Source organism: Streptomyces aurantiacus, assembly GCF_001418335.1.
In the GTDB taxonomy this organism is placed as follows: domain Bacteria; phylum Actinomycetota; class Actinomycetes; order Streptomycetales; family Streptomycetaceae; genus Streptomyces; species Streptomyces aurantiacus.
This window is the reverse complement of the sequence record NZ_LIPP01000088.1, coordinates 1-56,573: the sequence shown is the minus strand read 5'-3', so window position 1 is coordinate 56,573 and position 56,573 is coordinate 1. Positions and strand designations below refer to the sequence as shown.

The 56,573-nt window shown below is 69.9% G+C and carries 53 protein-coding genes (1 of these 53 running past the window's edge); 21 read left to right on the top strand and 32 right to left on the bottom strand.

Going from position 1 to position 56,573, the window contains the following annotated elements:
* The 3 genes from AOK01_RS13070 to AOK01_RS13060 form a co-directional block, all read left to right on the top strand.
* Positions 1-855: the 3' portion of a hypothetical protein gene (locus AOK01_RS13070; RefSeq protein WP_055511151.1), read on the top strand. Its footprint begins 144 nt before the window's first position; 855 of the gene's 999 nt are visible here — the last part of the coding sequence; the start codon falls outside the window, past its left edge; its stop codon occupies positions 853-855.
* Positions 852-1,970: an o-succinylbenzoate synthase gene (gene menC / locus AOK01_RS13065; protein WP_055511150.1), complete on the top strand. Its 1,119-nt coding sequence runs from the start codon at positions 852-854 to the stop codon at positions 1,968-1,970. Before AOK01_RS13070 ends, menC begins: the two co-directional genes overlap by 4 nt.
* An 89-nt stretch (positions 1,971-2,059) precedes the next feature.
* Positions 2,060-3,757 carry a PucR family transcriptional regulator gene (locus AOK01_RS13060; protein ID WP_342671039.1) on the top strand — a complete coding sequence of 566 codons (1,698 nt, stop codon included), beginning with the start codon at positions 2,060-2,062 and terminating at the stop codon, positions 3,755-3,757.
* A gap of 37 nt (positions 3,758-3,794) precedes the next feature.
* Here the strand turns inward: AOK01_RS13060 and AOK01_RS13055 are convergent, their stop codons facing one another.
* A complete protein-coding gene (locus AOK01_RS13055) occupies positions 3,795-4,358 on the bottom strand; it encodes a TetR/AcrR family transcriptional regulator (protein WP_055511148.1) in 564 nt (187 codons plus the stop codon).
* A gap of 95 nt (positions 4,359-4,453) precedes the next feature.
* Here AOK01_RS13055 and AOK01_RS13050 point away from each other — a divergent pair, with 95 nt between their 5' ends.
* Entirely contained in the window at positions 4,454-5,194 is a 741-nt protein-coding gene (locus AOK01_RS13050; protein WP_055511147.1) for an SDR family oxidoreductase, read from the top strand.
* Positions 5,195-5,224: 30 nt separating this feature from the next.
* Here the strand turns inward: AOK01_RS13050 and AOK01_RS13045 are convergent, their stop codons facing one another.
* The 11 genes from AOK01_RS13045 to AOK01_RS12995 form a co-directional block, all read right to left on the bottom strand.
* Positions 5,225-6,211, bottom strand: a complete 987-nt coding sequence (locus tag AOK01_RS13045; RefSeq protein WP_079103380.1) for a GlxA family transcriptional regulator — start codon at positions 6,209-6,211, stop codon at positions 5,225-5,227.
* Between the two features lie 142 nt (positions 6,212-6,353).
* Positions 6,354-7,760, bottom strand: coding sequence for an MFS transporter (locus AOK01_RS13040; RefSeq protein WP_055511162.1), 1,407 nt, complete (start codon positions 7,758-7,760; stop codon positions 6,354-6,356).
* 26 nt (positions 7,761-7,786) lie between these two features.
* The gene (locus AOK01_RS13035; protein ID WP_055511145.1) at positions 7,787-9,178 is read right to left on the bottom strand and encodes an NDP-hexose 2,3-dehydratase family protein; all 1,392 of its coding nucleotides are present in this window, start codon (positions 9,176-9,178) and stop codon (positions 7,787-7,789) included.
* A complete protein-coding gene (locus AOK01_RS13030; protein ID WP_055511161.1) occupies positions 9,175-10,197 on the bottom strand; it encodes an NAD-dependent epimerase/dehydratase family protein in 1,023 nt (340 codons plus the stop codon). The genes AOK01_RS13035 and AOK01_RS13030 overlap by 4 nt, the downstream gene beginning before the upstream one ends.
* On the bottom strand, positions 10,194-10,796 hold the full coding sequence (locus AOK01_RS13025; protein ID WP_055511160.1) for a dTDP-4-dehydrorhamnose 3,5-epimerase family protein: 603 nt from the start codon (positions 10,794-10,796) through the stop codon (positions 10,194-10,196). The genes AOK01_RS13030 and AOK01_RS13025 overlap by 4 nt, the downstream gene beginning before the upstream one ends.
* A 5-nt stretch (positions 10,797-10,801) precedes the next feature.
* Positions 10,802-11,932 carry a DegT/DnrJ/EryC1/StrS family aminotransferase gene (locus AOK01_RS13020; RefSeq protein ID WP_055511144.1) on the bottom strand — a complete coding sequence of 377 codons (1,131 nt, stop codon included), beginning with the start codon at positions 11,930-11,932 and terminating at the stop codon, positions 10,802-10,804.
* A gap of 65 nt (positions 11,933-11,997) precedes the next feature.
* Complete coding sequence (gene rfbB / locus AOK01_RS13015; protein ID WP_055511143.1) at positions 11,998-12,975, bottom strand: dTDP-glucose 4,6-dehydratase; 978 nt, start codon at positions 12,973-12,975, stop codon at positions 11,998-12,000.
* Complete coding sequence (rfbA, locus tag AOK01_RS13010) at positions 12,972-13,859, bottom strand: glucose-1-phosphate thymidylyltransferase RfbA (protein ID WP_055511142.1); 888 nt, start codon at positions 13,857-13,859, stop codon at positions 12,972-12,974. The genes rfbB and rfbA overlap by 4 nt, the downstream gene beginning before the upstream one ends.
* Entirely contained in the window at positions 13,856-15,244 is a 1,389-nt protein-coding gene (locus AOK01_RS13005) for a cation:proton antiporter (protein WP_055511141.1), read from the bottom strand. Before AOK01_RS13005 ends, rfbA begins: the two co-directional genes overlap by 4 nt.
* Before the next feature lie 56 nt (positions 15,245-15,300).
* Positions 15,301-16,278 (bottom strand): L-tyrosine/L-tryptophan isonitrile synthase family protein, encoded by a 978-nt coding sequence (locus AOK01_RS13000; RefSeq protein ID WP_055511140.1) that lies wholly within the window; start codon positions 16,276-16,278, stop codon positions 15,301-15,303.
* Positions 16,279-16,418: 140 nt separating this feature from the next.
* Positions 16,419-17,768 (bottom strand): cytochrome P450 family protein, encoded by a 1,350-nt coding sequence (locus AOK01_RS12995; RefSeq protein WP_055511139.1) that lies wholly within the window; start codon positions 17,766-17,768, stop codon positions 16,419-16,421.
* A gap of 427 nt (positions 17,769-18,195) precedes the next feature.
* On the opposite strand from AOK01_RS12995, the gene AOK01_RS42630 reads away from it, so the two are divergent.
* Positions 18,196-18,522 carry an AfsR/SARP family transcriptional regulator gene (locus AOK01_RS42630; RefSeq protein ID WP_107099805.1) on the top strand — a complete coding sequence of 109 codons (327 nt, stop codon included), beginning with the start codon at positions 18,196-18,198 and terminating at the stop codon, positions 18,520-18,522.
* A 262-nt stretch (positions 18,523-18,784) separates the two neighbouring features.
* Here the strand turns inward: AOK01_RS42630 and AOK01_RS12990 are convergent, their stop codons facing one another.
* From AOK01_RS12990 to AOK01_RS12950, 9 genes are all read right to left on the bottom strand, one after another.
* Positions 18,785-19,021, bottom strand: a complete 237-nt coding sequence (locus AOK01_RS12990) for a ferredoxin (protein ID WP_055511138.1) — start codon at positions 19,019-19,021, stop codon at positions 18,785-18,787.
* Positions 19,022-19,131: 110 nt separating this feature from the next.
* Complete coding sequence (locus AOK01_RS12985) at positions 19,132-20,283, bottom strand: nucleotide disphospho-sugar-binding domain-containing protein (protein ID WP_055511137.1); 1,152 nt, start codon at positions 20,281-20,283, stop codon at positions 19,132-19,134.
* Positions 20,284-20,391: 108 nt separating this feature from the next.
* Positions 20,392-21,609: an FAD-dependent oxidoreductase gene (locus AOK01_RS12980; RefSeq protein ID WP_055511136.1), complete on the bottom strand. Its 1,218-nt coding sequence runs from the start codon at positions 21,607-21,609 to the stop codon at positions 20,392-20,394.
* Between the two features lie 82 nt (positions 21,610-21,691).
* Positions 21,692-22,894 carry a cytochrome P450 gene (locus AOK01_RS12975; RefSeq protein WP_055511159.1) on the bottom strand — a complete coding sequence of 401 codons (1,203 nt, stop codon included), beginning with the start codon at positions 22,892-22,894 and terminating at the stop codon, positions 21,692-21,694.
* A gap of 470 nt (positions 22,895-23,364) precedes the next feature.
* Positions 23,365-24,261, bottom strand: coding sequence for a ParB/RepB/Spo0J family partition protein (locus AOK01_RS12970; protein ID WP_055511135.1), 897 nt, complete (start codon positions 24,259-24,261; stop codon positions 23,365-23,367).
* Between the two features lie 418 nt (positions 24,262-24,679).
* Positions 24,680-25,537: an ABC transporter permease gene (locus tag AOK01_RS12965; RefSeq protein WP_055511134.1), complete on the bottom strand. Its 858-nt coding sequence runs from the start codon at positions 25,535-25,537 to the stop codon at positions 24,680-24,682.
* Positions 25,534-26,598 carry an ATP-binding cassette domain-containing protein gene (locus AOK01_RS12960; RefSeq protein WP_055511133.1) on the bottom strand — a complete coding sequence of 355 codons (1,065 nt, stop codon included), beginning with the start codon at positions 26,596-26,598 and terminating at the stop codon, positions 25,534-25,536. Before AOK01_RS12960 ends, AOK01_RS12965 begins: the two co-directional genes overlap by 4 nt.
* Positions 26,595-26,906: a DUF3817 domain-containing protein gene (locus AOK01_RS12955; RefSeq protein WP_245702225.1), complete on the bottom strand. Its 312-nt coding sequence runs from the start codon at positions 26,904-26,906 to the stop codon at positions 26,595-26,597. The genes AOK01_RS12960 and AOK01_RS12955 overlap by 4 nt, the downstream gene beginning before the upstream one ends.
* Entirely contained in the window at positions 26,903-27,379 is a 477-nt protein-coding gene (locus AOK01_RS12950; protein ID WP_055511132.1) for a hypothetical protein, read from the bottom strand. The genes AOK01_RS12955 and AOK01_RS12950 overlap by 4 nt, the downstream gene beginning before the upstream one ends.
* A gap of 673 nt (positions 27,380-28,052) precedes the next feature.
* Between AOK01_RS12950 and AOK01_RS12945 the strand changes: the two genes are divergently transcribed.
* The 3 genes from AOK01_RS12945 to AOK01_RS12935 all read left to right on the top strand — a co-directional run bounded on the left by AOK01_RS12945 (position 28,053) and on the right by AOK01_RS12935 (position 31,089).
* Positions 28,053-29,834, top strand: a complete 1,782-nt coding sequence (locus tag AOK01_RS12945; protein ID WP_198427895.1) for an NAD(P)/FAD-dependent oxidoreductase — start codon at positions 28,053-28,055, stop codon at positions 29,832-29,834.
* A gap of 218 nt (positions 29,835-30,052) precedes the next feature.
* Positions 30,053-30,394, top strand: a complete 342-nt coding sequence (locus AOK01_RS12940; protein WP_079103379.1) for a PadR family transcriptional regulator — start codon at positions 30,053-30,055, stop codon at positions 30,392-30,394.
* Positions 30,391-31,089: a permease prefix domain 1-containing protein gene (locus AOK01_RS12935; protein WP_055511131.1), complete on the top strand. Its 699-nt coding sequence runs from the start codon at positions 30,391-30,393 to the stop codon at positions 31,087-31,089. The genes AOK01_RS12940 and AOK01_RS12935 overlap by 4 nt, the downstream gene beginning before the upstream one ends.
* A 14-nt stretch (positions 31,090-31,103) precedes the next feature.
* Here AOK01_RS12935 and AOK01_RS12930 read toward each other — a convergent pair whose 3' ends face one another.
* From AOK01_RS12930 to AOK01_RS12920, 3 genes are all read right to left on the bottom strand, one after another.
* Positions 31,104-32,033 (bottom strand): putative sugar O-methyltransferase, encoded by a 930-nt coding sequence (locus AOK01_RS12930; protein ID WP_055511130.1) that lies wholly within the window; start codon positions 32,031-32,033, stop codon positions 31,104-31,106.
* Positions 32,034-32,285: 252 nt separating this feature from the next.
* Positions 32,286-32,819, bottom strand: a complete 534-nt coding sequence (locus AOK01_RS12925; RefSeq protein WP_055511129.1) for a ferritin-like domain-containing protein — start codon at positions 32,817-32,819, stop codon at positions 32,286-32,288.
* A 90-nt stretch (positions 32,820-32,909) separates the two neighbouring features.
* Entirely contained in the window at positions 32,910-33,701 is a 792-nt protein-coding gene (locus tag AOK01_RS12920; RefSeq protein ID WP_055511128.1) for a GntR family transcriptional regulator, read from the bottom strand.
* Positions 33,702-33,850: 149 nt separating this feature from the next.
* Between AOK01_RS12920 and AOK01_RS12915 the strand changes: the two genes are divergently transcribed.
* The 5 genes from AOK01_RS12915 to AOK01_RS12895 all read left to right on the top strand — a co-directional run bounded on the left by AOK01_RS12915 (position 33,851) and on the right by AOK01_RS12895 (position 39,248).
* A complete protein-coding gene (locus AOK01_RS12915; protein ID WP_055511127.1) occupies positions 33,851-35,143 on the top strand; it encodes a D-tagatose-bisphosphate aldolase, class II, non-catalytic subunit in 1,293 nt (430 codons plus the stop codon).
* Positions 35,140-36,312, top strand: coding sequence for an SIS domain-containing protein (locus AOK01_RS12910; RefSeq protein ID WP_055511126.1), 1,173 nt, complete (start codon positions 35,140-35,142; stop codon positions 36,310-36,312). Before AOK01_RS12915 ends, AOK01_RS12910 begins: the two co-directional genes overlap by 4 nt.
* A 34-nt stretch (positions 36,313-36,346) precedes the next feature.
* On the top strand, positions 36,347-37,357 hold the full coding sequence (locus AOK01_RS12905) for an N-acetylglucosamine kinase (protein ID WP_055511125.1): 1,011 nt from the start codon (positions 36,347-36,349) through the stop codon (positions 37,355-37,357).
* On the top strand, positions 37,344-38,273 hold the full coding sequence (locus AOK01_RS12900; RefSeq protein ID WP_055511124.1) for a DMT family transporter: 930 nt from the start codon (positions 37,344-37,346) through the stop codon (positions 38,271-38,273). Before AOK01_RS12905 ends, AOK01_RS12900 begins: the two co-directional genes overlap by 14 nt.
* 126 nt (positions 38,274-38,399) lie before the next feature.
* Positions 38,400-39,248 carry a class II fructose-bisphosphate aldolase gene (locus AOK01_RS12895; RefSeq protein ID WP_055511123.1) on the top strand — a complete coding sequence of 283 codons (849 nt, stop codon included), beginning with the start codon at positions 38,400-38,402 and terminating at the stop codon, positions 39,246-39,248.
* 146 nt (positions 39,249-39,394) lie between these two features.
* Here AOK01_RS12895 and gap read toward each other — a convergent pair whose 3' ends face one another.
* The 5 genes from gap to AOK01_RS12870 form a co-directional block, all read right to left on the bottom strand.
* On the bottom strand, positions 39,395-40,393 hold the full coding sequence (gap, locus tag AOK01_RS12890; protein ID WP_055511122.1) for a type I glyceraldehyde-3-phosphate dehydrogenase: 999 nt from the start codon (positions 40,391-40,393) through the stop codon (positions 39,395-39,397).
* A 131-nt stretch (positions 40,394-40,524) separates the two neighbouring features.
* Positions 40,525-41,481 carry a GlxA family transcriptional regulator gene (locus AOK01_RS12885; RefSeq protein WP_055511121.1) on the bottom strand — a complete coding sequence of 319 codons (957 nt, stop codon included), beginning with the start codon at positions 41,479-41,481 and terminating at the stop codon, positions 40,525-40,527.
* 133 nt (positions 41,482-41,614) lie between these two features.
* The gene (locus tag AOK01_RS12880; RefSeq protein WP_055511120.1) at positions 41,615-42,235 is read right to left on the bottom strand and encodes a DAK2 domain-containing protein; all 621 of its coding nucleotides are present in this window, start codon (positions 42,233-42,235) and stop codon (positions 41,615-41,617) included.
* On the bottom strand, positions 42,232-43,239 hold the full coding sequence (locus AOK01_RS12875) for a dihydroxyacetone kinase subunit DhaK (protein WP_055511119.1): 1,008 nt from the start codon (positions 43,237-43,239) through the stop codon (positions 42,232-42,234). The genes AOK01_RS12880 and AOK01_RS12875 overlap by 4 nt, the downstream gene beginning before the upstream one ends.
* Positions 43,236-44,624: an MFS transporter gene (locus tag AOK01_RS12870; RefSeq protein WP_055511118.1), complete on the bottom strand. Its 1,389-nt coding sequence runs from the start codon at positions 44,622-44,624 to the stop codon at positions 43,236-43,238. The genes AOK01_RS12875 and AOK01_RS12870 overlap by 4 nt, the downstream gene beginning before the upstream one ends.
* Positions 44,625-44,802: 178 nt before the next feature.
* Between AOK01_RS12870 and AOK01_RS12865 the strand changes: the two genes are divergently transcribed.
* The 4 genes from AOK01_RS12865 (at position 44,803) to AOK01_RS12855 (ending at position 48,414) form a co-directional block, all read left to right on the top strand.
* Complete coding sequence (locus AOK01_RS12865) at positions 44,803-45,690, top strand: dihydrodipicolinate synthase family protein (protein ID WP_055511117.1); 888 nt, start codon at positions 44,803-44,805, stop codon at positions 45,688-45,690.
* 61 nt (positions 45,691-45,751) lie between these two features.
* Entirely contained in the window at positions 45,752-46,450 is a 699-nt protein-coding gene (locus tag AOK01_RS12860) for a GntR family transcriptional regulator (RefSeq protein ID WP_055511116.1), read from the top strand.
* Positions 46,451-46,633: 183 nt separating this feature from the next.
* Positions 46,634-46,768: a hypothetical protein gene (locus AOK01_RS46115; RefSeq protein ID WP_281181346.1), complete on the top strand. Its 135-nt coding sequence runs from the start codon at positions 46,634-46,636 to the stop codon at positions 46,766-46,768.
* 104 nt (positions 46,769-46,872) lie between these two features.
* Positions 46,873-48,414, top strand: a complete 1,542-nt coding sequence (locus AOK01_RS12855; RefSeq protein WP_055511115.1) for an aKG-HExxH-type peptide beta-hydroxylase — start codon at positions 46,873-46,875, stop codon at positions 48,412-48,414.
* A 64-nt stretch (positions 48,415-48,478) separates the two neighbouring features.
* Here the strand turns inward: AOK01_RS12855 and AOK01_RS12850 are convergent, their stop codons facing one another.
* Positions 48,479-49,177 carry a response regulator transcription factor gene (locus tag AOK01_RS12850; protein ID WP_063792779.1) on the bottom strand — a complete coding sequence of 233 codons (699 nt, stop codon included), beginning with the start codon at positions 49,175-49,177 and terminating at the stop codon, positions 48,479-48,481.
* 245 nt (positions 49,178-49,422) lie between these two features.
* Here AOK01_RS12850 and AOK01_RS12845 point away from each other — a divergent pair, with 245 nt between their 5' ends.
* Positions 49,423-50,526, top strand: a complete 1,104-nt coding sequence (locus tag AOK01_RS12845) for a protein kinase family protein (RefSeq protein ID WP_055511113.1) — start codon at positions 49,423-49,425, stop codon at positions 50,524-50,526.
* Here the strand turns inward: AOK01_RS12845 and AOK01_RS12840 are convergent.
* The gene (locus tag AOK01_RS12840) at positions 50,480-50,860 is read right to left on the bottom strand and encodes an acyl-CoA-like ligand-binding transcription factor (protein WP_157871283.1); all 381 of its coding nucleotides are present in this window, start codon (positions 50,858-50,860) and stop codon (positions 50,480-50,482) included. The genes AOK01_RS12845 and AOK01_RS12840 overlap by 47 nt on opposite strands.
* A 75-nt stretch (positions 50,861-50,935) precedes the next feature.
* Here AOK01_RS12840 and AOK01_RS12835 point away from each other — a divergent pair, with 75 nt between their 5' ends.
* A complete protein-coding gene (locus tag AOK01_RS12835) occupies positions 50,936-51,232 on the top strand; it encodes an MDR/zinc-dependent alcohol dehydrogenase-like family protein (RefSeq protein ID WP_245702224.1) in 297 nt (98 codons plus the stop codon).
* Between the two features lie 25 nt (positions 51,233-51,257).
* Here AOK01_RS12835 and AOK01_RS12830 read toward each other — a convergent pair whose 3' ends face one another.
* On the bottom strand, positions 51,258-52,706 hold the full coding sequence (locus tag AOK01_RS12830) for a WGR domain-containing protein (RefSeq protein ID WP_055511111.1): 1,449 nt from the start codon (positions 52,704-52,706) through the stop codon (positions 51,258-51,260).
* Between the two features lie 307 nt (positions 52,707-53,013).
* On the opposite strand from AOK01_RS12830, the gene AOK01_RS12825 reads away from it, so the two are divergent.
* Both AOK01_RS12825 and AOK01_RS12820 read left to right on the top strand, forming a co-directional pair.
* Positions 53,014-55,389, top strand: coding sequence for a glycoside hydrolase family 2 (locus tag AOK01_RS12825; RefSeq protein WP_055511110.1), 2,376 nt, complete (start codon positions 53,014-53,016; stop codon positions 55,387-55,389).
* Positions 55,390-55,545: 156 nt separating this feature from the next.
* Complete coding sequence (locus tag AOK01_RS12820) at positions 55,546-56,523, top strand: ATP-binding cassette domain-containing protein (protein WP_055511109.1); 978 nt, start codon at positions 55,546-55,548, stop codon at positions 56,521-56,523.
* Positions 56,524-56,573: the final 50 nt, after the last annotated feature.

Genomic DNA, 56,573 nt, shown 5'->3' with positions numbered 1-56,573 from the left:
GTGCGTACCGGCCGGGAACTGGACGCCGTCCACGACCTGTTCAACGTCATCTGGCAGCCAGGACCGGCCGGTGCGCCGATGACCGGTGAACTGCTGCGGGCTCTCGCCAAGTCGGGCAACTACATCGGCGGAGCCTTCGACGGTGACGAGCTGGTCGGCGCGTGCGTCGGCTTCTTCGGCGCCCCGGCGGACGAGGCGGTGCACAGCCACATCGCCGGCGTGAGCGGGGCAGCCCGGGGCCGCAGTGTCGGCTTCGCGCTCAAACTGCACCAGCGGGCCTGGTCGCTGGAGCGGGGCGCGTCGGCCATCACCTGGACCTTCGATCCCCTGGTGTGCCGCAACGCCTACTTCAACCTCGTCAAACTCGCGGCGCGGCCCGAGGAGTACCTGACCAACTTCTACGGCGGTCTGCAGGACGGCATCAACGGCGGCGACGACACCGACCGGCTGCTCGTGCGGTGGGACCTGCTCGGTGAGCCGGTCCGCGCCGCCTGCGCCGGTGGGTTCGCGCCGGCGGACGCCGCGGCCCTGCGTGCGGCCGGCGCCGCGGTGGCCCTGGACACGGACCCGGACGGCGCCCCCGCCGCCGGCACACTCGATGCCCCGACGCTGCTCGTCGCGGTCCCGCCCGACATCGAGCGTCTCCGGCTGACCGCGCCGAAGCAGGCCGAGAAGTGGCGTACGGCCCTGCGTGCGGCCCTCGGCACCCTGATGGCGGAGGGCGCACGTGTCACCGGTTTCGACCGGAGCGGCTGGTACGTCCTGCAACGCGCCGGGACCACCGGTGCGGCGAAGGCCTCCGTGGAGCGTTCCCGCACCACCCGTGTTCCCGTGACAGGCGAGGAGAAGCGATGAAGCTGACGGGCGTCGAACTGCGCCACATCGACATGCCCCTGGTGGCGCCGTTCCGGACGTCCTTCGGCACGCTCACCAGCCGCGAGGCACTGCTCCTGCGGGTGGTCACCGACGAGGGCGAGGGGTGGGGCGAGTGCGTGGCGATGGCGAGCCCGCTGTACTCCTCCGAGTACGCCGACGCCGCCGCCGACGTCCTGCGCCGCTTCCTCGTCCCGGCGCTCGCCCGCACGGACCGTCTCGACGCGGTCGCCGTCGCCCCGGCGCTGGCCCCCGTCCAGGGCCACCGGATGGCCAAGGCGGCGCTGGAGATGGGCGTCCTGGACGCCGAGCTGCGCGCCGCGGGCCGCCCACTGGCCCGTGAACTCGGCGCCGTGCGGGACAGGGTGGCGTGCGGTGTCTCCGTCGGCATCATGGACTCCGTCCCGGCACTGCTCGACGGCGTCGCGGGCTATCTCGACGCCGGGTACGTCCGCGTCAAGCTCAAGATCGAGCCGGGCTGGGACGTCGAACCGGTGCGGGCCGTGCGTGAACGCTTCGGTGACGCGGTGGCGCTCCAGGTCGACGCGAACACCGCGTACACCCTTGCCGACGCCCGCCACCTGGCCCGCCTGGACAGCTACGACCTGCTGCTGATCGAACAGCCGTTGCCCGAGGAGGACATACTCGGCCACGCCGACCTGGCCCGGCAGATCCGTACGCCGGTCTGCCTGGACGAGTCGATCACGTCGGCGCGGGCGGCGGCGGACGCGATCCGGCTGAAGGCCTGTTCCGTCGTCAACATCAAGCCCGGCCGGGTGGGCGGCTATCTGGAGGCACGGCGCATCCATGACGTCTGCGTCGCGCACGACGTGCCGGTCTGGTGCGGCGGCATGCTGGAGACCGGTCTTGGCAGGGCCGCGAACCTCGCCCTGGCCGCTCTGCCCGGGTTCACCCTGCCCGGCGACACCTCGGGCTCGGACCGCTACTACCGCACCGACATCACCGAGCCGTTCGTCGTGCGCGACGGGCACCTGACCGTGCCCACCGGGCCCGGGATCGGCGTGGACCCGCTGGACGCCGAACTGGAGGGCGTGACGCGCCATGTCGAGTGGATTTCCGCCCGGACTGTGCTGTGAACAGGACGACCGTGCTGTGACCAGGGCGTGTGCGCGGCGGCCGGCGCCGGGCACGGCTCTTGTGGGCGCGTACCAAGTGTGATGCTGTCGTGGCTCAGCCTCCGGAGGGCACCGGTTCCATGAACGCACACGGCAGCCTGGCCAGGGTCCTGCACAATCTGGGCGACACCCTGCTCGACGTCGTCCACCGCGGGGCCCGCGACAGCGCGGACATCGGCGGCATCGTCATCCACGACCCGGTGGAGGACTCCGTTCCGCCACCGCACGCGCTGGTGCTGGGCGTCGGACTGCGCGAACCCGGTGAGATCGCCCGCCTCCTCGGCGACCTGGGACGCCGTCGCGCCGTCGCCCTGGTGGTACGCGCCCCGGTCCCGCTGGACGCCGGAGTGACCGCCGCCGCCGAGGCGTCGGGCGTCGGGGTCCTCGGACTGGCCCGCGGCGCGTCCTGGGTGCAGGTCACCGCCATGCTGCGGGCCGTCCTCGCCGAGGGCGACATCGGCAGGGACGGCCCCGAAACCCTGGGCGGCACCATCTCGGGCGACCTGTTCGCGGTCGCCAACGCGATCGCCGCGCTCATCGACGCACCCGTGACGATCGAGGACCGGCACTCCCGGGTGCTGGCCTTCTCGGGGCAGCTGGACAAGGCCGACGCCGCCAGAACGGAGACGATCCTCGGCCGCCAGGTCCCCGAACGCTTCGCGCGGCTGCTCGCCAGCCGCGGCGTCTTCCGCGATCTCTACCGCAGCGACGGGCCGGTCCACGTGCCGCCCCTGCACAACGGCTCGGACGCTCCCACCGTGCCACGGATCGCCATAGCCGTCCGCGCCGGCGACGAGGCGATCGGCTCGATCTGGGCCGCGGTGAGCGAACCCCTCAGCCCTGAACGCTCGCAGGCGCTGCGGGACTCGGCCAAGGTCGTCGCCCTGCACATGCTCCGGTTGCGGGCCGGTGCCGACGTCGAGCGCAGACTGCGCGCCGACCTGGTGAGCACCGCGCTCGAAGGCGGGGCCGGCGCACGCGAGGCGCTCAGCCGGCTCGGGCTGGCCGACCGTCCCGTCGTGGTCCTGGCTCTCGGTCTGCGGGACGACACCGACTCGGCGTCCGGCGCGGACGCGAACCTGGCGACCGAGCGGGAGCGCCTGGCCGACGCGTTCGCGATGCACCTCGGCGCGGTGCACCCGCACTGCGCCGCCGCCCTGCTCGGCGACACGGCGTACGGGCTCGTCCCCGCCCAGCAGGACCGCGGCGTCAGCGAGGAACGGGCCATGCGCGTCGCCGCCGATTTCCTCGACCGGATCGGGCCGCGGACCGGTGTGGTGATCGGCATCGGCCCGACCGGTGCGGACGCCGAAGGGCTCGCCCAGGCACGCTCGGGCGCCGACCGCGCCCTGCGGGTGCTGCGCACCGCCGGCACCGAGCGGCGCGCGGCCCGGCTCGCCGACGTGCATGTCGAAGCGCTCCTGTGCGAACTGCGGGACATCGTCGCGGCCCGCGGCGACCAGCCCACCGGCCCTATCGCCCGGCTGGCCGCCTACGACGAGCGCCGCCGGGCGAACCTCATCGAGACCCTGCACGCATGGCTCGACGCGTTCGGAGACATCGGCGCGGCCGCGGCTGCCGTGCACGTCCACCCCAACACCTTCCGCTACCGTCTGCACCGCCTCGCCGAGGTCGGCGGCATCGACCTCACCAGCCCCGAAGCACGCTTCGCCGCGATGCTGCAACTGCGCGTGATGCCCCCCGAGCCTGCCGTTCGACATCAAGAGGCGCCGCGGTCGCCCAGGTAGCCCCGCGTGCCGTCGTCGTCGGTGTCGGTATCGACTCCTATCGCGGGCCCTCGTCCTGCCGGCGGAGGCCGTCGAGGACGACCCTCATCAACGGGCGTGCCCTCGCCTCCCATTCGCCTTTGTCCAGCCGGCTGAGGTAGGCGATGAGCAGGATGACGCCGTGAGGGTCCACGTCCGTCCGGATGGCCCCGGCCTCTTTCCCTGCGCTCAGCAGGAGATCGAGGGCGCTCTCGATCGGAGTGTGGCTGTGGTCGACGAGGTCCTGCCAGGCTGCCGGCTCCAGCGCCGCCAGCACACCGCGTTTGACCTCGGCGTAGTCGATCACTCGGTCGAGCCAGAGACGCAACGCCTCCGCGGGTGTGTGCTCCGCCAGCAGGCCGGAGGCGGCGGCCACCAGCTCCTCGACGTCCTGACGGTAGACCTCGGCGAGGAGCGCCTCGCGCGTGGGGAAATGCCGGTAGAGCGTCCCCTGCCCCACGCCGGCGCGCTTGGCGATCTCGTTGAGGTACACGTGGTCGGACTCGGCGAGGACGGCACGGGCGGCCTCCACGATCCGGACCCGGTTCTCCGCTACGTCCGCACGATGTGCTGCTGGACTCATGGCTCCTCGTACTCCCCTCACTGGCGACCGGACACGTGTCCGCGTAGGGTGGCACCGAGCCCCGGACACGTGTCCACTCTAACTGGGAGACAGCTATGCCCTCTCTTGACGGCAAGATCGTCGCCATCACCGGAGCAAGCGCCGGCATCGGTGAAGCCACGGCCCGACTGCTGGCCGAGCGCGGCGCCGCCGTGGTTCTCGGCGCGCGCCGCAGTGAACGTATCGACGCCATCGCACAGAGCATCCGCGAGGAGGGAGGCCTGGCCGCCACCTGCGTCGTCGACGTCACCAGGGCCGAGGACCTGCGGCGCCTGGTCGCCACCGGCGTCGACCGGTACGGACGCCTGGACGTACTGGTGAACAGTGCGGGTATCGCCCCGATAAGCCCGCTGGCCGATCTCGACACCGAGAACTGGTCGGCCATGATCGATGTCAACCTCCGCGGGATGCTGCACGGTGTCGCCGCGGCGCTGCCGGTCTTCCGCGAGCAGGGGGCGGGCCACCTGGTCACCATCGTTTCCGTGGCCGGCCTGACCGTGTCCCCCACCATGGCCGTCTACGCCGCGACCAAGAACGCGGTACGCACGGTGCATGAGGGACTGCGCAAGGAGTCCACCGACGGTGTGGTGCGCACCACCGCCATCTCGCCGGGATACATCCGCACCGAGCTCGCCGACTCGATGTCGGACCCGCGTCTTCAGGAGCTGACGCGCAAGAACATGGACGCGATGGGCATCCCCGCGGCAGCCGTCGCCCGCGCGGTGGCCTTCGCCATCGAGCAGCCCCACGACGTCGAGATCGGCGAGATCAACGTTCGCCCCACCGTTCAAGGCTGAACTACCGTGCGGCGACGGGTACCGTCGGTGTCAGGAGAACCGGTTGCGGTACTCGGCGGGCAAGACCCGCAGAACACGCAGGAACGACTTGCGCATGGTGGTCTCCGTGCCGAAACCCGCTTCGCGCGCGATCGATTCGGGGCTTCGGACGGTCTCCACCAGCATGCGGGTCGCGGTGGCCACCCGGACACGCTCCACGTACTCCCGTACGGACATGCCTACTTGGGCGCGGAACAAGCGGGTGAAGTGTCGCTCCGAGAGGCCCGCGTGACCGGACAGGGCGCGGAGTGTCAAGTCTCCCCCGGGACAGGAGGAGATCAGGTTCTGCGCCTTGCGCAACGCGGGAGTTCGCGCGTCACGGTCGCGTAGGTCGGCGAACTGCGCCTGGCCACCTGGTTTGCTCACGTAGGTGACAAGCGAGCGGGCCACGAGCTGGGAGACCTCACGGCCGAGATCGTCCTCCACCAGCGAGAGAGCCAGATCGATGGCGGACGCTCCGCCCCCTGCCGTGGTGATGTGACCGTCCCGAACCACCGTGTCACGGGAGTCGACGTGTACGCCGGGATACCGCCGTACCAGTTCTTCGGAGAACTCCCAGTGGGTGGCCGCTCTGCGCCGGTCGAGTATCCCGGTCCCGGCGAGGACGAACGCTCCCGTACCCACCGACGCGACTCTCCGCGCACGCCCGACCAGCGCACCGAGCGCGTCGGTGGTCCCCCGGTCGACGGCGGGAACTCCCTCGGCGCCCGGCACGAGCACCGTGTCGACCTCTGCCACCTCGCCGACGGTGCGGTGCGCCATGACGGTGAGCCCGTTGGACGTACGGACCGGGGACCCGTCCGGGGACGCCGTCAGCACGTCGTACCGGAACTCCCCGGCGACCGCCGTGTCCGACGCGTTCGCGGCGTTCGCGGCCGAGAAGACATCCGCGGGACCTGAGAAGCCGATGCTCTGCACGCCCTCGAAGAGCGGTATGACCACCATGTGCCGCTGTCCCGGCTCACGTCGACGCTTCATCGTCCCCCCGATGCCACCCCGTTGTCGCGTCCTCCGTCCAGGATCGGCACAACGACCGGTGTTCCGCCATACATGTCGATATACATGCCGCTGCCGAGGCGGTGAACCCGACCGGCCGCACGGATACGCGGGGCCGCTGTTCCTACTGTTCCGCACCGGAGACGGTCGGGGCAGCCGCGGGCGACCCGGTCGGCCCCCCACGGACTGTGGTGCGCCGGGTGGCCAGCAGCAGGACGCCGAGCCAGCCGGCGGCCGCGGACACCACCAGTGCGTCCCGGGCGCCGTGGGCCGGGCCCGCGAGACCCCATACGGCCGCCGCGAGCGCGGGGCCCAGCGCGAAACCGAGGCCGCGTGAGAGTTGTACGAGGGAGCCGGCGACGCCGACGGCCCCGGGCGGCGCGGCGGTCATCACCAGCGTCTGCGTGGGCCCGCCGTAGAGGCCCATCCCGGCTCCGGCCAGCGCGAGGCGCCAGGCGACATCGCCCCGCGTCCAGTCGTCGCCGCCGATCAGCGCGAGCAGGGTCAGGCCGAGCGCGGTGGTGGCGGCGCCGACGATCGCCGCGGGCCGGGGCCCGTACCGGTCGGCGACGCGCCCGCCCACCGGACCCATCAGGCCCATGGCGAGCGGAAAGGACAGGACGGTCAGCCCGGTGGCGGTCGCCGACAGGCCGCTGTCGCTCTGGAGCCGCAGGGCCACCACGTAGTACATGGCCGCGAAGGCCGTGGCCAGCGCGCACACGGCCCCGTACGCCCCGGACGCGTCGGACGCGCGCAGTACGTCGAGCACCGGACGCGCGGCGGGACGGCGCAGCCACCAGAGCATCGGAGGCAGCGCGGCGACCACCAGGAGCAGCCAGGCGGGGACCGTGGGAGCGAGGGTGAGCGCGAGGAGGAGCGCGGCGACGGCGCTGCCGACGAGCGCGGCGTCGGTGAGGGGCTGTCGGCCCGGAGCCGCCGGCCGGCCTCCCTTCGGCATGACGCGGACGGCGACGAGCAGGACCGCAAGGCAGACGGGGAGCTTGACGAGCAGAACCGCCCGCCAGCCGAAGGTGTCCAGGAGCACCCCGCCGATCGCGGGGCCGGTGACCGCTCCCAGTGGGCCGAGTGTGGCGGGCACGCTCATCGCCCGGCCGCGCAGTTCCGGCGGCACCGAGCGCATCACGAGGACGGGCACGAGGACGAACAGCAGCGCGCCGAAGCTCCCTTGGGCGATCCGGGCGGCGGCCAGCCAGGCCATCCACGGGGCGGCAGCCGCGAGCAGACCGCACAGCGCGAATCCGCAGACGGCGAGGACCAGCGCGGAGCGCAGTCCGGCTCCGCCCGTCGCGCCGCCGTCCAGCCAGCGGCCGACGGGCAACAGCAGCGCCACGACCGCGAGTTGGTATCCGAGGACCGTCCACTGGGCCATCGCCGGGGAGACGTCCAGGTCCGTGGAGATGTCCGCGAGCGCCATGGTGGCGATGTTCATGTCGAGCATGGCCACGAACGACAACGTGCCCGCGACGGCGACGAGCACCCATGGGCTCCGGTCGCCCCCCAATCGGTTCACGTGGCCCGCCGCCGGCCGGAGGCCCTTCACAGCCGTACGGCGCCGGAGTTGAGGCAGGCGAGCAGCGTGCGCGCCTGGACGTTGACGTAATGTCCGTGAGCCGTGAGGGAGTTGAGCTGACCGGCCGTCGCCCAGTGATAGCCGGGGGGCGCGTCGACGGGTGCCTCGTCCTCGTCGGCAGGCACGAACAGGTAGCGGATCCGCGCGTTCAGGAACCGGCCGCCCTCCTCGGAGTGCACGGTCGCGTAGTGCGCGCCGTGCCCCTCGGCGGCCGTCAGGACCAGGTCGAGGAACGGCGGCCGGTCCTCGGCCCGTTCGGGGGCCCAGTTGGCGGGGACACACTGGACGGTCGGTGCCAGTTCGATCGTGTCGAGGTGTCCGGCTTCCGTCTTCGCGTGGACGAGGATGTGCGGTACGCCGCCGATGCGGCGGAACACGAACGCCGCCACGCCGGTGCCGCACGGCTCGATCAGCGGCTGCGACCAGCCGGTGACCTCACGGTTTCCCGCCTCGACGGTGACGCCGGTGACACGGAAGAAGCGGCCGTCAATGCGTCCGATGCCGTCCGCGTCGCGGGTCCAGCCGTCGACCCGGCCGAGGGCCATCAGCCGGGCGTCGACGTCGTGGCGGGCCCGCTCGGCGGTGAACCAGGAGAGCAGCTCGGTGTCGGAGTGCAGGGCTCCCGGTTCCGGCGCCGACATCGGGAAGCAGGACAGGACGGTACGGGAGTCCATGTTGACGACGTTGTCCAGGCGCAGCAGCTCACCGATCTGGCCGAGAGTCAGCCAGCGGAAGCCGGCCTGGCACGGCACGTGCGCGTCGGTGGCCTCGACCAGCATGTTCCGGTTCGACTTGCGGTAGAACCAGGAGCCGTGTTCCGACTGGAGCGAGTCGGCCAGCACCCGTCCGCGTGCCGGGTCCGTGAAGTGTTCCAGGTAGCTGACCGCGGCGCCCTCGTGGACCCGCTGGTAGTTGCTGCGGGTGGCCTGGACGGTCGGCGACAACTGGAGCAGGTTGGGGTTGCCGGGTTCCATCTTCGCCTGCAGCAGGAAGTGCAGGACGCCGTCGAACTCCTTGGCGAGCATGCCGAGGATGCCGACCTCCGGCTGGTGGATGACGGGCTGCTGCCAGTGGCGGTGCGGGCCCTCGTCGAGGGTGACGTCCAGGCCCCGCACGGAGAAGAACCTGCCGCTGCTGTGGACGAGGTCGCCGGTGCCGGGTGCGAAGGACCAGCCGTCGAGCCGGTCCAGTGGCGCTCTGCGTACGGTGAAGCGGTGGGCGCGGGCCCGCTCGGCGAGCCATCCGGTGACGTCCTCGGTACGCATCTGGTGGCCGTGCCCGGTCGCGGCGGCGGACCGGGCCAGCCGCGCGGGCAGGTCCTGGGCGGCGCGGGGGCGCAGGAGCGCGACAGTGCTCACCGTCGGCCTCCCACGCCGTCCCGGTCCCGGTCCCGGCCCGCCGTGTCCGCGAGGTGGGCCACCGTACGGCGCAGCGCCTCGCCGAACGCGGTGCGGGGTGCCCAGCCGGTGGCGGACCGGAACGCGGAGGCGTCGATGGTGATGCTGCTGAAGTCCCCCGCCTCCGCGTGCGCGGGCGGTTCCACGGAGACCACCGGCACGGGCGGCTCCCCCGTGCGCTCCGCGACAAGAGCGGCGACCTGCTCGAAGACCTGTCCCAGCGGCCTGCCCTCGCCGGTGCCGAGCAGCCAGTGGCGCCCGGCGAGGGACTCGGCGTGGTCGATGGCGGCGACGACGGCACCGGCCAGGTCGTCCAGGTACAGCAGGTCGCGGCGGACCGTGCCGTCGTGCCACATCGTGATGGGGTCGCCGGCCAGGGCGCGGCGGGTCATCGCCGAGACGATGCCGCGGTCGCGGGCCGTGGGTCCGAAACCGTGTCCGAAGACGGTGGGCAGTCGCAGCGACACCCCGCGCAGTACGCCGTGGGCGCTCGCGTCGAGCAGGAGCCGTTCGGCGGCCAGTTTCTGACGGTCGTACTCGCCCGTCGGGCGGTCCGGCTCGGTGCCGTCGAGGACTTCCTTGCGGGTCGGGCCGACCTGGGAGGCGGCTCCCGTGAACACGACGGCCGGCGGTGTCCCGCCCTGCCGTGCGGAGAGGACGCCGACCAGGTCGCGGGCCAGGCCGACGTTGACGCGCTCGGCGGCCGTGTCGCCGTCCTCGATGCGCCAGGTGGAGGTGGCCGCGCTGTAGAGCGTGGCCAGGACGACGACGTCGGCGTCCGCCACGGCGGCGTCCAGTTCGCCCGGCTCGGTGAGGTCGGCACGCCGTACCTCGATGTCGGCCGGGGCCCCGGAAGGGACGGCCGAGGGGCGCCGGGCGACCGCCCTGATCCGTAGGGGCCGAGTGGCCAGTTCGCGCAGCACGGCCGACCCGACGAATCCGGTGGCGCCGAGCACGACGATCCTCGGGGTCCGGGTCATGTCCACAGTGCGGCCTCCACCTTCCGGCAGGTCTCGTACTCGGGCAGCAGTCCTTGCGCCCGTGCCTCGGCGAGTGTGGGGGCGACGCGGTCCCGCTCGGACTGCGTGACGTCGTACCCCTCGGGGATGGGCAGTCCCAGCTCCGGGTCCCGTGGGGAGACGGCGAGTTCGTTCTCGGCGGCGTACCCGTCCGACATCACGTAGACGATGATCGAGTCGTCCCGCAGGGACAGAAAGGCGTGTCCGACCCCGACCGGGATGTACAGGGCCTGGCAGCTGTCACCGCCGAGTTCGGTGGATTCCCACTGTCCGAACGTGGCGGAGCCGATGCGCAGGTCGATCAGGTAGTCCCGCACCTGCCCGTACGGGCAGTAGACGTACTTGGCCCGGCCCGGTGGCGTCTTCGTGTAGTGGATGCCGCGCAGCACACCGCGCGCGGAGAGGTTGTGGCTGATGTCGCGTACCGGGAAGAGGGTCCTGTCGTGAGCGGCGGTGAAGGGCGCGTCCTGGTACGGCGAGGTGAACAGGCCGCGGTCGTCCCGGTAGACAGGCGGTACGAACGCGAACGCGCCCTCGATGCCCAGCTTGTGCACCTGCATGGCGCTCACTCGCCTTCCTGCTCGACGAGCACCTCGCGCAGGGCGCTGATGACTTTGTCCTGCAGCCCCGTGGGGAGGGAGGGATACATCGGGAGGGAGAAGATCTCGCCCGCCAGTTTCTCGGTGACCGGGAGGCTGCCCGCGGTGTATCCGAGGTGCGCGAAGCCGGACATGGTGTGCACCGGCCAGGGATAGCTGACGTTCAGCTGGATGTCGTAGGCCTTGAGTGCCTCGATGATCGCGTCGCGCCTGGGGTGGCGGACGGTGTACACGTAGTAGACATGGGTGTTTCCGGGGCTGGTGGCGGGCAGTTGGAGCCGGCCCGGACCGGTGAGGTCCCCGAGTTGCTCCTCGTAGCGGCGGGCGACGGCGTTGCGTCCGGCGACGTACGTGTCGAGCCGGCCGAGTTTGCGGCGGAGGATCTCCGCCTGCACCTCGTCGAGCCGGGAGTTGTGGCCGGGCGTCCGCAGGACGTAGTACGCCTCTCCCATGCCGTAGTAGCGCAGTTGACGCAGGGCGAGGTCGGTCTCCTGGTCGCGGGTGAGCACCGCGCCGCCGTCGCCGTAGGCGCCCAGCACCTTGGTCGGGTAGAAGGAGTAGGCCGCGGCGTCGCCCATGGTCCCGGCGAGCCTGCCGTGGTGGCGGGCGCCGTGGGCCTGCGCGCAGTCCTCCAGGATCTTCAGCCCGTGCCGGTCGGCGATCCGCCGCAGCGGCTCCATGCCGGCGCACTGCCCGTACAGGTGGACCGGCAGCAGCACCTTGGTGCGTTCGGTGACGGCGGCCTCCACCTGGTCGGTGTCGATGAGGAAGTCCTCCTCACCGACGTCCACGAACACGGGTGTCGCGCCCGTCGAGACGATGGCGACGACCGTGGGAGCGGCTGTGTTGGAGACGGTGATCACCTCGTCGCCGGCGCCGACACCCATCGCCTCCAGAGCGAGCTTCAGGGCGTTGGTGCCGTTGTCGACCCCCGTGCACCAGCCTCCGCCGTGGTGGGCGGCGAACTCCTCCTCGAAGCCCTTGACGCTCTCGCCGAGCACGAGGCGGCCCGAGGCGAAGACCTTCCCGACGGCGTCGAGAAGGTCGTCCTTCTCCTTCTCGTACTCGGGCAGGTAGTCCCAGACGTACGTGGTCATGGTTCTCCTCGGAGACACGGTGTCGGTCTGTTGGCCGTCAGATGTTGTCCGTCGAATGTTGTCCGTCAGATGGGGAGCGGGGCCCGTAGGGCTTTCCACCAGGCGGGGTTGTCGCGGTACCAGTCGACGGTCTCGGCGAGGCCGTCGGCGAACGAGTGACGTGGTGCGTACCGCAGTTCGTCACGGATCTTGCGGTCGCTGATCGAGTAGCGCACGTCGTGGCCCTTGCGGTCGGGCACGTGCCGGATCATCGAGGAGTCGGCGCCGCAGAGGCGGAGGATGCGTTCCGTCAGTTCGAGGTTGGTCAGCTCCTCGCCGCCACCGATGTGGTACACCTCCCCCGCCCTGCCCCGGGTGAGGACGAGGTGGACGGCCCGGCAGTGGTCGTCGACGTGCAGCCACTCGCGCCGGTTGCGCCCGTCCCCGTACACGGGCACGGGCTCGCCCTCCAGCAGGTGGGTGACGAACCGCGGGATGAGCTTCTCCGGATGCTGGCGTGGCCCGTAGTTGTTGGAGCAGCGGGTGACGGAGATGTTCAGGCCGTGGGTGCGCCAGTGGGCGCGGGCGACCAGATCGGAGCCCGCTTTCGAGGCGGCGTAGGGGGAGTTGGGGAGCAGCGGCGACTCCTCGGTCCACGCCCCGTGGTCGATCGTTCCGTACACCTCGTCGGTGGAGACGTGCACGACGCGCCGGACTCGGGCTGCCACCGCCGCGTGGCAGAGGATCTGGGTACCCAGGACGTTGGTCCGGGCGAAGTCCGCTCCCCCGTCGATGGACCGGTCGACATGCGACTCCGCGGCGAAGTGCACCACGGCGTCGTGTCCGGGCATCAGTTCGGCGAGGAGCCGGGCGTCGCAGATGTCGCCGCGTACGAAGGTGAGGCAGTCGTGGGTGACGGGGAGGTTGTCGCGGTTGCCGGCGTAGGTGAGCTTGTCGAGGACGGTCACGGTGTGCGCGGCCCCGGTCTCGTACGCCCCCGAGAGCAGTGCCCGTACGTAGTGGGAGCCGATGAAGCCGGCGCCGCCGGTCACCAGGATCCTCATGACGCCTCCTCGTACCGGGGATTGCTGGTGATCTCCATCAGGTACTGGCCGTAGGGCGACTTGGACAGGGCGAGGCCGAGCCGGTGGCAGGTGTCCCGGTCGATGTAGCCCATGCGCCAGGCGATCTCCTCGACGCAGCCGATGCGCACGCCCTGCCTGTTGAAGAGGATCTGCACGTACTGCCCGGCTTCGTTGAGCGCGTTGTGGGTGCCTGTGTCGAGCCATACGAAGCCCCGGCCCAGCTGGACGCACTCGGCCTTGCCGCGTTCCAGGTAGGTACGGTTGACGTCGGTGATCTCCAGTTCGCCGCGTTCGGAGGGGTTGAGCCGGCGGGCGATGTCCACCACGTCGTTGTCGTAGAAGTAGAGGCCGGTGATGGCCAGGTCGGAGCGGGACACGGCGGGCTTCTCCTCCAGCCGGACGAGGCGGCCCGACGCGTCGACCTCACCGACTCCGTACCGCTCGGGGTCGCTCACCGGATAGCCGAACAGGACGCAGCCGTCGACGTCCCGGGCGCTGGTGCGCAGGATCTCGCCGAACCCGGGGCCGTGGAAGAGGTTGTCTCCCAGGATGAGCGCGACGGAGTCGTCCCCGATGTGCTCGGCGCCGACGATGAACGCGTCGGCCAGGCCCCGAGGTTTGTCCTGTTCGGCGTAGGTCAGGGTGATGCCGAGGGCGGCTCCGTCGCCGAGCAGCCGCTGGAAGCCCGGGAGGCCGTCCGGGTCCGCGATGATCTGTATGTCGGTGATCCCGGCGAGCATCAGCACGGACAGCGGGTAGTAGATCATGGGTTTGTCGTAGACCGGCAGCAGCTGCTTCGAGACGCCCAACGTGATGGGGTGCAGCCGGGTTCCGTTGCCGCCGGCCAGGATGATTCCCTTCATCTCGGGTCCTTCCCGGTGTCGGAGATGGTCATGGACGTCCGGCCCACGGGGTCGGCGGAACTGCTCGGTACGCGGTGCTCCACCGCCAGCACCCGGTGTCTGCGCAGGTCCTCCTCCGCGGTCTGTTCGACCCGGTTCATGGCCATGCGCAGCAGAGGCGGTGCCATCAGGGACGTGAGGACGGCGACGAGGACGACGATGCTGAACATCTCGACACTCAGCAGCCCCAGCCGGACGCCGGCCAGCGCGATGATGACCTCGATGACGCCGCGCGCGTTCATCCCTGCGCCGAGGGCGATGGACTCCCAGCGGTTCATACGGCTGGTGAGTCCGCCGACGAACGCGCCGAGGAACTTGCCGAGCACGGCGACCGCGAACACCGCGAACCCCCACAGGGCGATGCGTGGGTCGCCGAGGGCGGTGAGGTCCATGCGCAGTCCGGCGGTGGCGAAGAAGAGGGGGGCCAGGACCCCCATCACCGTGGTGTTCAGGGGGGCGAGCGCCGACGTGTCGAAGTTCTTGGCGTCGCCGATGAGGACACCGCACAGGAACGCCCCGAACACGGCCTCCAGACCGAGGGACTGACTCCCGGCGGCGGACAGGGTCATCAGGACGACAGCGGTGATCACGGGCAGGCCGGCCGCGTCGCGGCGGGCGGCGGCCCGCATCGCGGCGCCCACGAGCCACCGGCCCAGGGTCATGGTGAAGAGCAGGAGCAGGGCGACCTTGCCGAGGGTGAGGAGCACCTGGCCCGCGACGAGACCGGCGGTGGCCATGGAGGCGACGAGGGAAAGGAGTACCCAGCCGACGGTGTCGTCGACGGTCCCCGCCACCAGGATCATCTGGCCCACGTCCCGGTGGATGAGCTTCATGTCGATGAGCGTGCGGGCGATGACCGGGATGGCGCTGACGCACATCGCCACGCCCACGAACAGCGCGAACACCGTCGGGTCGGCACCGGGCGCCCGCAGGCTCGTCGGCAGCAGGAAGCCGACACCGACGCCGAGGCCGAGCGGCAGCAGCAGTCCCGCGGCGCTCACCCCCGCCGCCCGGGTCCCCTGTCTGCGCACGAGCTTGAGGTCGACGTGGATGCCGGTGAAGCCGACGAGGAGGATGACGCCCAACTGGCCGACGGCGTCGAGCAGGTGCATGGACTCGGCGTTCTGCGGGAATATCCAGTGCCCCGGTCCGGGCGCCACCGCGGCCAGCAGGGACGGCCCGAGCAGCACCCCGGCCGACAGCTCCCCCACGATGGCCGGCATGCCCAGTCGCTGGGCGAGCCGGCCGAGGAGCAGTGCTGTCAGCAGCAGCACACCCACTTGCAACAGCAGCACCATCAGGGTGTGGCTGGACAGGGGGGCGACCACTGTGGCTGCCACCGACATGGAAGCTCCTTCTCTCTACGACTCGAAACTGGTGTGCCACGACGTCCCGGACCGGGTCAGGAGGGCCGTCCGATGTCGTCGCCGATCGCCTCGAAGTGGCTCGGCCTGCCGTCCCGGTGCACTTCGCGGCCCACCTTCTGCGCGTCGTGGCGGTGCATGAGCTCCCAGGTGCCGTCGGTGCGGCGCAGCGGCACGGAATGCCACGGCGTCATCCACGCGTCGCCGGCGTCGAGGAGGCGGATGCCGAACTTCTCCTCGCCCCGGTTCTGCGGGTGGATGGACAGGCGCACGTTGCGCGGGTGGCATTCGCCGATCAGTTCGCTCCAGGCCCGGCTGCGGAGGATGACCTCGTAGGCGCGTCGGCGGCATTCCCGCTGGAGCGCCGAGCGGGAGCCCTCCCAGTCCGACGTGTCCTCCACCAGGAACCGGGTGATGCCGCGGTACATGCGCAGCGTGGAGTCGTTGCCGCGCACCTCTGCCCGCAGTTCCTCGACGGAAGGTCCGAGGTTCTCGGCAGCGGTCCTGCGCTTCTCGTCGTACGACAGGTCGGGCCCGTACACGTCCCGCAGGTCGAAGGTGCCGAGGTGGTCGGCGAGGCCTTCGGCATGGATCATCGCGCGTAGTTCGTCGCCGTAGGCGTCGATGTGCTCGTCGGGTACGCCTATGACGTCACCGAATATGTGGCCGTCGGAGCAGATCAGCAGCCTCGCTCCGGGAGCGTAGACCTTCTCGATCTCCAGGCACAGGGAGTGCAGTGAACGCAGTGCGAGCCGCTCCCCGTGGTCCGGCAGATGGTTGAAGACCTTGTCCGGGTTGGGCGATTTGCAGGGAAACCCGGGGACGCTGAAGATCACCTGCTCGTTGTTGCGGACGAAGTCGCCCAACTGTTTCAGCTGCTCGGGAAAGGCGTCCGTGGTGTCGAGGTGTGTGTCACGTTCAAGGGTGCGCCTGTGCGGGAGGAGGAGCGCCAGGATCCGATGGGTGATGCGCTCGGCCTCGGGCGTGAGTGTGGAGACAGCGCAGGGCTGGGACATGATGGTTCGGCTCGTTTCCATGAGTCGCGTGACTGGTCGATGTGGGGCGGGTGGCATGCCGGGCCGGGTGGGGCGGCGGCGGCACGGCTGTTGCTGTCAGTGGTGTTGCTTCAGTGCTGTTGCTGTCAGTGGTGTTGCTGTCAGTGCTGTACGGGGCAGCCGCGGCGTGGCGCGGTGTCCGACGGGCCGAAGGCGACGGGCAGTTCGTTGACGCCGCGCGCGAGGACGGCGCTGATCCAGCCGAGGTCCTCGTCGGCGACGGCGAGGCGCAGTTGGGGCAGCCGGGTGAGCAGCACGCGCAGGGCGATCTGCAGTTCCGTGCGGGCCAGTGCGGCCCCCGGGCAGAAGTGAATGCCGTGTCCGAACGCCAGGTGCGGATTCGGGGTGCGGTCGAGGTCGAGCGTGTCGACGTCGGGGAACCGCCGGGGATCGCGGTTGGCGGCGCTCAGCGACACGATGACCGAGTCGCCGGCCGGGATCCGCGTGCCGAACAGATCGGCTTCCTCGGCGAAGAACCGCCAGGTGGTGAGCTCGAAGGCGCTGTCGTACCGGAGCAGTTCCTCGACGGCCCGCGCCAGCAGTCCCGCGTCGCGCTCGCCGCTCTCGTCCCTCACGGCCTCCTGGAGGCGTCGGAGCTGGGCGGGGTGGCGCAGGAGTGCGATGAGGGCGGTCGTGATCTGGTTGGTCACCGGCTCCTGCCCGGCGACGAGCAGCTGGAAGACGATGGAGTCCTGCTCCTCCTTGGTGACAGCGCCCCCCGCGCACGCTGTCACGAGATGGGTGAGGAGGTCGTCACCGGGGTGGCGGCGCTTGTCCTCGACGACTTCCGCGATGTAGTCCTGCAAGCCGCGCAGCCGTCCCTCGTAGGCCGGCCGCTGCGGGTCGGCGGGGCCGACGGGCTGCACGACCTTGCCCCAGTCGCGGTCGAAGCGCGCCGCCAGGGCGTCCGGCAGGCCGATCACCTCGGCGAGAACGCGGAAGGGGAAATGCGCGGCGAAGGCACCGACCACGTCGACGACACCACTCGCGCCCCGACGCGCGTCCTGACCTGTCTCTTGACCCGTCTCCTGGCCCTCGCTCGTTGTCACGCCGAGAGCCGCGTCGAGCAGTTCCTCGGCGATCTCCTCGAACCGGGGGCGCGCCTGCTCGACGTTGCGGGGCGAGAACGCCTCGGTGACCAGCTTCCGCATCACGGTGTGCTTCGGCGGATCCTGGTGCAGCAGATGAGCTTGGAGCTGCGCGTGCTGCGGCTCCGGCATGATGGCGGCGCGCTCGCGCCAGGCGGCGTTGCCGAGGTCGTGGTTCTTGCCGAGGCGGTCGTCGTTCAGAGCGCTGTGCGCCGCCTCGTACCCGGTGACGAGCCAGGCGTTGACACCGCTGGGGAAGTTGACCTGGTGGACGGGTCCCTCCTCCCGGAGCTTTCGGTACAGCGGATAGGGATCTGTCTTGTACGCCGCGCCATAGAGAGGCACCGGTTCGAACTGGGGCATGGAGTGCGTCTTCCTTTCTGGTGGACGGCCTGTTTCCCGGAAGGGGAAAAGGCGAATTGCGGAGCGCTGTCCGTATCTCGGTCGAGCGCGGTACACGGCAGCGCACGGGAAATGCGTGGGAGCGTGAACGTGAAGGTGAGTAAAGGGTGCTTGTGGCGTTGCGGCACGATGTGGGGCGGCGGCCGGCGAACGGGATGTCAGTCGTGATTCCCGTGGCCCTTTCGGACGACTCGTCAATACCGTCCGAACCGTCCGAACCGTCAACGCGTAGAAGTCACCAACAGTGAGTGAGTCTCCTTGGCCACAGGTCGGCATGTCAATGCGTATACGTTCATTTCGATTCTGTTCGCCTCTGAACGCAATCACCCGACACCCGGTCAAACCTCTTATGCAGTCCCCGGGTTCGGTCGGAGAGTAACCGCTCCACTTGCGCAGTCCGAACGCACGCGCGGTACTGGTCGCATTGTTGCTTGAGGCCAATCGCCTCGTTCCGGTCTCCCATCTGATGGAGACGGCGTGGGAACAGAATCCGCCGGCCACGGCGGAACATCGGATTCGCAGAATCGTGGCTGCTTTGCGTACCCAGGTCCCTGACCTTCGGAAGATTCCGGTGACCGAAGAACCGGGCTTTCGCATCGTCGTCGACGACGGGCAACTGGACCTGATCGCCTTCGAGAAGGCGCTGGACGCGGCACGGCGGTGCGACACCGCGGACGGCGAGGCCGCCGCTCCGGAGGTGGCGCTCGACGTGTAACGGGGGCGTGTCCTCCCCGACGGTACTGACGTCCGCCGCAGACGGCGGAGGCCCTGCTGGAAGATCCGCTCGACGCCTGGCTGCTCGTCCAGCACACGGCCGGACGTTGACGTCCGGCCGTGACGCCTTCCAGCCCGGTCCGCGCCCTGGCCCGGGACAGCGCGCTCACGGTCCGCACGCGGCCCGAGAGGCGCGGCACCGGCTGCCCGGCCTTTACGCACCGCGGCCTCTGAGCCGGGCCGGGCGCCGGTCCGGACGCGGTTCAGCGGAGCGGCGCGAGGACCTCGCCCGTCGTGGCCTCGCGTACGGTGATCGCCTCCATGGGGCAGGTCTCCGCCGCGTCCATCACTCCGTCGTCCGGGCTGATCAACTCGTCCACCGGACGGGCCCGGCCGGCCTCCAGCCGCATACGGCCGTGCGCGGTTCCGAGGCACAACCCGGTGCCGGAGCACGCGAGCCGGTCGACTTCGATCCGCCATTGAACAGGGTCTTGGTACATCTCCTCGTTTCCTTTCACCGTCACTGAACGACAAGGGGCACACGCACGGGGCCGTGCTCGGCGTCCGCCCGGAACACCGTCCGCCGGGCCCCGGCCCCGTCCTCCATGCGTTACCGGGCCACCAGCTCTTCCAGGCGGGCGGTGATGTCGGCCGGGGTCGGCATGGCCTTGATCTCCGCGCGGACCTCCGCCGCGGCCGTTCGTATCGCCTCGTCCGCGATGACGGACTCCAGCAGCTCCGGCCCGATCTCGTCGGGCTCCACGACCCGCCCCACACCCCGGTCGGCGATCGCCTGGGCGACATCGGGCCGCCCGAGGCCCTTGAAGGCGGGCACCACCTGGGGAAGGCCGTGCACCATCGCCCCCAGCGCCGTACCCGGACCGGCGTGGTGGATGACCGCTGAACACCGCGACGCGAGCGCGCCGTACGGCACCCAGTCGAAAGCCCGCACATTCTCCGGGAGCGGCCCGAACGGCTCCAGGTCCACGCGGGGCAGGGTCACGACGAATTCGGCCTTCATCTTGGGCGCCATGGCCAGGAGCCGTTCCATGATGACGGCGGCCTCCCCCGGCATCGGACCGCTGCCGAGACTGACGGCGATACGCGGCACCTCGGGCGTGGAGTTGAGGAGATCGTAGAGCGGCTTCGGCAGCGGCCCGCTGCCGTTGTAGGGCACGTACCCCATCGACCACGCACCGGCCTGGGCAGGGACGACGCTCGGCGGGGTGATGTCGATGGTGGCCCGTACACCGGGCAGCTCCACCCCGTGCTGCTCGAAGAGGTCCGCGTGGAGCTCGCGCATGGTCTCGGCGGACGGGTTCACGAACCCGAAACCGTGCTGCACCGCGGGCACGCCCAGCTTGGCCGCCGCGACGATCCCGGGCGTCAGCAGCGGCGAGTGCACCACGACGTCCGGCCGCCACTCCTCGGCCGTTCGGATGATCGCGTCGACCATGTCCGGCTGGAGCCGCAGCGCCGACGCGACCGCACCGCCCACCACCTCCATGTAGGGGACTCCCGACACCCCCTGGAGCAGCCGCCCCGCAACCTCCGGATGGTGCTGTGCCAGCTTGCCGACCATCTGGTCCAGGGACAGGCCGGGCGCCACGTCCACGGTGCGCGCGCCGGCTTCGCCCAGGGCGAGGCCGGGTCCACTGGAGACGACCAGAACCTCGTGGCCGGCCAGTTGCAGAGCCCAGGTGAGTGGCACCACGGGATAGGTGTGTCCCGTGCCTGGGGTGATCGTCATCAGTACACGCATGTCTGTGAGTTCTCCGTTCAGGAGGCAGGAAGCAGAAACCAAAGAGCGTGGAACCGAAAGCGGCAATTCGTCGGGGACAAGGTCGGGGACAAGCTGGTGGAGACGGTTTCAGCGCAGTGATTCGACCGGGTGCTCCGGGCGCAGCCCGATGGCCATGGCCCGCGCCGGAACGCCCTGGAGCAGGGGCAGCCGTTTCAGGATGCGCAACAGCACCGGTGTGGTGGATTTCCCCTCGCCGCGGATCCACGGTTCGAGGAACCGGGTCTGAAGGAACAGCTGCATCCGCTGGATGGCCGCGGTCGGTGGCTTACGGCGGCGCTGCACGCGGCCGAGGTGCCCGTCGTCGAGTGTGCCGTCGCGCAACGGCTTGGCCAGGATGTTCGCGGCGGCGACCGCGTCCTGCACGGCGAGGTTGATGCCGACGCCCATGATGGGCGACATGGTGTGGGCGGCGTCCCCGATGCACAACAGGCCCGGCCGCCACCACTGTCGCAGCCTGTCGATCTGCACGTCGAGCACCTTGACGTCGTCCCAGGTCCGCACCTCGTGCACGCGGTCGGCCAGGAACGGCTTGAGCGTGACCAGCGTCTCCCTGAACCGGTCCAGACCCTGGGCGCGCATCTCGTCGTATCCGCCCTTACGTACGGCCATGGCGGCCTGCCAGTGGCTCTGCCGCTCGATACGAACGAGGAGTTGTCCGTCGGAGAGGCGCCCGACCATGCCTCCCGGATCGTCCTCCCGCTTCGACAGCTGGAACCACAGGATGTCCAGGGCGGAGCCGAAGACCCGCGACTCCAGACCGGCGGACTCCCGCACGATCGACCGCCGGCCGTCGGCGGCGACCGTGAGGTCCGCACGGAGCTCGTGCTCCTCCCCCTCGCCGTCCCTGTAGCGGAGGCCGTTGACACGTCCCTGATCCGTGGTCACCGCGACGACCTCGCTGTTCCGCAGGAGCCGGAAGTTACGGAACCGATTGGCCTCCTCCAGAAGGAAGGTGAGGAAGTCGGACTGCGGCAGGAAGGTGATGTGCTTGAACCTCCCGGGCAGCCGACGGAAGTCCGCCAGGGTGTACGTCCCGTCGTCGGTGAGGATCTGGAGGTCGTGGATGTGCTGGTGGGCCAGCTTCTGAAAGGCGTCCCCCAGGCCCAGTTCGCCCATCAGGCGGAGGGTGGAGGCGTGCACCGTGTCGCCGCGGAAGTCACGCAGGAAGTCGTCGTGCTTCTCCAGCACCACCGTGTCCACCCCGGCCCTGGCGAGCAGCATGCCGAGCATCAGTCCGGCAGGCCCCGCACCGGCGATGACGCATTTGGTGTGGCTCAATCCCATGATCTCTCCCCCCTCAGCTCTCGGGCCCGTCCCGCCGCGCACCGTGCGGCACGGCTGACGGACGCCGCGGACATCCCGCGATTCACCATGTGACGGGAAGCGCTGCCGGGGCCCGCGCGATGAGACCGGGCTTCCACGGCACGTCCTCCGCCGGTCCGGTCAGGCGCAGGGTGGGGAACCTGGCGGTGAGTTCTTCCAGAGCCACCTTCAGCTCGGCCCGGGCCAGGCTCGCACCCAGGCAGAAGTGCATGCCGTGGCCGAAGCCGAGGTGCGGATTGCTCTCCCGGTCGAAGCGGATGGTGTCCGGTGTCTCGAAGACCCGCTCGTCACGGTCGCCCGCGGCCCGTTGGAAGATCACCGTCTCGCCCCGGCGGATGAGCACCCCACCGATCTCGATGTCCTCGGAGGCCCGGCGCGGGAAGCTGCCCACCGAACGGAGCGGAATGATGCGCAGCATCTCCTCGATGGCGGGATCCATCAGTGCGGGGTCGTGGGACAACTGCACGAACAGATCACGCTGGGACAGCAGCAGGAAGGAGACGTTCGAGATCATGCTGAGCGACGTCTCGTGGCCGGCCATGAGGACACCGATGCCGGTCCTCACGGCCTCCGTCTCGGACAACTGCCCGGCGTCCAGCGCCTCGATGAGTACGGACAGGAGGTCGTCGGAGAGGTTGCCGCGGCGCTTGGCTATCAGCTTGCGCAGAAACGTCTCCAGCCCGTCCCTGGCCTCGTCGATCTCCTCCTTGGTGTGTGCGGAAGTGGCGACGAAGACATCGGAGAACCGGCGGAACTCAGCGCGCTCCTCGTACGGGACGCCGAACAGCTCCACGATCATGCGGACCGGAAGCGGTATCGCCAGGCGCTGCACGAGGTCGCCGGGCGGCCCGGCGTTCTCCATGGTGTCGAGCTCGGCGGTGACGAGAGCGCGCATGCGATCGGCGAGTTGCGAGACGATGCGCGGCCGGAACGCGTGCGCGACGACCTTACGGATCCTGCCGTGGTCCGGCGGGTCCATGCTGAGCAGGTTTCCCGGGCGCAGCGGCAGCGGCGTCACCCGTGCGGTGTCGTGGGCCGTCGCGGCGTGCGAACTGAACCGGGGGTCGGCGAGGAACTGCTTGATCTCGTGGTAGCCGGTGATCAGCCAGGCCTCACCGCCGTAGGGCATCGTCACTCGGGATACCGGCTCGTTGCGGCACAGCTCCAGATAGCGGCGGTGCAGGTCGAGCCGGACAACGGTGCCGAAGGGATACTTCGGCGGCCCGGCCGAGTCTGTGACAGTCATGATTTCCACCTTCTGCGATGCGTTCATCGCGGACAATTGAAAACCGAGGCTCTCATGCATGGAAGTGCGGACATGAAATCGGTCTCGGCCCTCTCGGCCTTCTCGACCTTCCGGGAGAATCCGGCAACGGCGATTCCACCGCAGGCCGAATCGGCCGCTCGCACGAAAATACTCCCACAAACGCGCACGTACATGCCGTGTTCGACGCTCTTATCCCGTTCCCGGAAAGTATGGTGAGATACGGAAAGGGACCGCCAGAGAAGCCGTCGGCGAATTGGTGACAATGAAGCCGGAGTGTGCAGAGTCAGCACTCTGCACACCCTTGACGGCCGAACAGGAAGGTTTTCCGGATGCTTTTTCGTTCAGTCGGAGATCCCGGGGACCTCGGAGAACCCCGGGTACCTCGGGATCCCCGAGGTCCCGGAGATCCCGAGGTCAGTGAAGCTCCGGAGATCAGCGAAACGTCCGCCTCAGACGCTCGCTCCGGAGCGCTCCCTGGCCCTGGCCTCCCGCTCCACGTTGTCGGCGAACCGGATCCACCTGTCCGCGCAGGCCCGGGCCAGCCTGACGACCCCGCCGGCGCTGTGCGGGGGGATCGTCGTGGCCAGTCTCGTCCACGCGGAGGAATCGACGTCCTGGACGGCGAAGCAGCGCAGCAGAAAACGGCCGGTCTGGGAGAGCCGCAGAGCCGGGTCCTTGCGCAGCCGGTCCAGCAGTTCGGTGGGCTCACGCCCCAAGGGCTCGTCTGCCGTCTCCCGCTGCAGTCGCTGCGGCCGTTGGACGGCCTCCCCCGCCTCGGGCGGATCGGAGCGCGCGCCACGACCCTCCGGTACGGGACTGCGGCCGAGAGTCAGACGCCTCTTCACGTCGTGGGCGGTACCGAGCGAGATCCCGGCGGCCTGGGCGATCTCGCGCAGGCTCACGCCGGGGCGCTGCAGAATCAACTCGCCCGCGTACTGCCGGCCGCTGGCGACACTGTCCGTGTCCGTGCGGCGCTGTTTGCCGTCGAGCCCGATCCGGGTGTTCAAATGCGCAACTTCGACAGTTGAACGCCTCACCCGCGAGACGGTGCGAGGCGACAGGGCGGCGACGGACGCAACGTACCGGTCCGAGAGTGCCGGGTTCTCCTTGAGGATCCGCACGGCCGCCGCGAGCCGGTCGTTGTGGGTCAGAGGCTTGCCGTGGGAGACATTCAGGCTCACCGCGACGGTGAACAGACTCCGCTCCGGCACGTCCAGGAGATACGCACTGATGGTGCGGTCGCCGCGTGCACGGGCTGCGGCAAGCCTATGCATTCCGTCGACCACCCGCCCGGTGGGCCGGTGCACGACAATAGGTGGAAGTTCTTCGTCCAGTACGACGAGCATATCGACGTACTCCTGGTCCAGGCCCTTGATACGTGGCGAGTCTCCGGGCGATAACGAGTCGACCGGTACATCTGCGCGCGCCGCCGAATTCAGGACTGGCGATAATGAAATCTTACTATCACTGTTACTCATCGAGTCCCCGCGTTCCCCCGTAGTGCTTCGATGGTGACACCTCAGCACGCTAACAACCCCGGCCCAGGGCAGGCAAGGAGATTACGCGGCGGGGCGGCGGCAATAAATGAAGCAACGCATTCCATTTCTCCGGAAGATCCGAGCTCAAAGAAATGGAATGCGATCGTCAACAAGAACCGGGAAGGGGTCCTGCCACTCTACGGATAAATACCGGAGAAGAGCGGAGAAGAGCAGAGCAAACCGGCCACGGGGGCCGATTCGCGCCAGTGATCATTCATGCCGCTGATCATTTACGCTGGTAGAGTTTCATGGTGAGGGAGCCGAACACCACGACCAGAGCAACCGACCAGCCCAGCGTCCAGAGCACGTCGGTGCCGGGCGAACGGCCCTCCATCAGACCACGTACCGCTGAGGCCACATGCGTGATCGGGTTGTTGTGGACCAGCTTCTGCAGCCAGCCCGGCATGGTCTGCGGGTCGACGAAGATGTCGCTGAGGAAGTTCAGCGGGAAGATCACCGTCATCGAGGCACCAATCACCGTTCTCTCGTCGCGCACGAGCAGGCCGAACATGGTCCCCACCCACGAGAAGGCGAAGGCGAAGACGATGAGGAGCAGAACGCCCATGACGACGCCCGGCACACCTCCCTCCGGGCGGAAGCCGATGAGCAGGCCGGCCACGAGCATCACCGACGAGGCGATCGAGTAGCGCAGCACGTCACCCAGGAGATGGCCGACCAGCGTCGAGGGCTGCCAGACGGGCAGCATGCGGAAGCGGTCGAGAACGCCCTTGTCGATGTCGTTGTTGATCGCGATGCCCGTGTACATGGTGGTCATCACGACCGACATCACCAGCACACCCGGCAGCAGGTACTGGATGTACTCGCGCGGTGAGCCCGCCAGCGCACCGCCGAAGAGGTACGTGAACATCAGCACCAGCATCACCGGAAGCACGGTGACATCGGCGAGTTGCTCCGGGATGTGCTTGATCTTCAGCATCGACCGCCAGCCAAAGGCGAGCGAGGCCGAGAGCGGACCGGGCGGGGGCGGTCGTTCCATGGAGAGCAGTTCCATGAGGGGCCCGGTCGAGACGGGAGGCAGTTCGTCCTTGCGTCCGGCGAGGTCGCCGGGTGTCGCGGTAGTCACGCCGCGGCCTCCTTCCTGGCCCCTGAGGGAGCCGGTTCCGCCTTCCGGTCGGTGAGTGCGAGGAAGACCTCGTCCAGGCTGGGCTGGCCGAGCGAGAAGCTGTCGACCGCGATACCGCGGCGGGCCAGTTCCGCGAGGGCACGGGACGCCCGCCCGGCGGCTCCGCCCTCGCCGTTGTCGCCGCCGTTGTCACCGTCGCCGTTGTTGTCGCCGTTGCTGTTGACGCTGTTGTTGTCGATGCGGGCGGTCAGCGCCAGTGGATCGGGCTCCCGTTGCACCTCGGCACCGAGGGTCAGGGCAAGGACCTGCTCGGCCTCCGGCCGCTGCACGGCGTCGCGCAGTCTCAGGTGCACAGCGCCGGCGCCGACGGACGCCTTCAACTCCCCCTTGGTGCCTTCGGCGATGACCTTGCCCTTGTCGATGACCGCGATACGGGACGCCAGTTGGTCGACTTCGTCCAGGTACTGCGTGGTCAGCAGCACGGTCCTGCCCTGGGCGACGAGCGCCCGGACGATCTCCCACACCTGGGCACGGCTGCGCGGGTCGAGACCGGTGGTCGGCTCGTCCAGGAACAGCAGATCGGGCGCGTTGAGAAGGGAAGCGGCGATGTCGAGGCGACGGCGCATACCGCCCGAGTAGTCCTTGACCTGGCGGCCGGCGGCTTCGACCAGCCCGAAGGTCTCCAGGATCTGCCCGGCCCGGTGCCGTGCGCCCTTCTTCGCGTGTCCGGTCAGCCTGCCGAGCAGCACCAGGTTCTCCATGCCCGTCAGGTCCTGGTCCAGCGAGGCGTACTGGCCGGTGAGGCTGACCCGGCGGCGCACGGCGTCCGACTCCCGTACGACGTCGTGGCCGAAGATCCGCGCCTCGCCGCCGTCGGGGCGCAACAGGCTCGCGAGCATCTTCACGCTCGTGGTCTTGCCCGCACCGTTCGGGCCGAGCACGCCGTAGACGGTGCCCTGTCGGACGGTCAGGTCGACGCCGTCGACGGCACGGTTGGCACCGAAGGACTTCACCAGGCCCACGGCGTGGATGGCCAGGTCCGAGGTGGTGTGCTCCGTCATGTCCGGCCGCCTTCCCGCACCGCGCTCTCGGCGAGTGCCTTGACCGCTTCGGGACGGCGCCGGAGCCGCTGAAGCACCAGCATCCCGCCGACACCGGGAACGAACGACCGCCGGCGCGCTCCCGCGGAGGCGCCTCTGACGGTGGCGGAGAACGTCACCGCGATGACGACCAGGTAGGCGGTGCCGTGCACCGGCCCGCCGAGCGATGTGATCGGCTCGGCATGAAGGGTGAACAGGTTGATGAACAGGATCAGGAGAGAGGCGGCCTCGACGACGGCCGCGACACGCAGCGCCCTCACACCGGTCACGCTCCCGTCGTGGAGCCGGGGCGAACGATCATCAGGACCACGACGACCGACCACAGCAGGTTGAAGATCCCGGTGACCATCGTCAGCCGGGACGCGGCCACGCTCAGCCCGGCGGCCTCGGTGCCCTGACGCGGCATGGCAAGCAGCCGCTGCTGGTCGGGGAGGATCACCACCGCCAGCATGAGGGCGGCGATCGCCGTCAGGATCATCGACGCGATCAGCCATGCGTCGGTGAGGACTCCGAGCTTGGCACCGGTCGCGAGACCGAAGACGGGCACGGCGAGCCCGACGACGGCGTATCCGCGGCAGACCCGGTGCAGGAGCTGCGCGATACCGGCCGCGCGCCCGCCCGCCTCGTCCTCGTCCGTCACCGCCTGCTTCGCGTAACGCGGGAAGAGCGAGGCTGCCACAGCGATCGACCCGACAGCCAGGATGGCGCCGAGCACGTGCGCGGACAGCAGGACCTTGGTCACAACAAGTGCCTCCAGGTGACAGTTCATCGACGGTGACATCGACAGTGGCAGGAGTGGACCCTAGATAGATTGGCTACCAATAGATAGCACATCTACGTCAGCGACAGGTAGGTCACCTACACATGCGCACAGCGTTCATCTTCACGGCCCCGCATGGACCCAAAGCCTCTGCCCACGTACCGTCGTGACGTCGCCTCAGGAAGGGGCGAGCGACGGGGGGTCGCATCATGGTTCGTGAGGATCTGTCCGGGAAGACCGGACACGGCGACGGCGCACGCGCGGACGACCACTGGCTCCGACGCACCGCCCGGATTCCCGCACCACCCGGTGCGACACACCAGGCATCCACTTCCCCGCCGTGCCGGTAGGGGTCACTCCGACCCGCACCACCGCACAGCGGCACATCACCCGTCCGTGCCCGACCCGATGGGCGGGACGAGCACACGGCCGGTGACAACAGCGAGCCGCCGCGCCCGACATGCCGTATCGCCGTCGGAGCGCTGCCACGGCAGCCGGCCAGCAGAAGGTCCACAGTCCGCAGAAGGTCCGGCAAGACACCACCGGACATGCGTCCCGCGTCAAGGTCCGAGCCGAACCACGCCTTCCCAGCCCACTACCCCACTCCCACGACACTCCACACAACCACCCACAAACGGATGAAAGGTATGAAAACGTGCGGGAATACTACGACGTCGTGATCATGGGCGGCGGCCCGGCCGGCTCCACCCTCGGCGCCCTGCTCGCTCAGCGCACCGACCTGCGGATAGCGATCTTCGACAAGGAGGTCTTCCCCCGCGAGCACATCGGTGAGTCCTTCGCGCACCCCGTCGTCCCGGCACTGCAGGAGAGTGGTGCGCTGGCCAAGGTCCTCGCCAGTGCGTGCTGGGTGAAGAAGTTCGGCGGCGTCTACGCCTGGGACCCGAAGCAGCCCAGTGTCGCCCTGTTCGACCAGGGGCCCTTCGAGCGGGACGGCGTGCTGCGCTGGACCATGCACGTCGACCGGGCCGAGTTCGACCACATCCTGCTGGACCACGCCGCGGATGTCGGTGTCGAGGTCTTCCAGGGCGTTGCCGTCACCGCCTATGAGCCAGGCGCCCTGGGCGGGCTTGTCCGGCTGGGCGACGGAACCGAAGTGCGTTCCGCGTACTTCGTCGACGCCTCCGGACGCCAGAGCAACGTCTCCAACGCGCGCAACAAGCGCAGTTGGCTCTCCAACTTCAAGAACATCGCCATCTGGCAGCACTTCACGAACTGCGACCAGACCCAGAACCTCGCCGCCGACTGGAACATCTTCACCGCGGACAACCTCTCGCCCATCGGCTGCTTCGCCTTCCGCGACGGCTGGTGCTGGTACATCCCCGTACCGAAGGTCATCGACGGCAGGCGTGTCCTCACCCACTCCATCGGCATCGTCACCAACCCGGCCGTCCTCAAGGAAACCGGACGTGACTTCACCGACCAGGAGACGTTCCTCGCCACCGTGCGCCAGGTCCCGTACCTCAAGGACCTGATCACCGACGCCGTGCCCGTCGCCGACGGCATGCTCACCGCCACCAACTACTCGCGGGTCGCCGAGGAGTTCGCGGACTACGACGAGCGGCACCTCCTGGTGGGCGACGCCGCCTTCTTCGTGGACCCGCTCTTCTCGTCCGGGGTCGCCGTCGCCCTCACCCAGGCCTCGGCCGCCGCGCTGCTGCTGCAGAAGACGGCCGAAGGCAGCATCGGCGAGACCGACCAGCGCCACTTGTGGAAGGACTACAACGACAAGTGGCACGGCACCGCCGAGACGTTCGCCCTGATGATCGACCAGTGGTACCACGCCATCGCGAAGAACAACCCCGACAGCATCTACTGGAGCACGCGCGGGACCGGCGCCGACCTCGGCATCCGCGAGCAGACCTTCGACGCCCTGCTCAACACCGCGTTCCAGCCCGCTCTGCTGGAGGTCATGACGCACGGCAGCCGCAAGGTCGAGGACCTGGACGCGGCCGGGCCGTACCTGGCCGCCACCGCGCTGGCGGAGCCGGCGGACCTCACTGACGCCTCCGTCATCGCGCTGGCTCCCGGCACGGCTGTCCGGGACAGCGTCACGCTGCTCGTGCCGGGCTTCAAGGCCACCAACCCGCCCGCCAACGTCCAGCTCCCGCCCTTCGTCCTGGAGGGCATGACGGAGTACTGGCGCAACCCCCTCACCAACAGCTCCTCGGCGCCGTCACCGCTGCGTGCCACGATGCCGTGCAAGAGGATCTACTCCGAGGACGACCCCCACGGCACGACCATCGACGCCGATGTCCGCAGGGACGGCGTGGACGAACTGTGGGAGCTGCTGAAGAGCGGCCCTCTCAAGTACGGGGAGATCGCCGGCCGCCTCACCCCGGCCCAGACCCGCCTCGTCAAGCGCATGTGCGTGGGCGGCTTCCTCCAGGTGACCACCGCCGACGCCGCCACGGCCTGACTGCCGGCCCAGGACCCGGCGCCCGGAAGTCCCGGGCACCGGGTCCTGGGCCGCCGGGGCCGGTGGCCGGTGGCCGACGGCCGGCGGCCGACGGCCGGCGGCCGACGGCCGGCGGCCGGAGTTCAAGTGCCGTTCTGCAACGGTTGAACACACTCTCCCCGGGAACGGCCGCCCTTCCACACTGGCGCGCGGAGACCGTTTGTGTAGGCTGCCGACTCATGAGACAGGATGCGGTGCGGGGCCATCTGGACGGACTACTACTGGCCGCTCTCGAACAGGGACCGCTGCACGGATACGCGATCATCACCTCTGTCCAGCAGCGCAGCGGGGGCGCCCTCGAACTGCGTACGGGCACGATCTATCCCGCGCTGAACCGGCTGGAGCGCGTCGGGCTGCTGCGCAGCAGCTGGCAGTCCGTCGGCGAACGACGAAAGCGCTGCTACGAACTCACCGACGCCGGACAGCGTACTCTCGCACGCGAGCGGACGGCGTGGCAGGAGTTCACCACGGCGATCGGCTCCGTCCTGAATCCTGTCCAGCCGCCTGGAGTCGCCACGTGAGTGCCATCGGCCCGCAGAGCGATCCCGTCGAGGACTATGTCGCCACGCTGGCCGCTGCCCTGCACGGCCCGGCGCGGGCCAAGGCGCGCATGGTGGCGGAGGCGCGCGAGGGCCTCGCGGACGCGGTCTCGGAACGCACTCGCGAAGGGCTGACATACCAGCGTGCCGCCCGCCAGGCGATGCGGGAGTTCGGGACCACCGACGAGCTCGTGGTGAGTTGGCAGCGGGAGCTGACGATCGCTCAGGCCCGGCACACCGCACGGGCCGTCGCGTGCACGCTCCCGTTCGTGATCGCCTGCTGGTATCTGGTGCTGAACGCCGACTACAGCCGGGACGGGCAACTGTCGCGCACGGCCCAGTTGCTGGCCGTTCACCTGGCCGGTGTCGCGACCGTCGCCGCGCTGCTCGCCGCGGCGACGCTGGCGGCCACCGGTACCCTCGCCCGATGGCTGCCGACGCCGGACCGGCTGCCCCTCACCGTCGCCTGGGCGGGCACCACCGGCAGCGTGGCGATGGCCGTCGCCACGCTCGCGCTCGCCGTCGCGTCGGCGCTGGGCACGAACTGGATACTGCTCGCGTTCGCCGGCGTACTCGCCGCCGCGTCACACGGCCTGGTGGCGGCCTCGGCACGGTCCTGCCGACGCTGCGCCCGCCTGCCTCTCATGGACCCGCCCGTCAACCGGCAAGGAGGCTGACCCCCTTCGCCGCATCACCGGTCGGTGGCGGCCGGTCCTGTGGTCGGTGCCTGGAACAGGGCCTGCCAGTACCAGGTGAAGGGAGGGGCCCAGTCGTCGGCGACGCAGCGCCAGTCGGCGGCGGGGCAGTAGACCGCGACGAACTTGCGCGCCTGCTCGCGCACCGCGCGGTTGTCGTCGATATCGATCACGTCGACCAACGGCCCCGCGTCCAGGGCGCGGGCGACGGCATCCTCACCGCGGGCGTGACCGTCGAGGCTCTTGTCAGCGTATTTGCCGACCTGATTGTTCGTGTAGAAATAACTACACCGCCCGGCGATCAGCGCGAGGTAGTACCTGAAGGTCTCGATGCTCATTTCCGCGAGCGAATCGACGTTGATGCAGAGATCGAACTCGGCACTCCCCAGAGATTCTTCGATCTCGTCTATGGGAACGAACTTTATCCTGCCGAACTGCTCCTCGGACAGAACCGCCCGCAGGTACTGCTGGGAGAGCGCCATGGTGGTCGGGAGATCGATGATCACGTACGAGACGATGTCCTTGTTCGACATCAATGTGTGACACGTACGGCCGTATCCCGCACCGATCTCCAGAACGCACCCACCGTCGAGGTCCACGTTCTTCTCAATGAACTCCAGGTCGCTCACGGCCCGCAGGTAGTCCAGGCACACGGGCTCTCCGTCGTACGTGATGGAGTACGGTCGCCCGAACTCGCGCCCGGTGGTGCGGCGCAGCCGCTCCCAGCTCGCCGGATCCAACTGGCCGGCCAGATTGCGGATGAGCGTCTTCAGGTAACGGACACCGTTCGTCCGGACATCGAAGTAGGTCAGCCGGTAAATCAGCTCGCTTCGCTTGAATTCGGCCAGGTCGCCGATCAGCTCCGCATTGACCTCGTTTTCACCGATGTATTTCCAGAGCTCGTTCACCTGCGGTTTCACGCTCACCGATTACCTCCCCCGAAGCGACATCCGACCCGCTGAAGAATACGATCCCGGAATCATTGACGGCAAGATTGAACAAGGACTTCCGCACCGGTACGGGAATTTCTCTCCGCGTAGCTGTTCCTGCGGCGCCCCGCGGACTGACCGACGGGTTCGGGAGCCTCCGCCCGAACCCTCGGGTCACGCATGTCCAGGTTGTTCAGGGCGTTCAGGGCGTTCAGGGCGTCCAGGGCGTCCAGGGCGTCTCACGATGGCTCATACGCCCAGGAGATCGGTGAGGTCGTCGGCGTGCTCCTCTTCCTCCTCCAGGATCGACTCGATCAGGCGGCGACTGGTCGGGTCGCTCTCACCGATCCACCGGACGATCTCCTGGTAGGTGGTGATGACGATGCGCTCGGCCACCAGGTTCTCCTGCAGCATGCGCTTCAGGTCCGTGTCCTCGGTGGTCACGTACTCCGTGTGCGACCGCTGCTTGAGCGTCGTCGGGTCGAAGTCGGGCTGCCCGCCGAGCTGACTGATCCGCTCCGCGGCGCGCAGCCCGTGCTGCAACTCCTCCTTCGCGTGCTCGGCGAACTCGGCCGCCACCTGCGCGCGGTCGATTCCGCTTGCCGCGATCGCATGCTGCGTATACCGCAGGTAGCACACCACCTCGGTCGCCACGACCTCGTTGAGGACCTCGATCAGGCGCTCCCGATCGGCCCCGTAGGTCCCGGTCACGGGTCCCTTCTCCATATGGGCGCGCGCGTCGTCCCGGATACCCTTGATGTCGATCTCGAACTTGTTCTCCACCGAGGCTTCCTCTCCAGCTTCCCTGACGATTTATCACTATTAGGCCTTGAATAGCGATGAATCGGTGGATGCCCCGCCGGACGCGGCGACTCACCCAGTGATCGACGCCCGGAAGTGGTACCGGTCTCCGCGGTACACGGCCGCGGTGAGTTCGAGGGGCTGCGCGTTCTGGTTGAACGCGAGTTGGGTGGCGACGAGCACGGGAGTCGCGTCGGTGATCTCCAGCAGCCTCCGCTCCTCCTCGCCCGGATGCCGGGCCTCCACCGAGTAGTCGGCGACCTTGGGCAGTTGCGGCGGGTCGGCACTGCGGAGGGTGGCGAAGAGCGTGGCCTCGGTGAAGTCGGTGTCCGCCAGTTCCGGACACAGGCTCAGGGGCAGGCGGTTGTGCTCCAGGACGACGACGATGTCGTCCAGGAAGCGGAGTCGGCGCATCTCGAAGAGCGCCGCCCCCGGGCCGACGCGCAGCAGTTCGGACTCCTGGACCGTGGCGGCCCGGACCCTGGACTCCAGGACCGAGTCCCGGAGCCGCAGGCCGTGCCGCTCGGCGTAGTCGGCGAAGCCCTGGACCGACTGCTCCCCGGCCGGAGCCGGTGAGGGCGGGGCGGCCGGGGTCGCGTGCCCGTAGCCCTGGGCCAGGAACCATCCGCGGGCCGGCGAGGACTCGATGACGTCACGCTCCGCCAGTTCGTTCAGCGCGGAGCGCAGGGTGACGCGCGAGACCCCGTACCGGGTCGCCAGCGCCCGCTCCGACGGCAGGCGGTCCCCGGGCCGCGCGCCGTCCGCGGAGATGTCGGCCAGGAGGCGTCCGGCGATCTGGGTGTACAGCGGCAGGGCGTCTCCGCCCAGTAGCCCCTGAGGGAGAGCGTGATCCAAGGAAGGCATACCAGATGTATACCAGTCCAGAGCGGACCAGTGCAATACCAGAAAGAGACCATTGACGGCCAACGTCAAGACCAGTAGCGTTCCAGTGATGTCTCCGGGGCGTGCCGCCAGCTACGGCTCACGCCCTTCGGTGAACCTTGGAGCGGATCATGTGGAACCCCTTGGACGAAGTGGTACGCCGCCAGAAGGCGGGTGAGTCGCACGGCATCGCCTCCGTCTGCTCGGCGCACCCGCTGGTCATCGAGGCAGCCGTACGCCAGGCGCTCGCGTCGGGAGGCACCCTCCTGGTCGAGGCGACGTCCAACCAGGTGGACCAGTACGGCGGTTACACCGGTATGCGGCCCGAGGACTTCCGCGAGCTGGTGCACGGCATCGCCGCCGAGCACGGACTGCCGCTGGACCGGGTCGTCCTCGGCGGAGACCACCTGGGTCCCAACCGATGGCGCGCGCTGCCCCCGGAAGAGGCCATGGCCGAGGCGGACACCCTCATCGCGGCGTACGTCCGGGCGGGCTTCACGAAGATCCACCTCGACTGCAGCTTCCCCTGCGCCGGCGACCCCGCTCCGCTGACCGACGACCTGGTCGCCGAGCGCACCGCCCGCCTGGTGCGCGTGGCCGAGGCGACCGCGGGCGACTCGGCCGCCGCCCTCCGCTATGTCATCGGAACGGAGGTACCGGTGCCCGGCGGGGCGCACGAGACGCTGGAGAGCATGGCGGCCACCAGCCCCCGGGCAGCGCGCCTGACGCTGGAGCACAACCGGGACGCTTTCGGGACGCACGGTGTGGCCGGGGCGTGGCCCCGCGTCATGGCCCTGGTCGTACAGCCGGGTGTGGAGTTCGACCACCTTCAGGTGTTCGACTACCGGCGCGAGCGGACGGCCGAACTGCGTACGGTCCTGGCCGCCGAGCCCGGCATGGTCTTCGAAGCCCACTCGACGGACTACCAGACGGTCGACGGGCTGACCGCCCTGGTGGAGGACCACTGGGCCGTGCTCAAGGTCGGCCCCGGACTCACGTTCGCCCTGCGCGAGGCGCTGTTCGCGCTGACCGCCGTCGAGGAGCAACTCGTCGCGCCCGCGGCGCGGTCCGGGCTGACCGAGGTGGTCGACCGCCGGATGCGCGACCAACCCTCCTGGTGGCAGGGGTACTACGAGGGTGACGCCGACGAGCAGCGGCTGGCCAGGCACTACAGCTACAGCGACCGCATGCGCTACTACTGGCCCGACCCCGAGATCGCCGCCGCGCAGGAGCGTCTGTTCACCAACCTCTCGGCCCTGGACATACCCCTTCCTCTGCTGAGCGCCCACCTGCCCGACCAGTACCGGCGAGTCCGGACCGGCGAACTCGCCGCGACACCGCGGGACCTGGTCGTCGACCGGGTCCGCGACGTCCTGCGCGACTACGACCGTGCCTGCCTCACCCACGACAAGGAGTACGCGTGAAGACCACCACCCAGGACACCGTGCCGCAGGGCAGCGGGGCCAACCACACGGTCGCGGAGATCGCCCAACAGCCCGGCGTATGGCGGGAGGTCGGCACGATCGTCGCCGACGGGCGGGACTCGCTGGACGCCTTCCTCGGACCGCTGCTCGCCGAGAAGGACCTGCGGATCGTCCTGACCGGGGCCGGTACCTCGGCCTTCGCCGGAGAGGTCGTCCGGGCGGCGATCGCCCGGGCCACCGGCCGCCGCGTGGACGCCGTGTCCACCACCGACATCGTCGCCGATCCCCACGCGTCCTTCCCCGACGACGTCCCCACCCTTCTCGTGTCCTTCGCGCGGTCCGGGGACAGTCCTGAGAGCGTCGCGGCGACCCGGCTTGCCGAGCAGGTCCTGACGCGCGTGCACCACCTCGTCATCACCTGCAACAGCGCCGGGCAGCTGGCCAGGGCGCACGGCGCCGACGTCGCGTCCCACGTCCTGCTCATGCCGGCCGCGGCGAACGATCAGGGCTTCGCCATGACGTCGAGCTTCACCAGCATGCTGCTGGCGTCCTTGCTCGCCTTCGGCGCGCTCACCACCGAGGGCATCGAGGCTCCGGCCGCGGCGGCCGAGCACATCACGACGGGCGGCCTGGACCGGGGCATCGACGCGCTGCTGGCCCGTGAGCCGGAGCGACTGGTCTACCTCGGCAGCAGCAGCGCGCTGAAGGGGCTGGCCCACGAGTCCGCTCTGAAGCTGCTGGAGCTGACCGGGGGCACGGTCGTCGCTTCCTCGGAGTCCTCACTCGGCTTCCGCCACGGCCCCAAGTCGGTGCTGAACGACCGTACGGCCGTCGTCGTCTACGTGTCGAACGACCCCTACACCCGCCGCTACGACCTCGACGTCCTCGCCGAACTGCGCGCGGGGCTCCCGTCGGGCAGCGTCGTGGCCGTCACCTCGTCACCGGACGGGGTTCCCGGGAACGACACCTGGCTGCTCCCCGGACTGGGGGACGCGGACGACAGCGCCCTCGCCCTGACCGCCGTCCTGTGTGCGCAGCTCATCGCGCTGCGTTCCTCCCTTGGCCGGGGCATCCGACCCGACAACCCGTTCCCCTCCGGAGAGGTGAACCGCGTGGTGCGGGGCGTGACGGTGCACCCACTCCCCGAGCGACGGCACGACGTCGCGTAACAGCGTGCAGAGAAAGCCGAGCGGAGGAACAACGATGTTTCTGGGTGTGGACGGCGGAGGCACCAAAACAGCCTTCTGTCTCATCGACGGCGCGGGCACCATCCGGGCCCGAGCCCTTGCGGAGGGCGCCTACTACTTCGGGGACAACGCCACGGGTGGCGTCGACCACGTCGTACGGGTCCTGGAGGAGGGGATCGGGGCCGTGACCGAGGCCGCGGGCATCAAGCGCGCGGACATCGAGCACGCGTTCCTCGGCCTGCCGGGGTACGGGGAGGTCCCCGGCGACGTCGCCGCGCTGGACGCCGCGCCCGGGCGGGTGCTGCATCACCAGCGCTACGCGAGCGACAACGACATGATCTGCGGCTGGGCCGGTTCGCTCGGCGCGGTGGACGGCATCAACGTCATCAGTGGCACCGGTTCGATGACCTACGGCGAGCGGCACGGCCGTGGCGTCCGCACCGGTGGCTGGAGCGAACTGTTCAGCGACGAGGGGTCGGCGTACTGGATCGCCGCCCGGGCGCTGAACGTGTTCTCCCGGATGAGCGACGGCCGGCTCCCCGAGGGTCCCCTCGCGGGGGTGCTGCGCCGCCACCTCGCTCTGACCTCCGACCTCGAAGTGATCGACGTCGTGCTCAACCGCTGGCAGGGACACCGCAGCAAGATCGCCGCGCTGAGTCCTCTGGTCGGCGAGGCGGCCGGGCTGGGCGACACGGAGGCCGCCGTCATCCTGACCGAGGCCGGCAGGGAACTGGCGCTGCTGGTGGACAGCGCGCGACGCCGACTGGACTTCTCCCCCGACGAGTCCGTCCTCGTCTCCTACTCCGGCGGCGTCTTCCGTTCGGCCGCCGTGCTTGACGCCTTCACCACCGCGCTGCGGAGCAGCGCGACCACGTACGAGCTACGACAGCCGCAGTTCGAACCGGTGGTTGGCGCCGCGCTCTACGCGGCGAAGCTGGCCGGCTCCCCCCTCGGCCCCGCGGCCCTGACCGCCCTGCGCTCCACCTCGGAGATCACCACCACGGAGAACCGCCATGACACTGCGTGACAAACGATCCTGGATCCTCTACGCGGGTCTGCTGGTGCTGTTCTGGGGAGTCTGGGGGGCGTTCTCCAGCCAGCCGACCGAGCGGTACGGCTATCCGGACGAGATGATCTACGTCATCTGGGCCCTCACCATGCTCGTCCCGGCCACGTTCGCACTGCGCCGGGAGCGGTTCGATCGCCGGCCGATCGCCGCGGCCTACGGGCTCGCGGCGGGGCTCACCGGAGCGGGCGGTCAACTCCTGCTGTTCCAGGCGCTCTCCGACGGTCCGGCCTACCTGATCTTCCCGGTGGTCTCGCTCTCCCCGGTGATCACCGTCCTGATGGCCGTGGCCCTGCTCCGGGAGCGGATCGGAAGGCTCGCCGTCACCGGAGTGATCGCCGCGCTGATCGCCATCGTGCTGATCAGTATCCCCGCGGGGGCCGGCGGCTCGGTCAGCACCGGGTCCTGGCTGCTGCTCGCCATCCTCATCTGCGTGGCGTGGGGAGCACAGGCGTTCTTCATGCGGAAGGCCGCCCTCGCGGGCGTCAACGACGCGACGACGTTCAGCTGGATGACCATCAGCGGTCTGCTGCTCGTCCCGGTCGCCGTCCTAATGATGGGCGGTTTTCCCGACGCCCCGTGGCAGGCTCCGGCACTGACCGCCGGCACCCAGGTGCTGAACGCCGTGGGCGCGCTGTTCCTCGTCATGGCGCTCAGCCGCGGCAAGGCCAGCGTCGTCGCGCCGATCACCAACGCCCTGGCGCCCGTCCTGACGATCGTGCTGTCACTGATGGTCTATCAGACGCTGCCGACGATATGGGGGGCGATAGGCATCGTGCTCGCTCTCGCCGGGTCGACGCTGATGGTGTACGCCGACGAGAAGCGTGAGGAGATACCCGGAGACCGGGAGCCGTCCACACCGATGGCGAGCCCGTAGGCCGGGCCCGCTCCCCGACGACTTCGATCCGGCCGCCCCACCGGAACCGGAACGGCGGCCGGATCGAAGCCACGGCACACGAACACCGCAGGCCGAACGAACGTCCCCCGTACGAGGAGTACGCACATGCCCTTGGTTCCCACCGGAGAGCTGGTCGCCCGGGCCGCCACCGAGCACGGTTGCGTCACCGCCTTCAACGTCATCACCCTGGAGCACGCCGAGGGTACGGTGGCGGGCGCCGAGGCCGCCGGCCGGCCGGCGATCCTGCAGATCAGCGAGAACGCCGTGCGGTATCACGGAGGACGGCTCGGGCCGCTCGCCCTGGCGGCGGCCGCGGTGGCCCGGTCGGGCACGGTCGACATCGCTCTGCACCTCGACCACGTCACCGACGTGGAGTTGCTGCACCAGGCGGCCGACGCCGGTTTCTCCTCGGTGATGTTCGACGCCGGGGCACTGCCCTACGCGGAGAATGTCGCCGCCACCGCCTCGGCGGCACGGTGGGCGCACGAGGCGGGGCTCTGGCTGGAGGCCGAACTGGGCTATGTGGGCGGCAAGCCCGGCTCCCCCGCGAGCGCGCACGCCGCCGGGGTGCGCACGGACCCTGCGGAGGCCGCCGACTACGTGGCGCGTACCGGTGTGGACGCCCTCGCGGTCGCCGTGGGCAGCAGCCACGCCATGACCGAGCGGTCGGCGTCGCTGGACCACGCGCTGATCGAACGGCTCCGGGAAGCGGTTCCGGTCCCGCTGGTGCTGCACGGCTCGTCCGGCGTTCCCGACGACGAACTCCGTGCCGCGGTCCGGGCCGGCATGGTGAAGATCAACGTCGGAACAGCGCTCAACGTCGCGTTGACCCGCGCCGTACGCGACGTCCTGGAGAAGGAGCCCACGCTGACGGATCCTCGCAAGTACCTGGGTCCGGCCCGCGACGCCGTGGCAGCCACCGTGCACGACTTCCTCACGGTGCTGGCGGTCTGACCGGGAGGCCGCGGACCGGGGACCGCGGACCGGGGACACCGAGGGTGGCGGCGTCCCCGACGAGGAGGTGCCGGCCGCAGCCGCGCCTGCTCGCGAGAGCGGGTCCCGGGCCAGGAGGAACGGCGCCGGCTCAGGGCGGACTCCGGTCAGTGGGTGGCGAGGAACTCCAGCGTGTCCATGACCCGGTTCGAGAAGCCCCATTCGTTGTCGTACCAGGCGACCACCTTCACATGGCGGCCGTCCACGCGCGTGAGGGCCGAGTCGAAGATCGACGACGCGGGGTTGCCCACGATGTCGGAGGACACGAGGGGGAAGTCCGAGTATTCGAGGACGCCCGCGAGAGGTCCGTCGGCCGCGGTCCGGTACGCGGCCAGGACGTCGTCGCGGGTCACGTCACGGGCGACGGTCGTGTTGAGCTCCACGATCGAGCCCACGGGAACCGGCACACGGATCGAGTCACCCGTCAGCTTGCCCTCCAGGTTCGGCAGCACGAGACCGATCGCCTTGGCGGCGCCCGTCGTCGTCGGCACGATGTTGACCGCCGCCGCCCGGGCCCGGCGGGCGTCCCGGTGCGGACCGTCCTGAAGGTTCTGCTCCTGGGTATAGGCGTGCACCGTCGTCATGAAGCCGTGCTCGATGCCGGCCAGGTCGTCGAGAACCGCGGCCAGGGGTGCCAGCGCGTTGGTCGTGCACGAGGCGTTCGAGACGATCGTGTGCAGGGCCGGATCGTAGGTGTCGGTGTTGACCCCGAACGCCAGCGTGACGTCGGCGCCGTCCGACGGAGCGCTGACGAGCACCTGGCGCGCGCCCGCGTCGAGGTGGGCACGGGCCGCCTTGGCCGACGTGAAACGGCCGGTCGCCTCCAGGACGATGTCGACACCGAGTGCGGCCCACGGCAGTTGCGCGGGTTCGCGCTCGGCGAGCACCTTGATGCGACGGCCGTCGACGACGAGCTCGTCCCCGTCGGCGCTCACCGGGCGGCCGAACCGGCCGGACGTCGTGTCGTAGGCGAGCAGCCGCGCGAGCGTCGCCGGCTCCGTGAGGTCGTTGACGGCGACCACGTCGAGGGTGCTGTCGCGTTCGATCAGCGCCCGCAGCACATTGCGTCCGATGCGGCCGAATCCGTTGATGGCTATGCGAGTCATGAGTGGTGTCCCTTCGGTTCGCCACCAGGCTCGCTCGCCCCGGCCGCCGCTGACAGTGGCGGGATTGCCATGGTTCAAAAGGATCGCGCCACCCTGCTCGCGCCACCCTGAACGAGTGGACCGGTCCTGCCCTAGTCGCCCGCGGCGAAGGTGCGCCGGTACTGGCTGGGTGTGGTGGCCAGGATGCGCTGGAAGTGCAGCCGCAGATTCGCGCCCGTGCCCAGACCGACGTCGGTGGCGATCTGCTCGACGCTGCGCTGCGATCGTTCGAGCAGCTCGCGGGCCAGGTCGATACGGGCCCGCATGACCCACTGCATCGGCGTGTACCCCGTCTCGTCGACGAAGCGCCGGGAGAAGGTACGCGGTGAGACCGCGGCCTGCCGCGCCAGCACGTCCAGGGTGAGCCGCTCGCCGAGCCGGTGCAACGCCCACTGCCGGGTGGCGGCGAACTGTTCGCCGCGCGGCTCGGGCACGCTGCGCGGTACGTACTGCGCCTGGCCGCCGCTGCGGTAGGGCGCCGCGACCAGGCGCCGGGCCGCGCGGTTGGACGCGGCCACCCCGAGGTCACCGCGCAGGATGTGCAGGCACAGGTCGATGCCCGAGGCGGCGCCCGCCGAGGTCAGCATGCTGCCCTCGTCGACGAACAGGACGTTCTCGTCGACCCGGACGCGCGGATAGCGGGCCACCAGCGCCCGCGTGTAGTGCCAGTGGGTCGTGGCGCGCTTCCCGTCCAGCAGGCCGGTCGCGGCGAGCGCGAAGGCGCCCGTGGAAATGGCGGCCAGCCGGGCGCCCCGGCCGTGCGCGGCGATCAGTGCGTCGACGACGGCCGGCGGCGGATCGTCACGGCCGGGGAAGCGATAGCCGGGGATGAAGACGATGTCGGCCCACTCCAGCGCGTCCAGGCCGTCGGCGACATGGTACGAAAGGCCGTCACCGCCGGTCACCAGGCCAGGTGCCGCGCCGCACAACCGCACCTCGTAGGGCATGCTCGCCCGGGTGGTGAACACCTGAGCGGGGATGCCGACATCGAGCGGCTTCGCCCCCTCCAGCACAAGAACGGCAACGCGACGCAGACGGGCAGCTGACACCAGGACAGCCTACGCAAACATGCGGGCCTTCCAGCCACCCCACCCCACGGGCCACACGGCAAAGCGACCGGTCCCCGTACCGGCGTACGGGCGTACCGGCTTCGAGCCCGCTGCGTACAGGATCCGGTTCGGCTCACAGCAGGTTCGGCAGGTCCGGCAGTCGGTCTCCTTGTCCCGCGACGTGGGCGAGGGACCAGAACAGCAGGGCCACGCCCATGGCTCCGGGGTCCGGGGCGCCGAGTGCCCGGTCGCCGACGTAGGAGGCGCGTCCTCGACGGGCCCGCAGGTCCGCGGTCTTCCGCGCGCCGGTGAGTGCCGCGTCGGCGACGGCGCCGAAGGACGCCCCGGCTTCGAAGGCGTCCCGGGCCGGGGCCAGTGCGTCGACCATGGTGCGGTCGCCGGGCTCCGCCTCGCCGACGCGCTGGATGGCGGCCAGGCCCTCGCTCACGCCGGCCCGCCAGCCCTCCCGGTCGTCGGTGTGGGCGGCCAGTCCCCGGGCGATCTCCTGGAGGAGGAGTCCGATCAACGGGCCGCTGGTGCCGCCGACCTCGTCGAGGAAGACGGTCGCGGCGAGGTGGAAGGCCGGTTCGGAGGGGTGGGCGTCCAGTGCCGCGCGGACCCGGTCGAGCCCGTCGAGGAGGTTGTCGCCGAAGTCGCCGTCACCGGAGTGCTGGTCGAGAGTGGTCAGCACGTCGTGAGCGGTGCGGGCGGCGTCGGCGTAGGTGAGCAGCACGAGCTTCTGGTCGGCGGTCATCGGGTGGGCTCCAGGACGGTGAAGGCGGGCGTGTGGGCCGGGCTGTTCCAGAAGTCGAGCCATCCGGCGCCCAGCGTGGTGAGGGTGAGGGAGAAGCCACTCATGTCCAGGGCCGGGACGTAGGTGCCGACGAGGCGGCCCGCCATGTGCACGCCGCGCTTGTCGAGCGCCTCGCAGACGAGGGCGTGGACGGCCTGGAGTTCCAGGAGGGTGGTCGCGCCGAGTCCGTTGACCAGGAGCAGAACGGAGTCGGCCGCGTGCGGCAGGGCGCCGAGCACCTGGTCCGTCATATGGGCGACGAGGTCTTCCAGGCCCGGGTTGGGCAGGGCTTCGGCGGCGCGCTCGCCGTGGATGCCGACGCCGTACTCAAGGGTGTTGTCGGGGAGCTCGAACGCTTCGCCGCCCCGGGAGGGTGAGGTCTGGGCCCGCGCGGCGACGGCCACACTGCGTGAGGCATCCGCGAACAGGGTTCCGAGGTCGGCGAGTTCGTCGAGGCCGAGGCCGGTGTCCGCCGCGCCGCCGAGGAGCTTCTCCACGAGGACGGTGGCTCCCGTGCCGCGGCGGCCCGTGGCGGTGGAGGCGTCGTCGGTGGCGAGGTCGTCGTCGACGAGGACGCGGCGGACGGGGATGCCGTCGGCTCGCAGGCGTTCGGCCGCGATCCCGAAGTTGATGCGGTCGCCGGTGTAGTTCTTGACGATGTGCAGGACGCCGTCGGGTCCTGCGGCCTTCTTCGACGCCTCGTGGATCTGACGGTTGTGCGGGGAGGCGAAGACGCGGCCGGGGACCGCCGCGTCGAGCATGCCGGGGCCGACGAAGCCGCTGTGCAGGGGTTCATGGCCCGACCCGCCGCCGGAGACGAGGCCGACGCGCCGGGCGGGGTTGCGGCGGCGGCCGGTCAGGTACAGCGGATCGCGGTGGAGTTCGAGCAGGTCGGGATGGGTCAGGGCGAGGCCCTGCAGCGCCCGTTCCACGGCGTTGTCGGCGGGCAGGAAGAGGCGGTTCACGGAGCGGAGGTCCTTTCGGGGACGACGGCCTTGGGGAGGGTGCGCGGTGTGAGGATGGACGGTGCCTCGCCCCGGCCCAGCCTGGTGGCGGCCAGTGCGGAGACAACGGCGACGCCGACGCAGTACACGATCAGCCAGCTCCAGTGGCCGCCGGCCGCGGAGAGCAGTCCGGTGCCGATGAGCGGGGAGAGTCCGCCACCGAGTGTGGCGCCGATCTGCTGGGTGACGGAGAGGCCGGTGTAGCGGACGTTGACAGGGTAGAGGTTGGAGAACAGTGCGCCCTGGGCTCCGTACATCGCGGCGTGTCCCACGCCGAGGCCGAGCGTCATGCCGAGCGTGTAGGCCCAGAAGTGGCCGGTCTCGATGAGCAGGAAGAAGGGGACGGCCAGCAGGGCCTGGAAGACGGCTCCCGCGATGTACACCTTGCGTCGGCCGATGCGGTCGGAGAGTGCTCCGAAGTACGGCAGCGTGCAGCACTCGACGGCGCAGGCCACCAGGACGGCCAGCAGTACCGGGCCCTTGGGCAGATCGAGTTCGGTGGTGACGTAGGTGATGGCCACCACGTAGTAGATGTTGAACAGACCGCTCTCGGCGATCTTCGCGAGGACGGAGAAGAAGACCGTGCCGGGCTGCCGGGTGAAGACCTGGCGCACCGGCAGGCTCTGCACCTCCCGGTCCGCGCGCATCTTCACGAACTCCGGGCTCTCGGTGATGTTGAGCCGCATCCAGATGCCCACGCCGACCAGCAGGATGCTGGCCAGGAACGGCAGGCGCCAGGCCCAGGAGTCGTAGGTTCCCGTAGAGAGGGTCGCGTCCAGGACGGACACCAGTCCGACGGGGATCAGTACGCCGGCGGGGGTGCCGATGTGTACGAGCGAGGTGAAGAAGCCCTGGCGGTGGGCCGGGCTGTACTCCAGGGTCATCAGGACGCCGCCGCCGTACTCGCCTCCCATGCCCAGGCCCTGGATCAGGCGGATGAGGACGAGGAGCAGCGGGGACGCGATGCCGATGCTGTCGTAGGACGGCAGCAGGCCGATGGCGAAGGTGCCCAGGCCCATCATGAGCATGGTGATGATCAGTACGTTCTTGCGGCCGAGGCGGTCGCCGAAGTGGCCGAAGAAGATGCCGCCGAGTGGGCGGGCCGCGTAGCCGACGAAGTACGTGGCGAAGGCCGCCAGGGTACCGATCAGGGGCGAGGCGTCGGGGAAGAAGACATCGTCGAAGACCAGCGCGGCCGTGGTGGCGTACAGGGTGAAGTCGTAGTACTCCACGGTGGTGCCCAGGGCGCTGGCCGTGACGACCTTGCGCAGGGACGCCGGGGAATCCGGGGAGTCTGGGGAATCCGGGGAGTCTGGGGAGTCCGGAGTCTTGTCGGGGACGGGCATGCTCGCTCCATTGCGATGCGGCTCGGATGACGTGGTCGGTGCCCTCTGCTCTTGATCCTGCCTCGGCACCGGCCGTGTCCGGAAAGACACGGTTCTCCTGACCAGGGAACGCGTGCTAACATCTGATGCATCAGACATTACATCCGCACTGAGGTTGCGGCAACACCCCGGAGGTCACGTGAAGGACATCCAGCTCGGCGGGATGATCTCGACCGTCGTCACACCGTTCGACGAGCACGACGAGGTGGACCTCGGCCTGCTGCGGGGTGAGGTGAAGTACCTCCTCGGCCAGGGCGTGACGGCGATCTGCGCCTGCGGCAGCACCGGCGAGGGCCAGACGCTCTCCCTGGAGGAGAGTGCCGCGATCTGCGCGACCGTGGTGGACGAGGTGGCCGGCCGGGTTCCGGTCATCGGCGGGGTCATCCAGAACTCGACGGCCCAGGCCAAGCGGTACTCCCTGGCGCTGAAGGAGGTGGGCGTCGACGCTCTCCAGGTCACGCCCGTGCACTACGTCTTCGCCCCTTCTCCGGAGGAGACCGTCGCGCACTACCGCGAGATCGGCGAGGCCACCGACCTGCCGATCGTCCTCTACAACGTGGTGCCCTGGGCGCTGGTCCCGGTCGACACGATCGAGATGCTCAGCGACGTGCCGCAGGTGGTGGCGGTCAAGCAGTCCGGCGGCGACATCCACCTCCTCGCCGATCTGCTGCACCGGCTGCGCGACCGGTTCACCGTGCTCGCCGCCCTGGACGACCTGCACTACCCGGCGTTCGTCATGGGGGCCCACGGCGCCCTCGCCGCCATCCCGACCGTCACGCCGAAGCTCAGCGTCGAGCTCTGGGACGCGGTCCAGGCCGGCGACCACGCCAGGGCACTGGAGCTGCACGAGCGGATCCTGACGGTCTGGCGGGCCATCGACGCACCCAACCTGCCCGCCACCCTCAAGGCGGCTCTGGAACTGCAGGGCCGCTCCCCCGGCCTTCCCCGCCGGCCCTTCAAGCCCGCCACCTCGGCCGAGCGCGAGCGCATCGGAACCGCCCTGCGAGCCGCTAACCTGATCGATTAGATGTCGCATGTCCAGCGCCAGGGAGCTGCCACGCGACGACCGCCCGAGAAGAGGGTCGACCATGGCCACCACGTCCGTCAGCAGCCGTCGCGGGACCACTCCCCTGATCGTGGAGTCGATCTCCGAGCAGCTCTACTCCATCCTGTGCGACCGGATCACCACCGGTGTGTACGCGCCTGGTTCACGCCTGGACCCGCAGGCCATGGCGAACGAGTTCGGTGTGTCGCGCACCCCCGTGCGCGACACCCTGGCCCGCCTGGAACACGACCGGCTCGTCGAGACCCGTCCCCGTTCCGGCACCTTCGTCACCCGGCCGACCCGGCAGGACGTCCACGAGGTGTGCCAACTGCGCAAAGGGCTGGAGTGGCTGGCGACCGGCGTCGCCGCGGAGACGATGCCCGTGGAGCAGATCACCGACCTGCGCGACGAGGCCGTCGCCGCCCTGCGCGCCGCCGAACAGGGCGACTACGAGCCCTTCTTCGCCAGTGACACCCGCATCCACGGCGAGATCATCGCTTTCACCGGCAACAGCCGGCTGATCACGGCCCGGGAGAGCGTCGAGCCGTTCGTCTACTGGCTGCGCGTGCTCGGCGCGACCGGTCCGCACCGGCTGGCCGGCTCCACCCAACGCCATATCGAGATCCTCGACGCCATGGCCGCCCGCGACGTGGCGGCCGCGCAGGAGGCCGCCGCGCTCCACCTCGCCGAGGTCGAGGAGTGGACGCTGGCCGACATGGCCTCCCACGAGATCGTCACCTGACCCCGCACGCCTCAAGTTCCGCTGTGTCTGCCGGGGTTGGTGTGTCTGTCGGGGCGTGGGACAAAATTCGGGACATCCGTCCCATCGGTGCGGGACCCCGGTGGCGGAAGATGATGTTCCGGGCAGGGTGTCACCCACCCCGCCCGGGCTCGTTCCGCCCAATGCTGACCGAAGGGACCGGACATGCTGGTAGACCACATCGAGACCCCCGACCTGGCTCCGCAGGCATACCTCGACGACGAAGCACCGGAGATCGCTGTCGACGCACCGGAGGAGCGCGCCTGGCTTCCGTCGTACCAGGCGGTCCGGACCGCCTGACACACGGCGCGTCCGGCACGGCACCGGGCCCGGGAAAGGGCCCGGTGCCGCTGCCGGTGCGTCAGGTTCCTGTCCGCTGCCAGCTTCCGAAGGACGGTCCGTCGTTGCCCGCTTCACCTTCCGCCGCCGAGCCGGTCACCGACCGGGTGGCACAGGCCGACACGATGCTCTGCGCCGACCGGCAGTTCGGCGACTCCGCCGCCATCGGCGAACGCAACCTCGCCCGCTTCCGGCTGGGTCTGACCATGCTGGCGCGGCATGACGGCGAAGCAGCGGACGTGCTGCGGAGGACGGCCGCGGCATCCGACGAACGCCTCCGCCCGCTGCTGTACGACCCGGTGCTGCGCAACTGCTTCGAGGTCGACCTCGCACTGCTGGAGAGCGGCCGGCTCGAACACAGTTCGTTCGGCCTGTACGCCCGCGACCACGCGGCCGGCCCGACGACGAACGGCCCGACGGCCGTCCTGCACTCCACCGGGCCCTGCGAAGCCCTCAGCCATCCGCACCGGCGTGCCTGGCCCGGGCTCGGGGACGCCTGGGTGCTGACCGAACCCGCGCCGCACGACAGCTCGCAGGAGATGCTGGCCGAGCGCCTCATGGAGCTGTACCGCGACGCGCTCGGCGACAGCCGGGCGGCAGGCCCGGTCAGTCCGACGGACGGCGTCCGTACCGTCCTGCGAGAGGGCGCGGAACTCCTCGCCACGCTGCTGCCCGCCGCGGGAGCCGGCGTACTCGGGCACGTCACCATGGTGGGCTTCACCCACCGGGAGAGCGAGGAAGGGCCCCTGCAGTCCATGTCCGGCGGCGACCCGCTCCCGTCGACGGTCCTGCTGGCGCCCGAACGCTGCGCGTCCCCTTGGCTCGCCGCCGAAAGCCTGCTGCACGAGGGCGCCCACCTCAAGCTCTTCGACGCGCTCCGTACCGGCTCCGTGGTGAGGAACGCCACCGAGCGCGTGCCGATCCCGTGGCGGATCGGTTCCTGGACGGTCATCCGAGTGATCGTCGCCCTGCACTTCTACGTGCATCTGCTGGTCTTCCGGGCCGCGGCGGACGCCGCGGACGAAGCGGTCCGGGAGAGGTTCGGCGCGCCTCCGTCGGCCGAGGATCTCGACGAGCCCAGCCCCGGCACCCCCGCCGCCCTGAGCGGGCAGTACCGGACCAGCGTGGAACGGGCCCGCTACCTCGCCGAGTGCATGCTGTCGCTGCCGGAGGAGTCACTCACCGAGAACGGGCACCGGTTCGCCCGCTGGCTTCTCACCGCGCTGCGTCTGGTGGACGACGACGCGCCGCGGCCCCCTGACCGCGCCGCCGGGCCGACCGTTCAAGCGCGGCCGGGGCAGTCGTCGGGGCAGTTGCCGGAGATTCTCCCCGACGGCACTCTTCAGCGCGTCACACCGGTGGACGCGACCGCGCTGCCCGGCCTGGGGCAACTCATCGTCAGCCCCGCGGAGTCGGCCCGGATGCACTGGCTGAACGCGCGCTCGTGGACGGTCTACTCCCTGTGCGACGGGCGTGACCTCGGCTCGGTGCACACGGCCTACGCCCGAGCGGCCGGTCTTCCGGCCGGCTCGGATGAGGTCGGCCGGCAGGTGAGCGACAGCGTGCGTCGGCTCGTGGCCGCCGGCCTCGTCACCCACGACGTGTGACGCTTCTCGTTCGGTCAACGGCCCTCTCAGGAGCGGCCGTTCAAGTCCCGGGCCGCCGGCGCGGCTACGTACCCGCGGAGCCCGTGCCGGGGCCGGCCGTTTCCAGGCCGGCCAGCCGTGCGGACACAATGGCCTCAAGCCGACTCGACACATGAATCTTCGGCAGGATGGCCGAGACGTAATTGCGCACGGTCTTCTCCGATATGAACAGCTCCTGCGCTATGCGGCGATTGCCGTAGCCGAGCGAGACCAGTCGCAGCACTTCCCGTTCCCGGTCGGTCAGGACCGGGAACGGGAGTGTTCCGTCGACTTCCGCCAGGCGGGTCAGCAGGGCGGAGAGTTCACCGCCGGCCCGCGGGCCCAGCGTGACGTATCCCCGCTGCACGGCGCGCACGGTGCGGAGCAGGTCCACCGTCTCCGCGGTCTTGAGCAGATAGCCCGTGGCCCCCGCCAACAACGTTGTCAACAACAGGCTGTCATCGTCGCGTTCCGGGGACACCGAGGCGATCAGCCGCGGCGCCGGATACTGCCGACGCAGTTGCTGGAGCAGCCGGGTTCCCGCGCGGCCGGGCAGGTCGAGGTCGACGAGGACCACATCGGGCTTTTCCTGCCGGACCGCACGCACTCCGGTCTGCGGGTCGTGGGTCGCTGCGGCGACGGTGATCCCGTCCCCTTCGAGAGCGGAACGCAATCCACCCAGAATCAGGGGGATGCTCTCTATTACCACCACACGCATACCGACATCTTGGACCGCACCGGCCATTCTGACCCATCCTTACACCCGGGCCGGCGTGAGGTGTGACAACGTTTTCCTCACACCGCCAGTATCGACGTTCAGGTGAAAGCGTAGAACTCCTGTTGATCAATAGGCCGTTACGCCGCGTGGGCGGGCCCGGCGGCGCGCCGGAGACTCCGTCGGAAGACTCCGTCGAAGTGGGGTCGCGACCGCGCGGCCGGTGCAGAATCGAGGTCCGCGCTCGGACGGAGGCCGCAGTGAAGTGCCCTGACATGTCACGCGGTGCGCGGCTGACCGCCCATGGCGCCGTCTCCGAGTCCCTGGCCCTGTACGGCGATCGCGCCCTGCGTGACCTCGTGGACACGGCCGTGCCCCTCGGTTCCGGCATCGGCGGGACGTCGGCCCTGCTGGAGGTCGCCGGAACCCCGGTCTTCGTGAAGCGGGTGCCCCTCACGGACTTGGAGAGGCGACCTGAGCATGTCCGCTCCACGGCGAACCTGTTCGAGCTGCCCGTCTTCTGCCATTACGGCATCGGCGCCCTCGGCGGGCCCGGCTTCGGGGCCTGGCGAGAACTCGCCGTGCACACCATGACGACGGACTGGGTGCTGTCGGCCGAACATGAGGGCTTTCCCCTGATGTACCACTGGCGGGTGCTGCCCGACGCGACGCCCCTGCCCGAGGAACTGGCCGACGTCGAACGGGCTGTTGCCTACTGGGGCGGCGGATCGCGGGTGCGCCGCCGCATCCAGGCACTCCAGCAGTCCTCGGCGAGTGTCGCGCTGTTCCTGGAGTACATCCCGCAGAACCTGCACCAGTGGCTGGGCACCCAGGTCGAAACGGGTGACGAAGCGGGTGGCGAAGCCGCCGACCGGGCCTGCGCCATGGTGGAGAGGGAGCTGGCAGCCGGCACCTCGTTCATGAACAGCCGCGGACTCCTGCACTTCGACGCGCACTTCGAGAACATCCTCACCGACGGCCGGCGCCTCTACTTCACGGACTACGGCCTCGCCGTCTCCTCCGGGTTCGAACTGTCGCGGGACGAGGGCGACTTCTTCGACCGGCATGAGGCCTACGACCGCTGCTACACCGCCACCTACCTGGTGAACTGGCTGGTCACCGCTCTGTGCGGATTCCGGCCGGAGGACCGGGACGGCCGCTACGCGCTGATACGTGCCTACGCGGAGGGCAAGCACCCCGCAGGCATCCCGGAGGGGGCCGCGGCGCTCATCGCCCGGCACGCGCCGATCGCCGCCCTGATCTCGGACTTCAACCGCACGTTCCAGCACCGGAGCAGGCAGACCCCGTACCCGGTGGAGGAGATCCACCGGATCAGCGGGACGCGCACCGCACCGAACGGGCTCGTGCCTCCAGGCTGAAAGTGGAGTCCATGGCTGAGCAGACCCGGCGCAGGAGCGCGGGGAGTTCGCCCGGTGTGCAGTCGGGCAGCCATTCGTCCGGGGCGCAGCGCCAGGCGGCCACGAAGAACTCGATGAGGAGCCGCAGTTCGAGGCGGTTGTGCCCACCGAGTCGGCGCGTGATCTCGGCCTGGACCTCGGTGCAGTGCCTCAGCGAGTACCCGTCGAGTGCGGGCGAGTCGGCGATCAGCCGGAGCGTGAGCGGGAAGCGCCGGTACCAGTCCTCGTCCATGCGCTCCAGGGTGGCCAGCATGGCGCCGAGGAAGACGTCGGCCAGCGGCCCGGACTTCTCCATGCCGTCCAGGACTTCCAGACAGACGTCCCAGTCGACGCCTTCGCCTGCCTGTCGGTCGGCGGCACCCTGTTCAGCGTGGGCCGATCCTCCGAGGCCCCAGCGGTGCTGCCGCCGGAGGCCCTGCAGGGCGACGAAGGGCGCCACGACCGGTCGATCCGCACCTTCTACCTCGTCGGCGACCCCACCGCCGACTTCTCCGCGGACCTGTCGTGGCCGGCCGCGGAGATCGCCGCGGGCCGCCTGGATCCGGGCATCAGCCGGCGCGGCGCCTGGACGCGACACACCGAGGCGGTACAAGCGCTGCTCGGCCACCGCCTCCACGGCAAGGCCGTCCTCGATCTCGGGGGCCCGGCCGGTCCGGCCGGGTCCTGACCAGCGGTCCCGCCCGGTGAACTGGTCACAGCAGGCGGCGGATGTCACCGCGGACCCGGTAGAAACCGCCGGCCGCCGCGTGCAGGGCGTCGACGACATAGCGGGCTCCGGGCTCGCGTATCGTGCGCGGGAACTGGACGTTCCAGGACGAGTCGTAGCCCTCGGACACCACGTGGACGCGCAGTCGGCCGGTCGTCTGGACGCACTCGACGACGATCGCTCCGGCCGGCGCCCGGGAGACGGTCGCCATCGCGGCCGCGGCCGTGACCGGTGCGTAGGTCGGCAGGGCCTCGGCGAGCTTGACGTCCCGCGCCACCGGCACCGTGCCCTGCTGCGCCGCCGAGACGGCCGCCTCGCTCGCGTCCACGCACACCAGCGAGCCGTCCGTGGTCACCAGGTACAGCCGGTCGTCGCGGTACTGCATCGACAGCGCCGAGCCGCCGCCCGTGCCGAGCTTCCAGAGGCGAGTGCCGTCCCGGTCGAAGCAGTAGACCGACGAGGAGGCGTCGCCGGCGAAGACGAACCGGCCGCCGGGCGAGGTGGCGCACGAGTACACCGCGCTGTCGCAGGCGTAGGTGGCCTCGACCCTGCCGGTCGTCTTCGACAGCCGCTGGACCGCGCGATGCGCGGTTCCCGCGTACACGGCGTCCTCCTCCTGCCAGCCGAACAGGACACCGCCGCGGGTCGGCGTGTGCCACAACTCGCCGGTCCCGTCGGGCGCGTAGGCGGTCACCCCGCCCTGGTGGCCGTGGTAGACGCCACGGTCGTCGGCGCGGACCATCCAGGCGTGCTCGCCCTGGCTGCGGCGGGCCCACTGGTGCTCGTCCTCGTGGTCGATGACGGTGAGCCGGCCTTCGCGGTCCGAGACGTTCAGGACGCCCTCGTGGATGTCCAGCCAGAAGATGTCGACGTCCGCCGCGACGTCGTACGCCGCGAACGGCAGCTTCGAGGACAGGTCGTAGACCCGGCCGTCGTCGCACCCTGCGTAGATCCAGAAATCGTCGGCGACCAGGCACTTCACGCCGTCCGGCAGGCTGAAGCGCGCCAGGACGCCGCCGTCGTGGTCCAGGGTGAAGACGTCGCCCGCCTGATTGCCGACCCAGCAGCGGTCGTCGTCGACGTGGATGCCGAAGGCCGACGACCCGGTGCGGAACCGCCACAGCACGGGGGCCACGGCGCGCGCGGTGGAGGGTGCCGAGGACACCTGACGCCGGGTCACCGCTCGCGGGGCGCGCTGCCCCGCGACCGCCGGAGCGTAGCCCTTGCGGACCTTCTCCCCCACCTTCTTCGCCGCGGCGGACCGCGCCTTGTCCGCCGTGGGGAACGTCGTCGTCTGGGTCTGCCCGGCGGCACCGATCCGCCCGTACCGCACCGTCACCACCGGGCCGTCGACGGCCACTTCGTAGAACTTGTGCGCGGCGCCGTCCTCCTGCGACAGCTCCAGATACGTCGTCGACGCGGACTCGGTAGACATGGCAGACCCCTCCCAGGGCGGGCCCGCGGTCTCTCCGGCGGGTCCCACTGCTCACACCGTAGGGGCAGGCACTGACACTCCATCGGCCGGACGGATGACGGCAGCTCCACGCCATGCCCCCCAATTCATCGTGTCATGTACCTGTACAGGCCGTCGGTGTCGTGCTGTCATGCCAACTACCGCTCTTTCCAACGTTGTACAGACCGAGACGACGAGCCGCCGACCTCTCGGTCAGCCCGGTCGGCGTCCGTCGTCCGGACCTTTCGTACGTGCACGTCCTTGCCTCCCGACATCCCAAGGAGTCACGATGCGCAGCACCACCCCGGCCCCACGCCCCTGGGCAGCATGGCTGAGACAGCGGGCGAGGCGGATCACCACCGCGCTCGCCACCCTCGCACTGGTGTGCACGGCCGCCCTGACCGCCACGGGCACCGTTCAGGCAGCACCCGCCGCACCGGCCGCGTGGACGCCCAAGCCCTCCCCCATGACCACCCCGTGGACGAACCAGGTCCCGGTCGACAATCCGCTGCCGGAGTATCCGCGCCCCCAGCTCACCCGTCCCGACTGGGCCAATCTCAACGGCATCTGGGATTTCGCGGTCACCTCGGCGGACGCGGGCCAGCCCTCGTCGTTCACCGACCAGATCCGGGTGCCGTTCGTCGCCGAGTCCGCGCTCTCCGGCATCCAGCGCAAGATCACCCAGAACGACAAGCTCTGGTACAAGCGCACCTTCACGGTTCCCGCCGGCTGGAACGGCCGCCGCGTCCAGCTCAACTTCGGTGCCAGCGACTGGCGTACCACGGTCTGGGTCAACGGCACCCAGGCGGGCGGCACGCACAGCGGGGGCTACGACTCCTTCTCGTACGACATCACCGCTCTGCTCAACGGCGGCACCAACACGGTCGTCGTGTCCGTGTGGGACCCCACCCAGACGGGCGGCCAGGCCGTCGGCAAGCAGCGCATCAACGACGTGGCCCCGCACCCCGGGGGCGGCATCTTCTACACGGCGGCGTCCGGCATCTGGCAGACCGTGTGGCTGGAGCCGACGGCCCCGGCGCACATCACCCGCCTCGACATGGTGCCCGACCTCACGAACAACACCCTCAAGGTCACCGTCAGAGGTGACGGCGTCTCCGGGCAGAGCGCCAGGGTGACCGTGTCCTCCGGCTCGACGACGGTGGGCAGCGCGACCGGCGCGGTCGGCAGCACGATCACGGTGCCGGTACCGAGCCCGCACCTGTGGACGCCCGAGGACCCGTTCCTGTACGACGTGAAGGCGGACCTGCTCTCCGGTTCGGCCACCGTCGACTCGGTGGGGAGCTACACCGGAATGCGCTCCGTGGGGATCGCACGGGTCGACGGCGTCCTGCGTCCCGTCCTCAACGGCAAGTTCGTCTTCCAGACCGGCACCCTCGACCAGGGCTACTGGCCCGACGGCATCTACACCGCGCCGTCCGACGACGCCCTCAAGTACGACCTGCAGAAACACAAGGACCTCGGCTTCAACATGGTGCGCAAGCACATCAAGGTCGAACCGCAGCGCTGGTTCTACTGGGCGGACAAGCTGGGGCTGCTGGTCTGGCAGGACATGCCCGCGATGGACACCCGCGCCCCGGACAGCGCCGCCCGGACCCAGTGGGAGGCCGAGTACGACCGCATCATCGACCAGCACCGCAGCTCACCTTCCGTGGTGATGTGGGTCAACCAGAACGAGGGATGGGGGCAGTACGACCAGGCCCGCATCGCCGACCACGTCAAGGCGTACGACCCCTCGCGCCTGGTCGACAACATGAGCGGTATCAACTGCTGCGGGGCGGTCGACGGCGGCAACGGCGACGTCCTCGACCATCATGTCTACGTCGGACCCGGCACCACCGTGCCCAGCGCCACCCGCGCCGCCGTCCTCGGCGAGTACGGCGGTCTGGGGTTCAAGGTCTCCGGTCACGAGTGGTATCCGGGTGGCGGCTTCAGTTACGAGGACCAGCCGAGCCAGACCAACCTGAACAACCGTCTGGTGGGTCTTCTGGACGCCCTGCGCGAGGTGCGGATGCCCGCCGGGCTCTCCGCCTCCGTCTACACGGAGATCACCGACGTGGAGAACGAGGCGAACGGCCTCCTCACCTATGACCGGCAGGTCGTCAAGGTGGACGCGGCGCGCGTCCGGGCCGCCAACCTGTCCCTCATCGACGCGTCCCGGGCTCCGGCCTCCCCCGTCGTCCTGCCCACGAACCAGTACAAGTCCCTGCGGGTGACCACCTCCGGCTACACCGACCGCTATCTGCGCCACCGTGACGGGGCCGCCTACACCGACGTGGTCGACGCGAACAGCGCCGGTCTGCTCAAGAGCGACGCCACCTGGAGGATCGTGCCGGGCCTCGCCAACAGCGCCTGCTACTCGTTCGAGTCACGCAACTACGCCGGCCAGTACCTGCGCCACCGCGACTTCCGCGTGTACAAGGAGTCGGGCAGCGGGGCCGTGTTCAACGCCGACGCGACCTTCTGTGCCGTGCGCGGCGCGGGCGGCGGCGTACGGCTCTCCGCGTCCAACTTCCCCGAGCAGTATCTGCGGCACATCAACGCCGAGTTGTGGCTGGCCACCCCGGGCGGCTCCCACGCCTGGGACAACCCCGCCTCCTTCACGGAGGACACCACCTGGGCCGTCGAGGCACCCTGGGCCCCCTGACCCCGTGGGAGGGGCGGCGCGCACACCGCGCCGCCCCTCTCCCGGGCCGGTACGCACCCGGTTCCAGGGCTCTCGAACCGTCGTGAAACCGCGCTGAGTGCGTACTGAATGCGTTCTGAGTGCGTTCTGAAAGCGCCCTGCCGCAGTCTCTGCGGCATGACGAAAACGACTTCGGACTCGCTCGCGATAGCGGCCAAGGGGCTGCGCAAGGCATACGGGGACAAGACGGTCCTCGACGGCATCGACCTGGCGGTGCCGGCCGGCACGGTCTTCTCCCTGCTCGGCCCGAACGGCGCAGGCAAGACCACCGCCGTCAAGATCCTCTCCACCCTGATCGGCGCAGACGCCGGTGACCTGCACGTCGGCGGTCACGACCTGGCCGTCGACCCGCAGGCCGTGCGCGCCGCCATCGGGGTCACCGGGCAGTTCTCCGCCGTCGACGGCCTGATCACCGGCGAGGAGAACATGCTCCTCATGGCGGACCTGCACCACCTCTCCCGCGCCGAGGGCCGCCGCACCGCCGCCGAACTCCTGGAGCGCTTCGATCTGGTGGAGGCCGCGAAGAAGCCCGCCGCCGGCTACTCCGGCGGCATGAAGCGCCGCCTCGACCTCGCCATGACGCTGGTCGGCGACCCGCGCATCATCTTCCTGGACGAGCCGACCACCGGCCTGGACCCCCGCAGCCGCCACACCACATGGGGCATCATCCGCGAGCTGGTCGCCGGCGGCGTCACCGTCTTCCTCACCACCCAGTACCTGGAGGAGGCCGACGAACTCGCCGACCGCATCGCGGTGCTGAGCGACGGCAGGATCGCCGCCGAGGGCACCGCCGACGAGCTGAAGCGGCTCGTCCCCGGCGGGCACGTGCGGCTGCGGTTCACCGACCCGGTCACGTACCGGGCCGCCGCGGTCGCCCTGCGCGAGGTCACCAGGGACGACGAGGCCCTGGCACTGCAGATCCCCAGCGACGGCAGCCAGCGCGAGCTGCGCGCCGTCCTCGACTGGCTGGACTCGGCCGGTGTCGAGGCGGACGAGCTGACCGTGCACACCCCCGACCTCGACGACGTGTTCTTCGCCCTGACCGGCGGCACCGACAAGCCCAAGGCCGACCAGCACAAGGAGACTGCCCGATGAGCACCAGCCCTCCCCTGGCCCATGTCTCTTATACACATCTGATGCTGCCG

Excerpts from the sequence above, each read along its gene's own strand:
- menC (WP_055511150.1), top strand. The coding sequence starts at position 852 with ATGAAGCTGACGGGCGTCGAACTGCGCCACATCGACATGCCCCTGGTG.
- AOK01_RS13055 (WP_055511148.1), bottom strand. The coding sequence starts at position 4,358 with ATGAGTCCAGCAGCACATCGTGCGGACGTAGCGGAGAACCGGGTCCGG.
- AOK01_RS13050 (WP_055511147.1), top strand. The coding sequence starts at position 4,454 with ATGCCCTCTCTTGACGGCAAGATCGTCGCCATCACCGGAGCAAGCGCC.
- AOK01_RS13045 (WP_079103380.1), bottom strand. The coding sequence starts at position 6,211 with ATGAAGCGTCGACGTGAGCCGGGACAGCGGCACATGGTGGTCATACCG.
- AOK01_RS13030 (WP_055511161.1), bottom strand. The coding sequence starts at position 10,197 with ATGACCCGGACCCCGAGGATCGTCGTGCTCGGCGCCACCGGATTCGTC.
- AOK01_RS13025 (WP_055511160.1), bottom strand. The coding sequence starts at position 10,796 with ATGCAGGTGCACAAGCTGGGCATCGAGGGCGCGTTCGCGTTCGTACCG.
- AOK01_RS13020 (WP_055511144.1), bottom strand. The coding sequence starts at position 11,932 with ATGACCACGTACGTCTGGGACTACCTGCCCGAGTACGAGAAGGAGAAG.
- rfbB (WP_055511143.1), bottom strand. The coding sequence starts at position 12,975 with ATGAGGATCCTGGTGACCGGCGGCGCCGGCTTCATCGGCTCCCACTAC.
- rfbA (WP_055511142.1), bottom strand. The coding sequence starts at position 13,859 with ATGAAGGGAATCATCCTGGCCGGCGGCAACGGAACCCGGCTGCACCCC.
- AOK01_RS13005 (WP_055511141.1), bottom strand. The coding sequence starts at position 15,244 with ATGTCGGTGGCAGCCACAGTGGTCGCCCCCCTGTCCAGCCACACCCTG.
- AOK01_RS13000 (WP_055511140.1), bottom strand. The coding sequence starts at position 16,278 with ATGTCCCAGCCCTGCGCTGTCTCCACACTCACGCCCGAGGCCGAGCGC.
- AOK01_RS12995 (WP_055511139.1), bottom strand. The coding sequence starts at position 17,768 with ATGCCCCAGTTCGAACCGGTGCCTCTCTATGGCGCGGCGTACAAGACA.
- AOK01_RS12990 (WP_055511138.1), bottom strand. The coding sequence starts at position 19,021 with ATGTACCAAGACCCTGTTCAATGGCGGATCGAAGTCGACCGGCTCGCG.
- AOK01_RS12985 (WP_055511137.1), bottom strand. The coding sequence starts at position 20,283 with ATGCGTGTACTGATGACGATCACCCCAGGCACGGGACACACCTATCCC.
- AOK01_RS12980 (WP_055511136.1), bottom strand. The coding sequence starts at position 21,609 with ATGGGATTGAGCCACACCAAATGCGTCATCGCCGGTGCGGGGCCTGCC.
- AOK01_RS12975 (WP_055511159.1), bottom strand. The coding sequence starts at position 22,894 with ATGACTGTCACAGACTCGGCCGGGCCGCCGAAGTATCCCTTCGGCACC.
- AOK01_RS12970 (WP_055511135.1), bottom strand. The coding sequence starts at position 24,261 with ATGCTCGTCGTACTGGACGAAGAACTTCCACCTATTGTCGTGCACCGG.
- AOK01_RS12960 (WP_055511133.1), bottom strand. The coding sequence starts at position 26,598 with ATGACGGAGCACACCACCTCGGACCTGGCCATCCACGCCGTGGGCCTG.
- AOK01_RS12940 (WP_079103379.1), top strand. The coding sequence starts at position 30,053 with ATGAGACAGGATGCGGTGCGGGGCCATCTGGACGGACTACTACTGGCC.
- AOK01_RS12920 (WP_055511128.1), bottom strand. The coding sequence starts at position 33,701 with ATGCCTTCCTTGGATCACGCTCTCCCTCAGGGGCTACTGGGCGGAGAC.
- AOK01_RS12915 (WP_055511127.1), top strand. The coding sequence starts at position 33,851 with ATGTGGAACCCCTTGGACGAAGTGGTACGCCGCCAGAAGGCGGGTGAG.
- AOK01_RS12905 (WP_055511125.1), top strand. The coding sequence starts at position 36,347 with ATGTTTCTGGGTGTGGACGGCGGAGGCACCAAAACAGCCTTCTGTCTC.
- AOK01_RS12900 (WP_055511124.1), top strand. The coding sequence starts at position 37,344 with ATGACACTGCGTGACAAACGATCCTGGATCCTCTACGCGGGTCTGCTG.
- AOK01_RS12895 (WP_055511123.1), top strand. The coding sequence starts at position 38,400 with ATGCCCTTGGTTCCCACCGGAGAGCTGGTCGCCCGGGCCGCCACCGAG.
- gap (WP_055511122.1), bottom strand. The coding sequence starts at position 40,393 with ATGACTCGCATAGCCATCAACGGATTCGGCCGCATCGGACGCAATGTG.
- AOK01_RS12880 (WP_055511120.1), bottom strand. The coding sequence starts at position 42,235 with ATGACCGCCGACCAGAAGCTCGTGCTGCTCACCTACGCCGACGCCGCC.
- AOK01_RS12870 (WP_055511118.1), bottom strand. The coding sequence starts at position 44,624 with ATGCCCGTCCCCGACAAGACTCCGGACTCCCCAGACTCCCCGGATTCC.
- AOK01_RS12860 (WP_055511116.1), top strand. The coding sequence starts at position 45,752 with ATGGCCACCACGTCCGTCAGCAGCCGTCGCGGGACCACTCCCCTGATC.
- AOK01_RS46115 (WP_281181346.1), top strand. The coding sequence starts at position 46,634 with ATGCTGGTAGACCACATCGAGACCCCCGACCTGGCTCCGCAGGCATAC.
- AOK01_RS12850 (WP_063792779.1), bottom strand. The coding sequence starts at position 49,177 with ATGGCCGGTGCGGTCCAAGATGTCGGTATGCGTGTGGTGGTAATAGAG.
- AOK01_RS12845 (WP_055511113.1), top strand. The coding sequence starts at position 49,423 with ATGTCACGCGGTGCGCGGCTGACCGCCCATGGCGCCGTCTCCGAGTCC.
- AOK01_RS12840 (WP_157871283.1), bottom strand. The coding sequence starts at position 50,860 with ATGGAGAAGTCCGGGCCGCTGGCCGACGTCTTCCTCGGCGCCATGCTG.
- AOK01_RS12830 (WP_055511111.1), bottom strand. The coding sequence starts at position 52,706 with ATGTCTACCGAGTCCGCGTCGACGACGTATCTGGAGCTGTCGCAGGAG.
- AOK01_RS12825 (WP_055511110.1), top strand. The coding sequence starts at position 53,014 with ATGCGCAGCACCACCCCGGCCCCACGCCCCTGGGCAGCATGGCTGAGA.
- AOK01_RS12820 (WP_055511109.1), top strand. The coding sequence starts at position 55,546 with ATGACGAAAACGACTTCGGACTCGCTCGCGATAGCGGCCAAGGGGCTG.